The sequence below is a fragment of the Ruegeria sp. CDSA241 genome (genome assembly GCF_059611265.1).
Window position 1 is genome coordinate 109,818 of record NZ_JBXWPF010000007.1, and the last position, 55,328, is coordinate 165,145.

Here is a 55,328-nt window from a genome sequence, read left to right on the forward strand (position 1 = left end):
CGGTGCCTTTGGCCGGGCTATTGCTGATCGCACTGGGCCGGACGCGGGATTTGAAGTCAGCTCTGCGCGATCCCAAGATGCTGGGTATGGCCTGCCTGACAGCTGCTTTGATATCGGTGAACTGGGCGATCTATGTCTGGGCGATTGCCAGTGGGCATGCGCTGGACGCAGCGCTGGGCTATTACATAAATCCGCTGTTCAGTATCGCGCTGGGCGCGGTGCTGCTGCGCGAACCTTTGAACCGGACGCAGCTGATTGCTGTTGGGTTGGCCGCAGCCGGGGTGGTGGTTCTTGTTGTAGAGGCCGGAAGCCTGCCTTGGGCGGCGCTGGGGCTTATGTTCAGCTGGGGGTTTTACGCCTTCTTCAAACGCTCACTCCCCATCGGGCCAAATCAGGGGTTCTTGCTGGAAGTGCTGATCCTGCTGATCCCCGCATTGGTTTATGTGACTTGGCTGGGGATCAACGGGACGGGGCATTTCGGGCTGGTCGCAACCGACACCATGCTGCTGGCCGGGGCAGGGGTGGTGACCGCGGTGCCGTTGCTGATCTATGCCAATGGTGCCAAGCTGGTGCGCCTGTCGACGATGGGCATCCTGCAATATATCGCGCCGACCATGATTTTTGTGACTGCCATCGCGGTTTTTGGAGAGCAGATTGACCGCGGCCGCATGATTGCGTTTCCGCTGATCTGGGCCGCACTTGTGGTCTACTCGATCCCGATGATCCGGCAGATACGGGCTCAGGCCTGACGCAACAATTCGGCGGCCTTTTGCGCCCAGATCGCATAGGCTTTGGGGCTGGGATGATAGCCGTCCGGTGCGGCCAACGCCGGGTCATCGGGTAAATCAATGGACAGATGGCGGATTTGCGGGAAGCCGGTCGCAATCTGTTGCAGGCCTTGGTCCAGGCGGGCTGCCTGACGCCCCAGCACCCAGGCAAGCGGTTGCGGCAAGGCGGGAAACCGACCCATCTGGGGAACGGCCGTTACAATGACACGCCGGGCTCCAAGCTGGTCGGTGATCAGGTGCATCAGACGGGATTGGTGTTCGACAAACCGCTTTTTAGTGACGCCACGGGTGACGTCATTGACGCCAAGCGCCGTAATGGCGGCATCAAATTGATCTGTCAGACCGTCAAGGCGTTTCAGTGTATCCAGCGTTGTATGCCCTGTCATAGCCTCGAGCCGCCATTCGACACTGTGGCTTTTTGCTAGCTGTGCGACCAACTGCCCGGACAAAGCCTGCGCCTGGGTGCCAGCGCCAACACCTGCTGCCGAGCTGTCGCCTGCGATTAGCAACCGCAAACGCGGGCCGCGCCCTTCACGGCCTTCGCGCGGCCCGGTCGGTTCGGGCAGGAACCGCGCCTTTCGTCGAACTGAAATCCCCTGTGCCGCCAATAGTGGCAACAGCGGTAATCTCAGAAACTGATCAGCTCCGATCCGGGCAGGCTTGGTCAACCCAAAGCGTCCCTGAAATTGATAAAGCGAGGGTCTTTTGCCACGCGTGCCATCATCTCGGTGCGCAGGGCTGCAATGGTTTTAAGTGGGCGCATGACCACTTCGAACTTTTCGATCAAGCCTTCATCATTCAGCCGGATCAAGTCCACACCAACCGCATCCAGATCACCAACCTTGCACTGAAATTCCAGCGCCCAGTCTTTGCCTTCACCCATGATCCGACGATAGCTGAAGTCCGAGAATACCTGCCCCACATGCCCCAGCAGAGCCGCCACGGGTTCGCGCCCGGCCCAGGTGCTGTAGTAGGTCGGCGGCAGAAAACGCACGTCTTCTGCCAGAAACTCGTGAATCAGACTTTCATCGCCTTTTGTGATGACATCTTTCAGTTGTTCGATTGTCGGGTGCATGGTTTCTCCTCCGAGTTGTCGCATGATTTGCTGAACTATTCAGTTCAGGCAAGCGCGACGTTGCGGGAGGTTGTCGCTTGCGATAGGCAGACCCGCATGAGCGAGACCTACGATCCCCCGAAAACACCGCTGGATGTGCTGCACGAAGATGCGCATCTGATTGTGGTGAACAAGCCCTCGGGGCTTTTGTCCGTACCGGGTCGCGGAGAGCATCTGGCCGATTGTCTGCTGACCCGTGTGCAGGCGGCGTTTCCGCAGGCGCTGCTTGTGCATCGGTTGGACCGCGATACCTCGGGCGTGATGGTTTTTGCCCAGACGCCCCATGCGCAGCGCAATCTGAGCATGCAATTTGAACAGCGTCAGACTCGCAAGACCTATATCGCCCGCGTCTGGGGTCTGGTCGAGGAAAAGACCGGAACCGTTGATCTGCCGTTGATTGTCGACTGGCCCAATCGGCCGCTGCAAATGGTGTGCCATGAGACCGGCAAACCTGCGGTGACGGATTGGCGTGTGGTCAAATACGAAGGCAACACCACCCGCATACGCCTGTTCCCGAAAACCGGACGCTCGCACCAGCTGAGGGTTCACATGCTGGCGCTGGGCCATCCGATTTTGGGTGATCCGTTCTATGCAAAAGGTGAGGCACGGGCCTTTCCGCGCCTCATGCTGCATTCCGAGGAATTGCGCCTGAAAAGCCCCGATAGCGGGACGTCGATGAAGTTTCGCGCCAAGGCCGGGTTCTAGGCTCAGGCGGGATTGGTCCAAAGCAGCTTGAGATTGCCCAACGAAAACCGTCTGGTGCGTTTCTTTGGGGCGCAGGGCTGGCGGCTGGCCATGATCTCGCGTTCGATTTCAAAGGCGCGCAGGGTATGGTCCTGGGACCAGCGTCCCAGTTGCAGTGTCATCATTACGTGATTGTCGAGGCTGGGCATCAGTAATCTCCTGTGAATTGTTGAACCAGCATCCCGCATCACTCCTGACAGCGCGTTGTCAGGGGGGTGTGCTAAGGTGTCAGCAGAGAAACCGGAGTTTGCCATGCGCCGTTCGTCCCGCCTGTTTGAAATCATCCAGATTCTGCGTGCCGCCGACGCTCCGGTTACCGCTGAGATGCTGGCGCAAAAGCTCGAAGTCTCGGTGCGCACGGTGTATCGCGACATCGCGGCACTGCAGGCCCAACGCACACCGATCGAGGGCGAAGCCGGCGTCGGGTATCTGATGCGGCGGGGCTATGACTTGCCACCACTGAACTTCGACGCTGAAGAGGTCGAGGCGCTTTGGGTCGGTCTGTCAATGCTGGCACGGACCGGCGACAGTACCCTGCAGGAGGCCGCCAAACGCATTTGCCGGAAAATAGAAGGCCTGCGCGCAAGTCCCGACTGGTTGCAGGTCGCGCCTTGGGGGGCTCCGGTTGATGATCCGGCCAAGGGCTGTATCCCGGTCGTGAATTACCGCGAAGCCATCCGGGACGAGCGCAAGCTTCGCCTCACATATGTCAGCTCGCAAGACGTTCGCTCCGAACGGGTCGTCCGTCCGGTTGCCCTGATCTATCATATCGAGTGCACGATGCTGGTTGCGTGGTGCGAATTGCGCAACGGTTTTCGCCATTTTCGGACCGATCGCGTCTGGGCCTGCGAAATGGTTGACGATCATTTCTGCGGCCAAGGGCAGCCGCTGCGGGAGATCTGGCAGGAGCAGAACCAATGGGGTTCCCCTGCCGAGGCCCATTGAACGGCGGGTATTCGCCGATATCACCTGATTGTTGCTTGAGCCTGCGGGGGGGCAGGGCGATATACTGTGCCAAATAATGGGACCCGGCAAACGGGCCTCTGAGCAGAAGGTGATATCATGACGATTTCCAAGCTTGTTGTTTCTGCTGGGCTTTGCTCGGCCTTGTTCTTGGCGGGCTGCACCGACCCCGGAACGCTGAACTTGCCCTCGGACCCCAATCAAAATACCAAACAGGGTGCGCTTTTGGGTGGGTTGGTTGGTGCCGGTGTCGGGGCCATTGCGAACGACTCGGATCCGCTTTTGGGTGCGCTGGCTGGTGGCGCAATCGGTGCGGCAGGTGGCGGCCTTATCGGCAATCAACTGGACCGTCAGGCGGCTGAGTTGCGCCAGCAGCTGGCAAATGACGGCATCACAATCGTCAACGCGGGCGACCGCCTGATTGTTACCGTCCCCAACGACATCACCTTTGACACCGACAGCTCGACCGTACGGCCTGCATTGCGTTCTGATTTGGTCCGGGTGGGTCAGAATTTGGTGAGATATCCCAACTCGGCCGTTCAGGTCATTGGCCATACGGATAGTGATGGCGAAGCCTCTTATAATCAGGCCCTATCTGAGCGTCGGGCTAGGTCCGTGGCGGATGTTCTGCAAGCCAATGGTGTGAACGGGGCCCGTATCAGCACCATCGGTTTGGGTGAGAACCGACCTGCGGCCTCGAATCTCACACCCGAAGGGAAGGCGCGGAATCGTCGGGTTGATATCGAAATCATCCCCAACGGCAACACCTGATGTGACCGGGCACCGTCAAGGTGCCCGTTTTTGCACATTGACTGCGCGTCAAGTGGGCTTTGGCTGGCGGTGATCAGGAGCTACCTTCTGGAAAACGCCTGAACGGAGACCTTTATGTCCGAACCGATCCTTCTGAGCCTGTCAGGTTCGCTGCGCCAAAATGCCACCAACCGAAAACTGCTTCGCGAGGCGGCGCGGCTGTTTGAGCCGGGCACCCATATCGAGGCTGACCTGAACTTGCCGCTCTATGACGGCGATCTTGAAGAAGGCGAGGGCATCCCCAAGGGCGTTCAGGTTTTGGCCGGTCAGATCGCCCGTGCGGATGCGGTGATCATTTCGACGCCGGAATATAACAAAGCGCCGTCCGGCGTGTTGAAGAATGCGCTGGATTGGGTAAGTCGCACCAAGGATAAGCCCTGGGCGAACAAGCCGGTTGCGGTGATGTCTGCCGCTGCGGGTCGTGCCGGCGGGGAACGTGCACAGATGATACTGCGCAGCTATATGGTTCCGTTCCAGACGCGCATCTTGCAAGGGCCGGAAATTCATCTGGCCGACAGTTCGAACGAATTCGACGCGCAGGGCAAGCTGGTTAACGAACGCTATGAAAACGCCCTTCGGACCTTGATGAGGAACTTGCGGTCAGAGGCCGGTTTCTGAAACTGCCGGTTTGCTTGCCCGTATGGGGCAGGCCGCCTAATCTTGCGCTATGTCGATGGAAATTCAGACAGATGTGATGGACGCAGCCCGTGCTGGCGCGTTGCAGATGGCGCTTGGGAAACAGGCAACTGTGAGGGGCGGCACTGCGTTGCCGCCGTTCTTTCATCACCTGTACTTCTGGACTCCGCAGCCACCCGGCCAACTTGGGCGCGACGGACATCCCAAAGTCGGGGGCCTGATCCCCGATATGGGCTTACCCCGCAGAATGTGGGCAGGCGGACGCTTGGAGTTTTTCGCGCCTCTGATAGCAGGTCAGTTAGCCGAACGGCGATCGCTATGTGAAAGTTCGAGTTCGAAATCGGGACGCACCGGCCCCTTGGGCTTTGTCACGTTGCGCCACGAGGTTTGGCAGAGCGGTGCGCTGCGCCTGACCGAATGGCAGGATCTGGTTTACCGCCAAGACCCCTCGGCAGATACGGCCACCCCTCCGGCACCACTGGCCAGGCAGGATGAAACCGAACATCGCGAGCTGTCCTTCGACAGCACAATGCTGTTTCGCTACTCGGCCCTGACATTTAACGGACACCGCATTCACTATGACATCGACTATGCCCGTGATGTCGAAGGATATGCCGGGCTGGTCGTGCATGGCCCGCTTTTGGCGCAGCACCTGATGTTGTTTGCGGAAGATGTGATGGGCCCATTGGCGCAGTTTTCTTTCCGCGCAACCTCGGCATTGATGCATTTCGAAACTGCGAGCCTGTGCCGGAGGGGCAATACCCTGTGGGTGCGTGCGGCAGACGGGCGCCAATGTATGATTGCCGAAGCCTCAGCCTAAATGTTTCTGCATGGTAATCGAGGTCGCCCGGGTGAACCCGGGATGCGCCGTTTCCGCCGTTTTGACAAAGCCTATCCGGGCAAAGGAGGCATGGTTTTCGACCAATTCGACCCGTGCCTTCAGTTCCAGCGTCGCAAAACCTATTTCAACCGCCCGCGCGGATGCCAGATCGACCAGACGCTGTGCCAGCCCCTGACCACGTCGGGTTTCGTCCACAGCCAGTTTGCTCAGATACAGACAGTCCTGTTTGGGTGTCAAAAAGACGACCGCATCCGGGCGATTGCCTATGATCCAAACCTCGTGGTCGCGGGCCTGTTGCCTAAGCGTTTCCTCGGTCAGGCGATGCATTGACGAGGGCGGGTCTATACGCCCCTCCATGAATGCAAAGCTGTGGCGGATCAGGCGAAACACCTGTGGCAATATCGGATCGTCCGGTTGCAGGCGAACTGGGGTGTCGTCGAGGGAGGTCACAAAGAAGCCTCGGGTTGAAAATCTGCGGGGATTTCATCGCGTCCTTCAAGCACCAGTTCGGCCATGACTTCTGCCACTTTGGGCGCCATACCAAAGCCGATCTTGAACCCTCCATTCGCGATGAATTCTCCGGCGTGCAGCGGATGCGCACCCAACATCGGCGCACGGCTTTTGCTGCGGGGTCGAATCCCGGCCCAGCGTTCGATCACTTCGGCACCGTGTAGGACCGGAACCGCCCGCGTGGCCCGGTCCAGGACATCATCCAGCGCAGCATCGGTGCTGGTTGGGTCGTCATAGTCCCGTTCCGAGGTCGATCCGATGGCCAAAGTACCATCTGCATGCGGGACAATGTGAACGGCATCTGCAAACAGCTGGGAGACGTCCCCGGCATCGAACCGCAGCAAAGCCGCCTGTCCCTTGACGCCATTGCCGACCGTTTTGCCAAAGGCGTCGTTCAGTTCTAGCAGGCCAGAAAGCCCAGTGGCGTGAATGATCTGCCCTAGATTGGCCGCATCGGTTTTGACCTCAACCCCCATCACTGCCAGCGCCGAAACCAGTGCAGAACATGCCCGCCTTGGGTGCATCCGGGCGCTAAGCGTGTCGTGGATCACAAAGCCGGTAGGGCTGGGAGGACACCACGACCCGACCTCATCCATTGCAACAACGCGCCATTCGGCCCGCCCCTGCCAAAGCTCCGCGGCGGTGACCGTACGTGCATGGGCCAGATCCAGCGTGCGGCTATCTGCTATGGGCTGCAGCCTACCCAACCGGGCATATCCGGCTGAGACGCCTCCGGTCGCCTCAACCTGTTTCCAGAAGGGTTCGGCCATGATCAGGCTTTCGAATTGAAAAGCTTTCTTGGCATTCCAGTTCTCGGGCACATGCGGGGCCAAAGCCCCGACCAGACCGCCGCTGGACCCGGCACCGGGGCCAAAAGGATCTATGACCTGAACTTTTGCGCCGCGTCTAGCGCAGGCCCAGGCGATCGAAAGGCCAAAAATGCCCGCGCCTCGCACCGTCACATCGACCATTGCCATTCCCCTTTTCCTTGTTCAGTGTCGCGCCGCTTAGCTACAGGATTCCCCGATGGCAGACCAGCGCGCCGAACTGACCTGGAAAGACGGGCAGATACCTGTCTCAGACCGTTTCGACGACCCCTATTTCTCGTTGCAGAACGGGCTGGAGGAGACGCGGCATGTGTTTTTGGCGGGCAATGACCTGCCCGCGCGGTTTGCGCCGGGGTTTCATATTGCCGAGCTTGGTTTTGGCACCGGCCTGAACTTGCTGACTGTCTGGTCCGAATGGGAAAAGGCTGGCCAAACGACCCCGCTGACATTCACCAGTTTCGAAGCCTATCCAATGGCGCCAGACGACATGACGCGCGCTCTGGCCGCCTTTCCTGAGTTGTCCCCTTGGGCCGACCGGTTCCTGTCCCAATGGCAGGGCGGTACCTGCGATCTGGGCACCCTGCAGCTTGAGGTTATCGAGGGCGACGCGCGGTCCACCCTGTCCGCATGGTCGGGGCAGGCCGATGCCTGGTTTCTGGACGGGTTCTCTCCGGCCAAGAACCCCGAACTTTGGGGCGCAGAGCTGATGCAGCAGGTATCCGATCACACGGCGCCCAATGGCTCTGCGGCCACCTATACCGCCGCCGGGTTCGTCCGGCGCGGGCTCGAGGACGCAGGGTTCACCGTCACCCGCGCACCGGGCTATGGGCGCAAGCGCCACATGACTCGGGCGGTCAAGCCATGACCCAACAGAACGACACCCGCGCCGGTATCGCGCTGATGATCGCGGCTACCGTGGTGTTTGCGCTGCAGGACGGTATCTCGCGCCATCTGGCCGGGACTTATAACACCTATATGGTCGTGATGATCCGCTATTGGTTCTTCGCTGCGTTTGTCGTCGCTCAGGCGCTGCGCGCACCCGGCGGTATCGCGGCCACGGCCCGCACCAACCAGCTTGGGCTGCAGATCCTGCGCGGGGTGCTTCTGGCCGGAGAGATCTGCGTCGCGGTTTATGCCTTTACCATCCTGGGGCTGATCGAAAGCCAAGCCGTATTTATCTGTTACCCCCTGCTGGTGGCGGCGCTCAGCGGACCCGTTCTGGGCGAGAAGGTCGGTTGGCGCCGTTGGTCCGCCATCGGCGTGGGCTGCATCGGCGTGCTGATCATCCTGCAGCCCGGGGTGGGAGTGTTCAATCCGTGGGCGGTGATCCCGTTGATCTCGGCCCTGATGTTTGCCGTCTATGGCCTGCTGACCCGCTATGCGGCGCGGCGCGACACTACCGCCACCAGTTTTTTCTGGACCGGCATCGCCGGGGCGGTTGCCATGACGGCCGTGGGCGTGTGGTTTTGGGAGCCTATGCAGGGCGGTGACTGGCTTTGGATGGGCCTGCTCTGCCTGACCGGAGTTCTGGGACATTGGTTGTTGATTAAGTGCTACGAAATGGCCGAGGCCAGCGCCGTGCAGCCCTTTGCCTATTTTCACCTGATGTGGAGCGCCATTCTGGGAATCTCGGTCTTTGGTGAAAGCTTGCGACCCGCGGTTGTTGCAGGGGCCACATTGGTTATTGCCGCCGGACTGTTCACCTTATGGCGCGAACGACGCCAGAGTTGACCCGATCAGTTCTTCGGAAAATGGCACCGGCAACGCCTGCTGCCCCAACCGTGCGCGATACACAGGCAGGCTTTCGGCGACGCGCATGACATAGTTGCGGGTCTCGCTAAAGGGTATGAATTCGATCCAGTCGACGATATCGGCCTCACCCCGGCGCGGGTCGCCATTGCGTTTCATCCACGAGATCGGCCTGCCCGGTCCGGCATTATACCCCGCCGCCATCATCACCACATTGCCGTTGAATTCTGCTGCCAGCTCGGACAGGTAATTCGCCCCCAATTTGGCGTTATATCGCCAGTCCGAAGTCAGTTTTCCGGTTTGGTGGCTGCTTAGAATGCCCATGTTCCGGGCCACAACTTTCGCCGTCGCGGGCATTACCTGCATAAGCCCGCGCGCGCCCGCGCCGCTGATGACAACCGGGTCAAACTCGCTTTCGCGCCGGGCGATTGCTAGCGTCATTTCCTTTGCCATAGGTAGGCCTAGATCTGCCACCGGATGAACCGGGTAATACGCGGCGGGCAGAACAACGCCGGTGGTCGCGGCGCGCTTGGCGATCATCACCGCCAGATGTGGTTCGTTCAGTTCGATGACCAGATCGCCCAGTTGGCTTGCCTGAACGGGGTCGAGCCCCTCAACCAGATGGGTCAGGAACCGCTCGGATAGGTTTGCCTCACCTGCGCGCAACAGCAATAGCCCCGCTTCCAGAACGCTGGAATCGGCAAACTCCGCTTGTTTCCAGTGCGGTGCCCTTCGCGGGTTTGCCAGATCGCTGTCGAAGGGGCGCCCTATCCGTTCGGCGGCAAGAAGCCCGTAGAACGAGGTCTGGTGATCAGCACCCATGGCATAGGCCTCATAAGCCTTTTCCGCATCCCCCTGCGCGGCATAGGCCCGACCCAGCCAATACCCGCCGCGTCCCTTGGAAATCGGTGACTGCACCGCGCCCGAGAAGTTTTGGAAATGCCGTACAGCCGTTGCGGGATCATTCAACCGACGCAGGGCAAGGAACCCGGAAAGCCATTCGAGATCGGCATAGGCATAGCCCATGTCCGGCGTCATATGGTGACTAGAGGCAATCTTGTATGCGCGGCTCATATCACCGTTGCGCATCTCAAGCCGGGCCAACCGGCGACGGCCCTCGGCCCATTTGTCTGGCTCGCCCAGAGCATCCGGGCTGGATGACCGCGCCAGCATCAGATCAATCGCACTGTCATCCAGTTCCTTTTTGTCTCGCCAGACAAAGCGGTCAAAGGCAAGCCCCGCCGATCCGGCCACGGAATCGGGAACCGCCCCTACTTTGGCATCAACACCCGGCGCACGTTTTTGCAATGCAATCCGCGCCTCGGCCAGCTTGCGCTGATCGTCATTCACCAATGGCAGCATTTGTCCTGCGCTGATCAGATGACCGTCCCACAGCATCCGGTCTAGCCGCGCCGCGTGGTGGGGTTTCAGCAATGTTTCAAAGTTCTCGATATAGTCTTTCTGCAGGCCCGATCCCATCGGCATCGTACGCCAGGCGGTGACGATATCCGCCTGCGCATCACCCTGCCGTCCCTTAGCCTTCAGCGCTACGGCGAAATTCAGCGCCCCTTCCGCCGTTTGCGGGGCAGTGTCGGCGTAGAATTTCAACACCCGGTCCGGGTCCGCCCCGGTAAAGGCGGGTTCGCTTTCGCGCCGTAACCATGCCAGCCCCGGCCAATCCGGCCTGCGGTTCAGAAATACCAGCACATCGCCCGAGCTTCCGAACCCCTCGCGCAGCCAATGCCATACGATGATGTCACGTGACACAGATCCGCGCGGGCCTGCCTCTTGCAGCGCTGCGTTCCAATCGCCCTTTCGCATTTCATACATGCCAGCGCGCAGATCGCCCACCGAGTCGGCTTGGGCCGGCCCGAAGGATGCCAGAATCACCGCTGTCAAAAGCGCCAGAACGCGTGTCATGCCTTGCATTTCCCAACCAACCAAGGATAGAGCCATTTAGGATAAACCTTGCGCCGGCGGGATCAACACACATTGCTAGGAATGTGATTGCCCAAGGCGCAAAAATTGCTAACCGCACAGCAAGGAGCGTGTCATGTTCAAAGGCTCGATGCCAGCCCTCGTTACCCCGTTTTCGAATGGCGAGTTGGATCTGGGCACGCTCAAACGTTTGGTGGAATGGCAAATTCAGGAAGGCTCGACCGGTTTGGTGCCGGTGGGGACCACCGGTGAAAGCCCAACCCTAAGCCATGAAGAACACGAAACGGTGGTGGCAGAAGTTGTCAATGCCGCAGCCGGTCGTGTCCCGGTGATCGCTGGTGCGGGCTCGAACAACACTGTCGAGGCGATCCGATTCGTTCAATTTGCGCAGCAAGTCGGCGCGAATGCCGCTCTGGTGGTGACCCCGTATTACAACAAGCCGACCCAGAAGGGCCTAATTCAGCATTTCCGCACACTACATGATTGTGCCGATATTCCGATCATCATCTACAACATTCCAGGCCGTTCCGTCATCGACATGACGCCCCAGACGATGGGTGAGCTGGCCGAGTTGCCGAGGATCGTTGGGGTTAAAGACGCAACCGGAGATTTGGGGCGTGTCAGCCAACAGCGCGCCTCTTGCGGGCCTGAGTTTTGCCAACTGTCGGGCGAAGACGCCACGGCGCTGGGTTTCAATGCGCATGGTGGTGTGGGCTGTATCTCGGTCACGGCGAATGTTGCGCCCAAGCTATGTGCCGAATTCCAGCAGGCCACCCTGCAGGGGGATTATGCCAAAGCGCTGACTTATCAGGACCGCCTGATGCCTCTGCATGAGGCGATCTTTATCGAACCCGGTCTGGTCGGGGCCAAATACGCCCTCAGCAAGCTGGGCCTGTGCAGCGAAGAAGTTCGCTCGCCGCTGACCACGTTGGACGACAGCACCAAATCAGCCATTGACGCAGCCATGAACCACGCAGGTCTGCTGTAACCCTTCTTTACCGTTTGCCGTAATACAGACCCACGACATGCTCGGCCTGCGCAAAGAACAGCCAACGCGAAACTGCAACGCCGGCCACATGCGACAGCGCAGCCAGAAGAGCGAAGAAGTGGTTGAACGGCAGGATCAGCAGGATGACCGGCAATAGGAAGGCCAGCACAAACGAGATGACCCGCAATTTGTCCGCATGTTTCCTGCCAACCACGTGGACAAATTCGCGCAGAAGATAGTTTGTACCTGTATGTGGAGGCTCAAACGCACGCACTGCCCCGCGCTGCCCCAAACCCGTAGCGGTGCCAAGGTTTGTTCCTGAGTTCGCAAATGCCTTATCCCCTTGCCACCAGTAAAATGTCTGCGCAACGGCAGCGACCACCAACAGAGGGACGGCAAGGCTGACCTGACCGGCCAGAAGCGAGCCACCGGCAAGGCTGAAGCTCAGAAACATGATTGGTGTCAGTTTCATGTTCCAACGTGGGATTGTCTTGAGCTGGGTGTAGATCATTGAGGTGGTGAAAACTGTTGCCAGCGAAAACAACGCGCCAAGGACGCCCAGAACACCCCAACGCTGTCCAAAGAAGACGGCGCCCAGCGCGTAGAAGCCCAGAAGAATCAAGGCGATCACTGCGCACCAACCCTCACGGCTGAGCCAGCTTGACCGCCATTGGGTGAATGCTTTCCACGCACGTTCAGGATGGCCCAGGTGAAAGGTCGAGGCCATCAGCCCGCCCACCGACAGGCCAAAGGCCATGGCATAGAATACGAAGGCCACCCACCCGGTGACATCCGGCATCCCAAGGCCCAGAAAAAACAGCAGCCCAAAGCCCAGACCGGACAAGGTAGTGAAGATAATGACAGATGGGGCCGGATGCATCAGAGCTTCTCCAGTGTCTTGTCGAGCCAACCCAGAAAGCCCTTGGGCTCTTCGGCTACCGGGGCCAGAAGGGGCGCGAGAATGTCGACCTGGTCCTCGATCTGATCTTTAGGGCGAGGTGGCAGGTATTTGTTAACGGGCTTGGTGCCCATTTCAGGCATCAGATCCATGCCACCACGTTCGGCGACCAATTTGCTGACATCGCTATCTGCGTCGCCCAGATCACCGAAATGGCGGGCTCCGGCGGGGCAGGTCCGCACACAGGATGGCACGCGGTCCACTTCGGGTATGTTCTCGTTATAGATGCGATCCACGCAGAGGGTGCATTTCTTCATCACGCCCTCGGCCATATCCATCTCACGCGCGCCGTAAGGGCAGGACCAGGCGCAAAGCCCGCAGCCGATACAGTCGCTTTCATTGACCAATACGATACCGTCCTCGACCCGCTTATAGCTGGCCCCGGTGGGGCAGACGGTGACGCAGGGCGCGTCCTCGCAATGGAGGCAGGATTTGGGGAAGTGGATCAGCTGGGCGTGACCCTGTTCGGGTTGGACCTCGTAGGAATGTACCCGGTTTAGGAAGGTGCCGGACGGGTTGCCGCCATAAGCGTCCTGATCCGACAGGGGCGCCCCGTAGTTTTCGGTGTTCCAGCCTTTGCAGGATATCACACAGGCATGGCAGCCGACACAGGTGTCCAGGTCGATGACCAGACCCATTTTCTTGTCTGTGGATTGGGGGAGCTGGGTCATTTTCCTACCTTCCACGCCAGATCTTTTGGTCCGGTGCCGACCGGTGATTTGATCGGTTTGAATTCGGGCTGGCTTTCTGCATCCGAAGGTGGCGCCGCCTTTTCGATCCTGACCTTCAGGTCGAACCAAGCCGCCTGACCTGTAATCGGATCAGAATTGGCCCAGCGCATTCCATCGCCTTTTGACGGCAACAGTTCGTGGATCAGGTGGTTCAGCAAAAAGCCTTTGGTGGCCTCTGGTGCGTCTTCCTGCAGGGCCCAAGCACCTTTGCGTTTGCCGATGGCATTCCAAGTCCAGACAGTATTTTCATTCAGCGCGGCCATCTCCATGACCGGAACAGTAATTTCCCCGTGCGGAGACGTCACTTTGGCCCAGTCGCCGTCCTGCATCCCGTGTTCGCGCATCAGTTTGGTTGGCACATAAAGCGGGTTGCGCCCGTGTAGCTGGCGCAGCCAGGCGTTTTGGGTGCCCCATGAGTGATACATCGCCATCGGGCGCTGAGTCAGGGCATTGATTGTGAAACCTTCATTGCCCTGCTGATCGGTTTCGTACCAGATCGGCAGCGGGTCCATGGTGTCCTTGAGGCGCTGGCGCAGATTTTCCGGCGGTTGCCGGTCCCCGTGGCCTTCGGCGGCCAGTTGGAACTTGCGCATCGGTTCTGAATAGAGCTGGAACAGATAGGGTTGCGGGCTGTCGTAGATACCCATCCCCACTGCCCAATCCTGATAGGCAGCGTTCCAGGGTTTGTAGTAATCCGCCCCTTCGGGGATATGCGCGACGTAGAAGCCGCCATTTTCGATGTAGCGATTTAGCTGGTCGGGGTTGACCTCGCCACGACCTTCTTTGTCGCCATTTTCGCCTCGAAACCCGGCCAGCGGGCCAATACCGGGTTTTCGCTGATGGTTAACGATATAGTCAGCGTAGTCTTTCCACTTCGGCGTACCGTCTTCGTTGGTAAAGCCTGGCAAGCTCATGCGGTTGGCCAGTTCCACCAGCACCGACTGAAAGCCTCGCACGTCGCGGTCGGGCTCGATCACCGGCCAGCGGATTGCGTCGGCGGCGGCGTCTGCCTCGCAGATCGGGCGGTCGAGCAGCGAGATACAGTCGTGCCGTTCAAGATAGGTGGTGTCGGGCAGGATCAAGTCGGCATAGGCCACCATTTCCGAGGAATAGGCATCGGAATAGATGATGTTTGGGATGACGTATTTGCCGTCTTCGGTCTTGGCGGTCAGCATCTCCATCACACCTTTAGTGTTCATGGAGGAGTTCCACGACATATTCGCCATATACATGAACAGCGTGTCGATCTTGTAGGGATCACCGGCGGCGGCGTTTGAGATTACCATATGCATCAGCCCATGGGCTGACATCGGGTTTTCCCATGTGAATGCTTTGTCGATCCGTTGGGGAGTGCCGCAGTCGTCCAGCAACAGGTCTTCGGGCCCGCGGGGGAAGCCTAGATGGGGGCCTTCCAGGGGTCTGCCGGGGCGGCGGTCGCCATGCGGGGTAGGGTGCGCCTCGACTGGTTTGGGATAGGGCGGTTTGAAGCGGAAACCGCCCGGAACTTCGACCGTGCCGAGGATGATCTGCAGCACGTGCAGCGCGCGGCAGGTCTGGAACCCGTTGGCATGGGCCGAGATGCCACGCATGGCGTGGAAGCTGACCGGGCGACCGATCATCTTAGCATGGGATTCGCCGCGGAAATCGGTCCATTCCTGATCCAACTCGATCGCCTCGTCAAAGGCGACGCGGGCGATTTCCGCCGCGATGGCGCGAATGCGACTGGCCGGGATGCCACAGCGGTCAGCCACGGCCTCAGGGGCGTGCTCGTCGCTTAGGTATTTCTCGGCCATCAGGTGGAAAACCGGGCGATGGGTGACGCCGTCCTTTTCGTAAGTAGCCGACAAGTCCGGGCGCACGCCCGGCTTGTCGAACGCAGTGAGTTCGCCTGTGGCCCGGTCGATCACCAGCGGTTTGCCGTCACTATCGCGCAAGAACAGACCCCTCTCGGGGCCTTCGGATGCGTTCACCAGAACAGGCGCGTTGGTATAACGGCTGAGGTAATCCAGGTCGATCTTGCCCGCCTTCATCAACACATGGATCAGCGATAGGATGAATAACCCATCGGTGCCGGGGGTGATCCCGACCCAGTCATCGGCCACAGCGTTATAGCCTGATCGGATCGGGTTCACACCGATCACCCGTGCGCCGCGTGCCTTGATCTTGCCGATCCCCATCTTGATCGGGTTGCTGTCGTGGTCTTCGGCCACGCCGAACAGCATGAACAGTTTGGTGTGGTCCCAGTCGGGCTGGCCAAACTCCCAAAACGCACCGCCCATCGTATAGATGCCCCCTGCTGCCATGTTGACGGAACAGAACCCGCCATGGGCGGCATAGTTTGGGGTTCCAAAATTCTGTGCCCAGAAGCTGGTGAAGCTTTGGCTTTGGTCGCGTCCGGTAAAGAAGGCCAGCTTGTGCGGTGCGGTTTCGTGCAACTCGTTCATCCAGCCGACGGCGGTGCTGATTGCCTCGTCCCATTCGATCTCGCGGAACTCGCCCGATCCGCGCGGGCCGACACGGCGCAGCGGTTTACGTAAGCGCGACGGCGCGTTGACCTGCATAATGCCCGCGGACCCTTTGGCGCACAGAACGCCTTTGTTCACTGGGTGGTCTCGGTTGCCCTCGATATAGGCGACCTTGCCGTCTTTCATGTGAACGTTGATGCCACAGCGGCAGGCGCACATGTAACAGGTGGTCTGCCGGATCTCGTCCGAGACTTTGGGCGAGGTGTCAATCACTGGCTGGTTCATAGGCGCCCCTGTAGTTTGCAGACCGGTATTCCCCCGAGTATTGCCGGGAACCGGAATAAAATTTGTTTTTCACGGACTTGTCGAGACTTATATTCCGTTTTCGCCATGTTGTGCTTGAACAGCAGTCACGGCGATCATGTGAAGGATGTCCTCTGCCGTACAGCCGCGCGATAGATCATTTGCCGGCTTGGCCAGGCCTTGTAGGACTGGCCCGATTGCCTCAACCCCTCCGATGCGCTGTGCGATCTTATAGCCCAGATTGCCCGCATTCAGGCTGGGGAAGACAAAGACATTTGCTTCGCCCTTCAGTGGCGAATCCGTCGCCTTTTGCGCCGCAACCTCGGGGACAAAGGCGGCATCGAACTGCAGCTCTCCGTCGATCAGAAGGTTCGGATCTTTTTCACGTGCGATCCGGGTTGCCTCGACGACCTTGGATACTTTTGGGTGTTCGGCGCTTCCCGAGGTGGAAAAAGACAGCATCGCCACACGCGCCGTGTTTCCAGTCAAAGCTGAATAGGATGCGGCTGATGCGCGGGCAATTTCCGCCATTTCTTCGGCGTTTGGATCCACCACCAGGCCACAATCGGCAAAGATGCGCGCGCCTTTGACCTCGTGATGATCCTGACAGAACAGCATGAGAAAAAAGCTGGATACCATTGTTGTACCCGGCGCTGTTCCGATGATCTGCAACGCCGCGCGAACTGTGTCAGAGGTGGTTTCAACCGCTCCGCCCACGGTGCCGTCAGCGATACCCTGATGCACCAGCATGGCGGCAAAGGTCAGCCTGTTGGTGATCTGTTGCACTGCCTCTTCAAGGGTCATGCCCTTGTGCTTGCGGCGATTAAACAGCGCTTCAGCCAGTTCCGGGGTGATTGAGGAATGCGCCGGGTCAAGAATGTCTATCCGAGTGGGATCAAATCCTTCATGCGCATCCAGAAGGGCCGAAATTTTGGCCCCGTCGCCGATCAAGATGATCCGTGCAACGTCCTCTTTTACGGCCCTGACCGCACCTTCCACGACGCGGGGATCATCGCCCTCTGACAGGGCGATGATCTTGTCCGACGCGCTGGCCGTCCCGAGAATGGCGCGCAGCGGTTTCACGCGGATTATACCCCCGCCTGCGGTTCCATGTCGTCATTGCTGATGCCTGCCACCGCGACCGGTTTCTTCATTGCGTCCCGACGGAAGGGCTCGCCCAGTTCCTGGTTGATCATGGCTTCGATCAGCGTGGTGATCCCATTCTTCTGATCCTCAATGGCCTGATTCAGGGCTGCAGTCAGCTCGTCCTGTGTGCGGGCCACGACACCTTTCAGGCCACAGGCCTGAGCGATACCGGCATAGGACACTTTGGTGTCCAGTTCGGTTCCGACAAAGTTGTCGTCGAACCACAGGGTCGAGTTGCGCTTTTCAGCACCCCACTGATAGTTGCGGAAAACGATCTGGGTGACTGCGGGCCATTCATCGCGGCCGATTGCGGTCAGTTCGGTTACAGCAATACCAAAGGCGCCGTCACCCGAGAACCCAACGACAGGCACATCCGGGCAACCGATCTTGGCACCCATGACAGATGGCAATCCGTATCCACAGGGGCCGAACAGCCCGGGGGCAAGATATTTGCGGCCCGCTTCAAAGGATGGGTAGGCGTTGCCGATGGCACAGTTATTGCCGATGTCGGACGAGATGATCGCCTCTTTCGGCAGGGCTGCCTGAATGGCGCGCCACGCCATGCGCGGGCTCATCCAGTCGGGCTTGGCTGCTCGGGCGCGTTCGTTCCAGGTTGTGCCCGGATCGTCCTGCTCGTGGTCCATCGAAGTCAGTTCCTGCGCCCAGCGTGACTTGGTTTCCGCGATTTTCGCTTTGCGTGCATCGCGTCCTTCGTCACCTGCGGTGTCTGACAGCTGTGCCAGGATATTGGTTGCAACAGTGGCTGCGTCGCCAACAATACCGACAGATACCTTCTTGGTCAGGCCAATGCGGTCGGGGTTAATGTCAACCTGAATGATCTTTGCATTCGCCGGCCAGTATTCCATACCATAGCCAGGAAGAGTCGAGAACGGGTTCAGGCGAGTGCCGAGACACAGAACCACGTCTGCTTCTTTTATCAGCTCCATAGCGGCTTTCGAGCCATTGTAACCCAGCGGGCCAGCAAACAGCGGGTGCGAGCCCGGGAAGGCGTCATTGTGCTGGTAGCCAACACAAACCGGGGCGTCCAGACGCTCGGCCAGTGCTTTCGAGGCTTCGATGCCGCCCGCAGACAGAACCGTGCCCGCTCCGTTCAGGATGACAGGGTTCTTGGCATCCGACAGCAGCGCGGCGGCTTCGGTAACGGCTGATGCGCCGCCAGAAGGCAGTTCAAATTCAACTACGGCAGGCAGTTCGATATCGACAACCTGAGTGAAGAAATCACGTGGAACATTGATCTGTGCCGGTGCCGAGGCGCGCTTGGCCTTGGTGATAACGCGGCTCAGAACTTCGGCCATCCGCGAAGGGTCGCGTACTTCTTCCTGGTAGCAGACGCAGTCCGCGAACATGCGCATTTGTTCCATCTCTTGGAAACCGCCCTGACCCATGGTCTTGTTTGCGGCCTGAGGGGTCACAAGCAGCAACGGGGTGTGGTTCCAGTAGGCGGTTTTGACGGCAGTAACAAAGTTGGTGATCCCCGGTCCGTTCTGCGCGATCATCATCGACATTTTGCCGGTGGCGCGTGTGTACCCGTCAGCCATCATCCCGCCCGAGCCTTCGTGTGCGCAATCCCAGAACGTAATGCCAGCTTTTCCAAAAATATCCGAGATCGGCATCATCGCCGAACCGATGATCCCAAACGCATGCTCGATCCCGTGCATCTGCAGAACTTTTACAAAGGCCTCTTCGGTGGTCATTTTCATCTGATTTGTCTCCGCGGATTTGTGGATGAAGCCGGACGATCAGCCCAGCCTTTGGGTACGGTTGTGGCCCAAGGGACGGAATGGCGTTAGGTCCAAAACGAAATGCGGATTAGGTCCAGACGCGGGCTACTGCGTTTGGATGGCATCCGCGATCAGCTTCACGCCCGGAGCGATGCGGTCGGGCGCGATGGATGAGTATCCGAGCCGATAGAAGTTCTGTGGCCTATCCGGCCCTGCGAAAAACGGTGTACCAGGCTCGATGTGAACGCTTTGGTTTTGCAGGCTGCGTGCCAGCTGGGACATGTCGACATGTTCGGGGGCGGACATCCACATCGAAGATCCGCCCATCACACCGCGCCCCGCCACCGACAGCCCGTATTCGTCGATAGCCTTGTCCATTGCCTCCCGCCGCTTGGACAGCTCTTTGGACATGCGCCTGATCTGTGCATCGTAATGTCCCAGAGACAGAAAATACGCTGCCGTGCGCTGAATGTGGCCCGGCGGGTGGCGCAGCACCAAAGAGCGCAGCGCGCGCGCCTCGCGGATAAACGGCTCGGATCCAACCATGTAACCAAGGCGCAATCCAGGGAACAGCGATTTTGAGAAGCTGCCCACATAGATGACACGTCCATCCCGGTCCATGGACTTCAGCGCGGGTGAGGGCGCCCCCAGAAACGCCATTTCGAATTCATAGTCATCCTCGACCACCATTGCGTCCAGATCCCGGGCACGATCCAAAAGTTGGCGGCGACGGGTGATCGGCATGGTTGCGGTTGTCGGGCTCTGATGGCTGGGCGTGGTGAAGATGACATCCGTTTCATCGGGCAGCGCCTCGGGTGGCAGGCCATCCTTGTCCACGCCAATGGGCACGACCGCGCAGTCCCAATGGTTCAACAGGCTGCGCAGCGCATAGTAACAGGGGTCTTCGATGACGGCGGTGTGATTGTGAGTCAGCAGAATGCGCGACGCCAGCCAAAGTGCGTTCTGCGCCCCCAGTGTGATCAATATTTCTTCGGGGCGGGCCGAGATTCCACGGCGGGGCAGAGTGTGGCGGGCGATGAACTCGATCAGCAGCGGATCGTCCTGATCGACATAGTCGCGGGTCAGCGATTCGAAATCCTTGTGCCCCAATGCCCGCACTGCACATAGCCGCCAGTTGGCATGATCGAACAGGGTTCGGTCCGCCTGACCATAGATAAAAGGATAGGTATAGTCCCGCCAATTCCAGGGCTTGGGCAACACATCCGAATCTACAAACCGGCGGGCCAGCGCCTTGTCCCAATCCACGGTCTCAGTGCCCCGTTGGATGGGCGTGTATTTAGGCGGTACTGGCGCATTTTCCGACACATAATACCCAGATCGGCCCCGGGCGGTCAGGTAGTCATTGGCCAACAGCTCGGTATAAGCCAATGTCACGGTGATCCGGCTGACACCCAGATGCGTGGCCAGTTTACGCGACGAGGGCAGTTTTTCTCCGACATGGAAACGGCCTGACAGGATGCCTTCTGCAATCATCTGCTGAATCTGGGCCTGCAAGGTGCCTTGCCCATTCAGCTCTAGAAAGAACGTATCAACTGATATCCCCATAAGACCTTATAGAGTGGCCTTATTGATTGAGCAATCTGGACTCACGCTCTTTTCACGAATTCTGATCAGAATTTGTTGACGGTAGCTTTCAATATCTCTATATAACTAGAAATCTAGTTTATTGGAGTTGTGGATATGTGGGAAACCGCTGCAGCAGGATTTTCGGCGATGGGGTCAGAGGCGCGACTGAAAGTCCTCAAGACACTCGTTCGCGCCGGAGAGGCCGGGCTCACCGTAGGTGAAATCCAGGAGAGAACCGGCATTGCCCCGTCGACGCTGGCCCATCACCTCCGGTTTCTTGCGGCCGGTGATGTTGTCGAACAGGAAAAGATCGGGCGCACCACGATCAACCGTGCCCGGTATGACCATCTCAGAAACCTCGCGCAGTTCATTCTGTCGGAATGTTGTGCGGACGAAACTGGAAAGGCGGCAAACGATGGCTGACCTTACTCAGAGCCCTCGGGCCCCGTTCAAAGCTGTCTTCGACCTGATCAAAACCCCATGGGCGGTGATTGTCGCCATTCTGATCGCGGTGGCGATACTCGACCCAGGGAATCTAACGGAAGTGATAACATTTGCCGGCAAGGCACTGGCCCATACCGGCCAATATATTCTGTTTGCTGTGCTGCTGTTGTCATACCTCAAGGCCACCGGTGCCGAAGTCATGGTGGCCCGAGCCTTTGAAGGCCGCGAAACGCGGATGATCCTTTTGGCTGCCCTATTTGGCGGGTTGGCCCCATTCTGTTCCTGCGAGGTCATCCCGTTCATTGCTGGTTTACTGGCGCTTGGGGCGCCACTGTCTGCGGTTATGGCGTTCTGGCTCAGCTCTCCGCTGATCGACCCGCCGACGCTATTGATTACGGCTGGCGCATTGGGATGGCCCTTTGCTATCGGAAAAGCCGTAGCCGCAGTGGCACTTGGCCTGTTTGGCGGATTCGTCGTGCGCACCATGACGCGCAGCGGTGTGTTGACCCAACCTTTGCGGAACTACCAACCAACTGGATGCGGCAGTTGTGGACCTAAGCAAGAGGACAAACCGGTCTGGAAATTCTGGCATGACCCTGCGCGCCGGAATAGATTTCGTAGCGAGTTTTTTCGGAACGGCCTGTTCTTGTTGAAATGGCTGGCGCTTGCCTATGTTCTCGAGGCGTTGCTGATCAATTATGTACCCGCTGATCTGATCGCACGCGCGGTCGGAGGAGACGGCGTGTTGCCCATAATCATCGCGGCACTTGTTGGGATGCCGGCCTATCTGAACTCATACGTCGCGCCGCCGCTATTGGCAGGTCTGATGGAGCAGGGGATGAGCGCCGGGGCAGCAATGTCCTTTATGATCGCGGGTGCGGTCAGCTCGATCCCGGCCATGGCTGCGGTATGGTCGCTGGTCAGGCCGAAAGTGTTTGTGACCTATCTGGGCCTGGGGATAGTCGGCGCAGTGATCGCAGGGATCATCTTTCAGATGATCTGAAGGAAAAACCGCCCGGTGTGGACACCGGGCGGTTTTGCTTTGTCAGCTTGCTTCGCAATAGCGCGGAAGTTTGAAGCGATACCTTGGTTCACCGCTTTCCACATAGACCCGCTTTTCGACACAGGCGCTTTGGCCGACGGTCTGGGAAATCGGGGCCTCGGTCGAAGTGATCGACGTCGCGGACCCGTCGGGTAAACGTACCGAGGCAATCACCCCGTTCTTGAGGTCGCCGTTGATAGCGGTGGCGGACAGAACCGGGACGGTCATGAAGGCTTCGTGTTCATGCGTGCCGTCGTCGTTCAGCAACAGCAGGGCTGCGGCAACCGCGATAACGCCTACGACACCGAACACGAGCAGGCCCCAGGTTCTTAGGAAGGCATAGATTGTCACGGCGCGGTGTGGGCCAAAAATGGCAGACAGTATGTTCAGCATCAGAGTCTCGTCAAAAAAGCCCCGGCCAGTTTGACCGGGGCTGTCTGCGTATCAGAAACGCGGATCGCTTTCGTCTTCATCCTCGGCCTCGCCTTTGGGCAAGTTGAAGAAACTGTCGGCGTCGATGATCGGCTCTTCTTTCTCCTCGGGGGAGTCATCAGACAACGAGAAGGTCTCGAGACCCTCGATCGCCGTTGGAATTTTGGGCGCTGCGTCCATTTCCAGTGACTGTTCGGTCGAAACCAGCTTGCGGCGCTCATCATCGCTCATGACGCCACCTTCAGCGGCTTTCTTGGCGGCGGCTTTCTGCACGATTGCGTCCAGCTCGGACTGTTTACACAAGCCCAGAGCGACGGGGTCAATCGGTTGCATGTTCGAGATGTTCCAGTGCGTCCGCTCGCGGATCGATTGGATGGTCGGCTTGGTGGTGCCGACCAGCTTGGCAATCTGACCGTCGCTGAGTTCGGGGTGGAACTTGACCAGCCACAGGATCGAGTTCGGACGGTCCTGACGCTTGGACAGCGGGGTATAGCGCGGGCCACGACGTTTTTCCTCGCCACTGGCGGCGGGGTTGAACTTGAGCTTCAGCTTGTGCAGCGGGTTGCCCTGCGCCACGTCAATCTCTTCCTGCGTAAGCTGGTTGTTGGCGATCGGGTCGAACCCTTTGACGCCAGCGGCCACGTCGCCATCGGCGATGCCCTGCACTTCCAACTCGTGCATTCCTACGAAATCCGCGATCTGCTTGAAGCTGATCGTTGTGTTGTCTACTAGCCATACGGCTGTTGCCTTGGCCATAAGCGGTTTTGCCATCAGCCCGTCTCCTATGCATACATCTTTCCCGTCGCCGGAATTCGGCGGCCCCGTGATCTTGGGGCAGGTTTCCGTTGTCGGGGAACTTGGGCTGTATATAGTCGCGGCAGGGCAAGAAGGGAAGAGGCGAATGCGCTGGCTGGTTCTATGGGTTTTCAGTGCAATGACGGTGCTTGCCGAGGGTGAAAAACCGGGGGCGTTCGACTACTATGTCCTGGCACTTAGCTGGTCGCCGAACTGGTGCGCGCGCGAAGGCGACGGGCGTGGGTCCGATCAATGCGATGTGCGGCATGATCACGGCTGGATTCTACACGGGCTTTGGCCGCAATTCCATCAGGGCTGGCCATCTTATTGCCGCACGGCCGAGGCCCCGCCGACGCGAACCATGACCCGTGAAATGGAAGATATTCAGGGCAGTTCCGGCCTTGCCTGGCATCAGTGGAAGAAGCACGGCACCTGCTCGGGCCTTAGCGCTTCGGACTATTACACCTTGTCGCGGCAGGCCTATGGGTCGGTCGAGCGTCCAAAGGTGTTCCGCCAGTTGGACACATCTGTAAAACTGCCCGCATCTGTCGTGGAAGAAGCGTTTCTAAAGGTCAATCCGGGCCTGGAGCGCGACATGATCACCGTCACCTGCAAACAAGGCTATATCGAAGAGGTGCGCCTGTGCCTGTCGCGCGAACTTGATCCGGTGCCGTGTGGCCGGGATGTGATCAAGGACTGCGCGGCCAAAGACGCGCTTTTTGATCCGATTCGTTAGGGTTTGCGGTAAAGGCGAGATGGTGGGTAATCGCAACTTCTACGTTGTTGCCACCGCATCCTGTTCAATAGCCAGATCGTGCCGAGGCTAAGGCCTACCTTGCTATTCCAAAGTCCTCAGGGCCACTGCGATACCATAAAGCTAGTCGGAATTGCGTTTCGGTTTTACTTCGGAATGGAACGCGCGCATGTTTCCCTTTTGGCGTGCGGCTGCCCGCCAGAGTTTCTTTCGCGCATCGCCCGGCTCTAGATGCGCGTATTCACCGCCGGAAAACTTGGGCCAGTCCAGAGCCAGTCCAAGTTTAACCAATTCTGCGGCGACATCAGTACCATCTGGAAGCGTGCACTTGGCGACGATCCGATCGTAGGAAACCTCTTCTTTGATTTCGGCTGTGATCACCATGCCTTTGCACATCTTGATCAGCGCAAACTTGGATTTCTTGCCCCAGGGATGCTCAAGCTCGGGCGCATCGATTCCGGCAACCCTGATCTTGGTGCCGCTTATCACGATCGTGTCGCCGTCGATTACGTGGCACTTGCCTTTGAGAGTCCGTGTGGTTGGATAAGCCGAGGGCGGCTGCTTTGACGGAACCGGCCGTGCTCTGGTGATCGCAGGTCTTTTAGTTGGTTGGAAGGGCACCACCCTGGATCGTTTGCGCGATGATCCGAACAGGGCCCTCAATATATATCTCAACATATGAAAAACGCATTCTAAATCTGCTTAATCGATGCGTAGAATGTTAGGCTGGATACAGTATTTGTGTAAACTTGATATTTGAATTCGACCAAGTGTCGAAGCTCAACTACAACTCCTTCCGCGCCCTCAGCGCCGCCGTAATCGTCCCGTCATCCAGGTAGTCCAACTCGCCGCCAATCGGCACGCCCTGCGCCAGCGAGGTCAGGCGCACCTGCCCGTCCAGTTGATCGGCTATATAGTGCGCGGTGGTCTGGCCATCGACAGTGGCGTTCAGCGCCAGAATGACTTCGGTGATCCCCTCGGCTGTGACCCGATCCTTGAGGCGAGGAATGCGCAGCTCATCCGGGCCGACTCCATCTAATGCCGACAAGGTGCCGCCCAGCACGTGATAGCGGCCTTTGAAAACCGCGGCGCGTTCCATCGCCCAAAGGTCGGCGACGTCTTCGACGACGCACAGCTCTCCGGTCGCGCGGACTTCGCTATCGCAGATGTCGCAGATATCCGAAGTGCCTACATTGCCGCAATTCAGGCACTCACGGGCAGTGATGGCAACCTGTTGCATCGCGTCCGCAAGCGGTGTCAGCAGAAGGGCGCGTTTGCGGATCAAATGCAGCACTGCGCGACGGGCCGAACGTGGGCCGAGGCCTGGCAGTTTGGCCATCAGGTCGATCAGATTGTCGATATCGCTGTTCGAACTCACTGCGCTTGCTCCTGCATAAGGGCCGGGCAGTTGGGCCCGGCCGGTATTTCGTCAGGAGTGCCTATCAGAACGGCAGCTTGATGTCTGCGGGCAGGCCCATACCTTCGGTCAGCTTAGCCATCTCAGCCTGCGACCGTTCTGCGGCCTTGGCCTGAGCATCTTTGACGGCGGCCAGGATCAGGTCTTCGACCACTTCCTTGTCGTCGCCGTTAAAGATTGACGGGTCGATATCGAGACCTTTCAGCTCTCCCTTGGCCGTGGCTGTTGCCTTGACCAGCCCTGCACCGGATTCGCCGACAACCATGATGGTATTCAGCTCTTCCTGCATATCCGTCATCTTGGTCTGTAGATCCTGTGCGGATTTCATCATCTTGGCCATGTCACCCAAGCCGCCGAGTCCTTTGAGCATCGGTATTCTCCTAATATCCGGTTTGACGCCTAAATACGGGCGCGGTCGGCGCGGCACAAGGGCCGAGCTGGCTCCCGCCCGTCGTCAAGGCCTTTGGCCAGACTTTTCCTCCCGTTGGGCCCGGGAGGTTTCCAGTTGGGTCAGATGGGACGGTTTCAGTCTTCCTCGAACGGGTCCCATTCGTCTTCGACCTCGGGCAGCGCCTCGGTTTCCACTTTGGCGGCACGTTCTTCCGGTGTTTCAATCCGCTTGATGCGTGCCTTCGGAAATTGCATGAGCACCGCCTGAACCAACGGGTGTTTCTCAGCCTCTGCTTTCAACGCCAGCTCGGCGGCGTCTCGAATCTCGGCGATGGTCGCAACCTCACCATCGGCTACAATCGACACAGCCCAGCGGTTGCCAGTCCATCGTTGCAGCGACGAACCCAGTCTCGCTGCCAGATCTGTGGGTGCGTTCTGTGTCGGGGTGAATTCGATCCGCCCCGGTTGGTAAGAAACCAGCCGCACCCCGTTTTCGACCTCGACCAGAAGTTTCACATCCCGATTGGTGCGGATCAATTCAACCACGTGGTCAAAACTCGGATACCGTGCCAGCGCCGATTGGATATCATGGGCCAGAGCCGCCGAAGGCGCGCCGGCGGGGCTGCTAGTTGCGGACACGTAAGAAGATGATGCCGCTGGTACCGGAGCCTGAGAGGGCACGGCCATACCACCGCCCGGACCACCATTCGGAGGCGGTGGCGGGTTGTCCTGCAGGCGCTTGATCAGCTCTTCGGGGCTGGGCAAGTCGGCAACATGGGTCAGGCGGATAACGGCCATTTCAGCAGCCATCATGGCATTTGGCGCGGCCGATACCTCTTCCAGCGCTTTCAGCAACATCTGCCACATCCGGGTCAAAACGCGCATTGGCAGGGCCTCGGCCATTTGCTGACCACGGGCACGTTCATCAGGGGAAACCGTCGGGTCCTCGGCTGCGTCTGGCGTGATCTTCACAACCGAAACCCAGTGCGTGATTTCGGCCAGGTCACGCAGCACGGATAGCGGATCGGCCCCTTCGGCATATTGCCCGCCCAATTCAGTCAGCGCGCTTGCTGCATCCCCTCGCAGGATCATTTCCATCAAGTCCAATACCCGGCCCCGGTCGGCCAGACCCAGCATCGCGCGCACCTGATCGGCGCTGGTTTCACCGGCCCCATGGCTGATTGCCTGATCCAGCAGCGAAGTTGCGTCGCGCGCCGACCCTTCGGCCGCGCGGGTGATCAGCGCCAGGGCATCATCCGCGATCTGTGCCTTCTCAGCCGCTGCGATCTTATTGAGCAGGCCAATCATGTCCTCGGGTTCGATCCGGCGCAGGTCAAATCGTTGGCACCGCGACAGAACAGTCACCGGGACTTTGCGGATTTCGGTCGTGGCAAAGATGAACTTCACATGCGCAGGAGGTTCTTCCAACGTCTTGAGCAGCGCGTTGAACGCGCTGGTCGAAAGCATGTGAACTTCGTCGATGATGTAGATCTTATAGCGCGCACTGGCGGCACGATAGCGCACCGAGTCGATGATTTCGCGAATGTCATTTACGCCGGTGCGGCTGGCGGCGTCCATCTCCATCACATCGACATGGCGGCCTTCCATGATGGCGACGCAATGTTCGCACTGGCCGCAAGGTTCGGTCGTGGGCTTGCCTTGCCCATCAGGACCGATGCAGTTCATGCCCTTGGCGATGATCCGGGCCGTGGTCGTCTTACCGGTGCCGCGGATGCCAGTCATGATGAAGGCTTGCGCAATCCGGTCGGCCTCGAACGCGTTTTTCAGCGTGCGCACCATTGCGTTCTGACCGACGAGGTCAGCAAAAGTTTCCGGGCGGTATTTCCGCGCGAGAACCTGATAGGCGGGGCTGGGCGTGTCGGTCATGTCTGCTCTGTTGGATTCGTGTCAGGTTTGCAGCGTAGAGACCCCCGCCGTCCGCGTCCACCGCGCGCGAAAAGGAATTTCGTTTTGGCAAGTTGCATCAGAGCCGGTAAATCATGAGGGGCTTTAGCCCCATGTGGTGATGCAGGATAAGGAGCTGTGTTGGAGAGTTTTGCAATTCACCCTCTTGGATTGGGCAAAGGGCAGATCGCTCTGTGCCCACTGCCGGGTGTCACGGGCGATTATGCTGGGGATTTCGCAGTAATCCGGGATTGGGCGCCGGGCCTGGTCATCTCGATGACGACCTCGGATGAGTTCCAGCATTCCGGCGGGCTGTCATTCGAGGCGGACCTGCAGTGCGAACGGATTGCCTGGGTTCACCTTCCAATCCGCGATTTCGGCGTCCCCACGCCTGAGGTTGAGGCGCTTTGGCCGCAAGCCAGTGAGGCGGCCCAACATGTCCTTGCCAGCGGTGGCAAGGTGCTGGTGCATTGCCGCGGTGGGTGCGGTCGCTCGGGGATGGTTGTGATGCGGCTAATGGTGGAATGCGGCGAAGCGCCTGGCCAAGCGCTTCGGCGGTTGCGTGCGGTGCGGCCCTGCGCGGTGGAAACCGACGCGCAAAAGGACTGGGCCGGGTTGCCGGCCCGAACCCTTCCCTGATTCAGGCAGACACTTGATACGGAATACTGTCGCTGCGCGGCGGCAGGGTCGAAACGTCGAGCATCGCACAGGGTGGTTCTGACAGAAAACCAGCGGATTTCTGGATGAACTCCGGCCCGAACATCATGTCGCCATAGGCGTCCAGCATTTCTGTCGGCGTGTCCGTACTGGTGCCGCAATAGACCCTGATCTGTTCTGATTGGGCCCGAAAACGGGCCGTGCAGCCTTCGGTACAATGGGTCAGATCGCTAGTGCCTTCGACCTCGAATGTTTTGGATGCTGCAGGCGTTGCCGTCGCCATCGCCTCGGCCATGGCGCGTGCCATTCGGGCCAGGGCGGGGCAGGGTTTCCCGGTCCTCTGACAGACGGTTGCGGTGAATTCATGTGTCTTTGTCTTCCAGATCATAATGCGCCCTCCGCGCGCAGGACGAAGGGTGAGGATCAGGTGTGACAGCGCGCTGACGACCTGCCCGGACACCCCGCCCGAGTTTCGGTTTCGATACGATGGCAGGTCTCCTGACTTGCGGGTCGTCGCTTTGCCGACCTTCCCAGCCCTGGGGCCAGTGGTATTTCGGCATTGCTCACCGCTTACAGTTGCGGGGGCAGTCGCGGAGTTGGCCCTTTCCGGCATCGCCGGGGCAGACCGCACCGTGTTCCCTTTTCATCCCGCCCCAATTCCGGGGCAAGAACCATCACCACATCGCTAGCGGCTATGCAGACCCCGAGTCAAGCCACCTGTTGGGGTTCAAACCGGACGTTTGGTCATCTTGATGAAATCTTGACTCTGGTGGCCGAAATCGGGCCGATTGTTGAGTGAACCGAGTAGTTCAGAATTTGTCGGAAGCGCCATGCTTGATACCACGCCCTGCGTCCAGACTAAGGACTTTGATTTTGCCTCAGGCTCTGCCAGCCTGTCGGCGCGGCTGTATCTGCCTGAAACCCAGCCGAAGGTCGCCGTGGCGATTCACAGCGCAACTGCAGTGCCGCGCGAATATTACCAGCATTTTGCCCGTTGGCTGGCCGCCGAACAGGGTATGGCCTGTCTGACCTATGACTACAGCGATTTCGGGCATTCGCTGCGCGACAAACTCAAAACCTCCGAGGTGACCATGGCGGATTGGGCCTTGGTCGACATGCCCGCCGCACGGGCTGAGATGCGCAGGCGGTTCCCGGACGCTTTGCAGTGGAGCATCGGTCATTCCCTTGGCGGCTTGCTGGGGCCGGTGCAGCCAGACATTGATCAGATCGACCGGATGATCTGTGTATGTTCGGGGCTGGTTACTCTGTCCGACCATCCCTGGCCCTATCGCGGGCTGGCGTGGATGTTCTGGCATGTGCATGGGCGTCTGGCAGTGAATGCGCTGGGCTATCTGCCGGGCAAAGCGGTGGGGATCGGTGCCGATTTGCCTGGTCCGGTCTATTGGCAATGGCGTAGCTGGTGCACGGCGCCGCAGAATTATGTGCCGCAGATCGGTGACGCTCTGCCCGAAGCGAGATGGGCGCAATCGAATACGCCGGTGGACCTGTTCACCTTCGAGGACGACCAGATGGTGCCGCCAGACGCTGTCTGGCGGCTTGCCGATCTGTATGGACCAAAGGCGCGGCGACATCTGTTGTCTCCGAATGAATTCGGAGCGCCTGAGATCGGTCATATTGGCGCTTTTGCCCGCAGAAACCGGGCGGTTTGGCCCCGGTTGATTGCCTGAAAACGAGGCGCCTTTCTGTCACGCTCAGTGTCTGCTGCGGGACTTTTTGTCATTCATGACGGATCGCACCATTTTGCCAAAGGCTTTGTCACGTGCCCGTGACTGCGCGAGGGTTTCGGAATTCCTCTGATCTTCGCGCCGAAGCTTGTGCCAGCGCGCCAGCCGGTCGGGCTCAATCACGCCATTGGCAATCGCCTCCTGTACAGCACAACCGGGTTCGGCCTGGTGCTGGCAATCTGAGAACCGGCACCTTGCAGCCAATTCTAGAAGGTCTGAGAAAACCTCATCCACGCCGTCTTGGGCATCCATCAAACGCAGGGCGCGCATTCCTGGCGTATCAATCAGCCACCCCCCGTTTCGCATCGGGTGAAGCGCACGATGGGTCGTGGTGTGGCGACCCCGTGCGTCATCCTCGCGGATCCCCGCCGTTGTCCCGGCCTGACCAGTCATGGCGTTCGCCAATGTGGTTTTGCCGACACCGGATGAGCCGACCAAAGCAGCAGTTTGCCCGGAAGGGCACCAGGACAGGATCGGATCAATCTCTGACGCCTCCAGCGCGTTGACGGTTAGAACGGTCAGAAACCGAGCCAGCGAACTGGCCTGACTGGCATAGCTCTCTGGGTCAGGGCAGCTGTCGGCCTTGGTCAGGACAACAACCGGATAGCACCCGGCCTGATGCGCCAGCGCCAGATAACGCTCAAGCCGTGCCAGATTGAAATCGGCATTGCAGGAACTGACGATATACAGCACGTCCACATTCGCCGCGATCAGCTGAACCTGCGCACCGGTGCCTGCGGCCCGGCGTTGCAAGAGGCTTTTGCGCTCCAAAAGATGCCGAATGCGGTTTTGATCATCCGCAAGGATCCAATCGCCAACCGCAAATTCGCCGGTTGATCGGTCAGGGGTCAGATCAGATGTGTCGCCCAGCGCATTCAGGCCGATCAGGCGATCACGATGGACGGCGTTGATGCGATGCGGTGTGCAGGTAGGGTTCACAGCATGTTGGGCTGCAAAATGAGAGGACCATCCCAGGTCCGAAAGTGTTTTGGACATTGTTCTGCCTGTGTTCAGATACAGGAAACCATCAGGGTGGCAGGCGCGCACCCATCGGTAACATGTTCAGGCAAGAGCGGGGGTTAGTCCCGGAAACGCTCTGCCCGAAGGGTCATTGCTACAATCATAAAGTCCCTCCTGCGGCAGTCGTTGCGCGTAAGTGAGAGGTTGGACATCGACCCAAGCGGGGCTCGTTGTGGCTGCTTCCTTCCGGATCTGACCAGGTTGGCGAGGCGCTCGCCCGCGCCAACCTCTCGAGGGTGGATATAGGCAGTTGGCCGGAAAAACACAACCCGTCAGAAGGTCAGAAGAATCCGTAAAAAGCCATTTTCGTCGGTTCCAAGGACTTGTGGATCAAATTCCTGAATGTCCTGCAGATGTCGGTGGGCATTTGGACCGGTGCGTAAGATCGCCTGCGTACCAGTGTTACTGGTGATTCTGAAGGGTTTCTGGGCCTCTTCCAGCGGATCGCTGACCAAGGTGCCTGACAGATAATCCAGCAGGGCTTGCTGGACCGGCAGGATGGGCATGTCGATACGTTGCGCATTACCCGCAAATGGGAAATGCCCGCCCCCGCTGGCGCGATAATTGTTAAGCGCGACGGCAAATTGCTGATCCGGTGCAATGGGGGTGGCACCGACCAGAACCTCTGAAACGCGCCGGTTTTCGGCGTTGATCAAGGTGCCCATATCGTCGAAACGCGGAGGTTGTGTCAGATCAATTCTGCAGGACAGCCCGTATAGCACATCAAAGTTGTGACCCACCCGATTTTCGCAAATAAGTTCGGATGCAGATCCGGTCGAAATCTGGTTGAAAACAGCTGCGGACATCTCAAGCCAGTCCACGATTTGATCACCGGATACAATGACACCCTGCAATTCGTTTGGAAAAACATGCAGGTCAACCACGTTACGCAGGAATATCTCGCCAGGCTTAACATCCGTATAGAATCGCGGCCCGGCCCGACCGCCGAATTTCGAAGGTGAAACCGCCGATAAAATCGGAATGTCTGCCAGGTCGGTTTCGGACATACACAGACGTAACGCGGCAGCCTGGGCGGCGGCGACCAGCCTCAGCCCACGGTCCTCGGTGCAAAAGCTGAAATAGCTGTGCAGATGGTGCGGGGTGCGCCCGACCGGCTGGCCCGCTCGCCTGCGGGTTTCGGCATGACCCGAGGAAAACAGATGCAACAATTCCGGATCTTCAGGCGCCAGTGATACGATTTCGTCGGGATGCCCCGCAGATATCGGTCGCAGCGTCGCCTGGGCTTCGCCAGCGGTCCAGCCGCCGCGCTCTGCCGAGTGAAGCTTCAGGTCGATCACCCCCAGATGTGATCCGGCCGTTCCGGGTAAGACAACTGGTTTGCCATGCACCAGAGTGTTTTCAGAGCCGGCCTTGGCGGGATAGGTCAAATGGGAATGACCAGCAATTATTGCGTCGATACCTTCGATTTCGGCTAGCGGAATAATCGCGTTTTCCATATTCCGTTGTGACCTGTCCGGTCCGAAACCGGTATGGGCCAACGCGATGATCAGGTCGCAATTTTCGTCTTTGAGCTTTCTGACTTTGTTTGCCGCACAAGTCAGGATGTCCTGAGTGGTAAGGGTGTCGTGCAGCTTGTGCGCCTCCCATTGCGCTGTCTGAGGCGGGAGGACCGAAAAAACCCCAATTTTCAAGGCCATAGGTGTCGGCGAGCCAGGGATCTGTTTGTGCAAAATGACATGATCTTGCCAGATCTGAGGCCCATTCGTGCGCAAGGCATTGCTGCTGAGCACAGGGCAGGGGGCGTCAGAGATAACCTGCTGTAAGAATTGAAGCCCGAATCCGAAGTCGTGGTTTCCCAGGCCAATCGCGTCATATCCCAGGCTGCCGAAGGCCTGCATCAGGATGTGCGGCGCATTGGCGGGATCGGCAGCCCAATCCCCCAACGGTGTACCCTGCAGAGCGTCTCCGTTGTCGAAGAGCAAGACGATATCTCCGTCTGCCTCAGCCTCGTTCCGCGCCTGCCGGATCAGGCTGGCCGTTCGGGTCAATCCGATCGTAGGTTCGTCTTGATCCGCGTAATAATCAAAACTGCACAGGTTCATGTGCAGATCGGTGGTCGCCAAAATCCGGATACCTACAGACTGATCAGACAAATGCGAAATTGTTTTTAATACTCTACTTTTGGCAGTTTTATGAATAACAACTTCAACAAAAAGCATAGTAAGTGCAAATTTTTTTATGCACTTGCGGTAATTTGACGGGATCGCCTCGGTTTTCGGTCGTGGAATTGTCGTTGCAACACCGAAGCTGTCATGGCAGCCCTGTGCAGGCGAACCAGAGGAATTTAAATGAAGAACGCGGAACAGGTAACGTTTGGTGGATCAGGGCTGGATCGTGCCGCACATCTTCGCGGAGACGTCGACACGATGGCAGCAGCGCGAGCACATCCGAAAGCGAAATGCCTGTTGCTGTGGCGCGGAAAGCTGCTGGTTCAAGGAGAGGCCCTTGATCAACTCTGCTTGTTACCTGTCTTGCATGAGCTGATCGCAAATGGTCCCGGTGGGATCGTCCCAGCGCCAGTATTGCTTGGTCTCTCGGATGAAGTTCCGGTTTTTGCCTTTGATATATCCGATTGGATGCCCGAGGGCGCTGACCTGTCCGAACTTGGGGCATTCTTCGACCGATCAGAGCAACAGCACCCGGATTTGCCTGAAGGTCAGGTTTTTGTCGAATTGCGCCGCATCATGGCGCGCCTTTCCTCACGTGATGCCGAACTTTCGGCTTCCGCCAAGGCGGTCATCGCCTGGCATGAAACCCATAGGTTTTGCGCCCGTTGCGGCGCCGCCAGCGAGATGTCGCAAGCAGGATGGCAACGCAGTTGCCCGTCGTGTGGGGGGCAGCATTTCCCACGCACCGACCCGGTCGTCATCATGTTGATCACATATGGGAATTCGGTGCTGATGGGGCGATCCCCGGGATGGCCTGAAGGGATGTATTCGCTACTGGCCGGATTTGTCGAACCCGGAGAAACGCTGGAAGCGGCGGTGCGCAGAGAGGTGATGGAAGAGGCCGGTGTCCCCGTCGGGCAAGTAACCTATCTTTCCAGCCAGCCCTGGCCCTTTCCGGCGTCACTGATGTTTGGCTGTGCAGGCGAGGCATTGTCGCAAGAAATCACTATAGATCCGGTTGAAATCGAAGACGCTATATGGGTGGATAAGGCTGAAATGATGCAGGTCTTTGCTGGGGAACATCCCAGCCTTCTGCCCGCGCGCAAAGGCGCGATTGCGCATTTTCTGCTGCAAAACTGGCTTGCAGATACGCTCGACTGACAAAATACTGGGCGAATAGGCAAGAGAACGATAACCCACCATGCAATTCTCCGCACGTGAAGATATTCAGGCCCCTGTCAACGCGGTGTTCGAAATGTTTGCGGATTTCGAACGGTTCGAGCGGATGGCAATGCGCCGCGGGATCGAGGTCCGGCGTTTGTCAGGGCATATGGGCGTTGTGCCCGGTACATCCTGGGAGACCGAGTTCCGTATGCGCGGAAAGCCCCGGCGCGTGGAAATCAATATGGCCGAATGTGATCCACCGACCCATATGCGGTTCGAGGCGGCAAGCAAGGGAATGAATGGCTCAACCAGGGTCGAGTTTCTGGCCCTGTCGCAACGTAGAACCCGGCTGACCGTGGATATGTCGCTATCGGCCAAATCCCTGCCTGCACGGCTGTTGCTGCAATCGCTCAGATTGGGTCAGTCGCGGTTCCGGCGACAGTTTCAGGCCCGCCTCAGCGAATTCGCGCGGGAAATGGAAGAACGTCATCTGCACGGTTCTTGAGAATTCCGAGACAAGAGGCCCTGAATGTCTGATGTGATATTGCGCAGCGCTGTTGTGGATGACGCCAAAGGTATTTCCGAGGTCCTGCAAGAGATCGTGACCGCCGGTAAGCGCACCAAACCCAGCGATGAGAGTTTTGCCAAAGAGCATTACATCAGCCACTGCGGCAGCATCCAATGCACCGTGGCGGTGCAGGGTTCACAGGTATTGGGCTTTCAGGCGCTGATACTGGCCGTCGACGGAAACACTTATGGCGTAACAGCCGGTTGGGGCATCATCGGAACACATATACGCCCGTCAGCCGCGCGCATGGGGGTCGGGCGGGCCCTGTTTCAGAAAACGCTGCTGGCGGCCCGAGCCGCAGGTCTGCCTGCAATAGACGCGACCATTGGAGCGCAAAATGCCGAAGGCCTGGCCTATTACGCGGCCATGGGATTTGTCGGTTACCGGTCACATGAAGGTGCGGTGTGCAAGAAATACCAGTTAGCCTGAGCTAGCCGCGCGGCTGGACGGCTGGATACACGCCCAGAATCTCAACATTGGTGGTGAAATGTTCCAGCTCTTCCAGGGCCAGTTGTAAATTGCGGTCATCTGGGTGCCCGACAATATCCGCATAGAACTGCGTGGCCGTGAACGACCCGTCGACCATATAGCTTTCCAGCTTGGTCATGTTGACACCATTGGTGGCGAAGCCGCCCATCGCCTTATACAGCGCGGCCGGGATGTTGCGGACCTGAAACACAAAACTGGTGATCATCCCATGCGCCCCGCGCCGCGACAGATCCGCGTCGCGTGACATGATCAAAAAGCGCGTGGTGTTGTCGTCGCTGTCCTCGATATGGCGGGCCAGGACGTTCAGGTTATAGATCTCTCCGGCCAACTCGCTGGCCAGCGCAGCAGAATGCAGTTCGGCGGCCTCGGAAACCTCGCGCGCGGCGCGGGCATTGTCCGGGCTGACGCGTCCCTGAATGCCGTGCTGCTTCAGGAACCCAGCGCATTGTGGCAGCAGCACCAGATGCGAATGCGCTTCGGTGATGTCGCTCAGCTTGGCACCGGGGACGGCCAACAAATTGATGTGTACGCGAACAAAAGCTTCATCGATGATATGCAACCCGCTATGGGGCAGCAGGCGGTGAATATCGGCCACCCGCCCATAGGTCGTATTTTCGACCGGAAGCATCGCCAGGTCTGCTTTGCCGGACCGAACTGATTCGATCACATCCTCAAATGTGCGGCAGGGCAGGGCCTCCATATCGGGACGAGCGTTTCGGCATGCCTCGTGGCTATAGGCACCGGGTTCTCCCTGAAATGCGATACGTTTTGTCATTTGGTCGATTCCGTGCAACAAGTTCCAGAATTGGGCGTTTAGTCGCGGTGTCTATACCTTGCCTCTTGTAAGGGGAAGCCTTAGACACCCCGCAGACAGCTGAAATGGACTCGCGATCAATGTTCGACACGATGACAGTTACCAAGGCCGCAGCAGGCCTGTTTGGCACCTTCCTGGTGCTGCTTCTGGCCAAATGGGCCGCAGAAGAGCTTTACCACGCCGATGCCCATGGCGAGACGGCTTCGTACATCATCGAAACCGAAAGCGCAGGCGAAAGCGCCAACGGTGAAGAGGTAGTATTTGAAGAGCTGCTGGCCGCCGCCGACGTTGAAAAAGGCGCCAAAGTTTTCCGCAAGTGTACCGCGTGTCACAAGCTGGAAGACGGTGCAAACGGCACAGGCCCCTATCTGTATGGTGTCGTTGACCGCCCTGTCGCAACGGCCAGCGGTTTTACCGGCTATTCGGCACCGATGCAGGCCCATGGCGGCAACTGGACACCCGAAGCACTGGATGCCTTCCTGACCAAGCCAAGCAGCTATATCTCGGGCACATCCATGAGTTTTGCTGGCCTGAAAAAACCGCAGGACCGTGCCGATCTGATTGCCTATCTGCAGACAATCGGCAACTGATGCCACACCGGCACATCTGAAATTCAAAGCCGCTGCCCCGTGCAGCGGCTTTTTTTGTATGAAGAAACCTTCACAATGCGCTCACGCATTCTAAACTTGAATCAGTCAACGCTGGACCTTTAGCTTCGTTCAGGCGCAAGACTATAAGAAGTGACGCAACAGGGGATGAGCCAAATGGAATCCAACCGACAGATTGTTCAGGCACGTGCATTGGATTTCAGAGGTTGGTTGACCATACCGATAACCGGCTTTTTGCTGCTTGCGCTCATGACCTCTCAACTGTTTGCCGAAGAGACCATCATCAAAAGACACGGATTCTCGGAATTTGGCGATTTGAAATACCCTGAAGGGTTTGCCCATTTCGACTATGTAAATCCTGATGCGCCGCGCGGCGGAGAGTTATCTTATGCAGCGCAAGGGACATTTGACAGTTTCAACCCCTATACGCGGCAGGGACGCGCGGGTGCGCGTTCTGCGGATCAGTATGAATCCCTGATGGTCGCGTCCTATGATGAAACGGCCACTTACTACGGTCTGCTGGCAGAAAGCCTTGAATACCCGGAAAGCCAGGATTGGGTCATCTTCAACATGCGACCTGAGGCGCGGTTTTCCGATGGAAGCCCGGTGACTGCCGAAGATGTTGTGTTTTCGCATAATCTGCTGCTGGAACAGGGGTTAAAATCCTATGCCGACGCCGTCCGCGAGATGATTCCGCGTGCCGAAGCGCTGGATGATCATCGGGTTAAATTCTACTTCGCACCGGATATCCCGCGCCGTGGCCTAATAAGTCAGGTTGCCGGGACATCTGTGTTTTCCAAGGCCTGGTTTGAGGCAGACCCTGAAAACCGGCGGCTCGACAAATCCCGGCTTGAGCCCGGTATCGGATCCGGACCTTATGTTTTGGACAGCTATGACATCAACCGGCGCATCGTCTACAAGCGCAACCCGGACTATTGGGGCGACCACGTTAATGTGAATATTGGCCGCAACAACTATGACTCCATCCGGATCGAATATTTCGCGGACTCGATTGCTGCGATGGAGGGGTTCAAAGCGGGCACGTTCACACTGCGCCAGGAAAACAACTCGAAAAGCTGGGCAACGGCCTATGATTTTCCTGCCATAGCAAACGGAACAGTGGTTCGGGTAGAGCTGGAAGACGGGGATGTCCCCAACGCTTCGGGCTTTGTCATGAACCTGGACCGGCCGCAATTTCAGGATCCCAAGGTGCGCGAAGCCGTCCAGTTAGGGTTCAACTTCGAATGGACGAATGAAAGCTTGCAATATGGCCTGTTTCAGCAGCGCGACTCATTCTGGCAGGGAACTCACCTAGAGGCGACGGGGCTGCCCGAGGGGCGTGAACTGGAGGTTCTGCAAAGCCTGGGCGATGCGCTGGACCCTGCGGTACTGACCGACCAACCGGTCGTTGCCCATGAATCCCGCGCCGAGCGTCAGAATGATCGTCGCAATCTGCGCGCCGCGATGAAGCTGCTGGATGAGGCCGGTTGGCAGGTGGGCGAAGACGGTATCCGCCGCAATCAAAACGGTGAAGTACTAGCCATAGAATTTCTGTCAGACCAGCCGACTCTTGATCGTATAATCCAGCCATTTGTCGCTAACCTGAGGACGATGGGTATCGATGCGACCTACAATCGTGTGGACAATGCGCAATTCACCCTGCGCCGCCGTGACCGGGATTTCGACATGATTTTCGGCGGGTACCCAAGTTCGCTGCAACCTTCGACGGGACTGTACCAGCAATTCGGAACCGAGGCGGCATCGTATTCCGTATTCAACCCGTCCGGTGCGCACGGCCCGGATATTGAGCCACTGATCGACAACATCGTGGCAGCAACCAACAGCGAAGAGTTGTTTGCCAATGTCCGCGCCCTGGACCGTGTTCTGCGGGCTAAGCGGATCATGGTGCCCACTTGGTATTTGGGCAAATACTGGGTTGCCTATTGGGACATGTATGAATACCCGGAAAACCTGCCGCCTTATTCATTGGGTGTCGAAGACCTGTGGTGGATCAACGCCGAGCAGGAAGCCCAGTTGAAATCCTCCGGCGCCTTGAGGTAATCCGCCCAAATGGGAGCATATATTCTAAGACGCCTGCTGCTGGTCATTCCCACACTGCTGGGAATCATGATCGTCAACTTCACCCTTGTGCAGTTTGTGCCAGGCGGCCCGATTGAACAGATCATCGCCCAGATGGAGGGTGGTGGAGATGTATTTGAAGGTATCGCTGGCGGTGGCGGCGATATCGAACAGCAGACCGGCGGCACAAATGATCGTTATATCGGCGGGCGTGGCCTGCCGCCTGAATTCATCGAAGAACTGGAAAAAGAATTCGGGTTCGACAAACCGCCCTTGGAACGGTTTCTGAATATGATGGGTAATTACCTGACTTTGGATTTTGGCGAGAGCTATTTCCGGTCGATCAGTGTGACCGATCTGGTACTGGAAAAGATGCCGGTGTCTATTTCGCTGGGGCTTTGGTCGACGCTGATTGCCTATCTGGTGTCGATCCCTCTGGGTATTCGCAAGGCGATCAGGGACGGATCAAGCTTTGACACCTGGACCAGTGGCGCCATCATCGTGGCCTATGCCATCCCGGGATTTCTGTTCGCCATTTTGCTGCTGGTGCTATTTGCCGGTGGGTCCTATTGGCAGATCTTTCCGTTGCGGGGGCTTACCTCGGACAACTGGGACAGCCTGAGTGTATTTGGCAAGATTGCCGATTACTTCTGGCATATCGCGTTGCCGATCCTGGCGCTGACCATATCGGCCTTCGCAACGCTCACCTTGCTGACCAAAAACTCGTTTCTGGACGAGATCAAAAAGCAATATGTCATGACCGCACGCGCCAAGGGCCTGAGCGAAAGCCGGGTGCTGTATGGCCACGTATTCCGCAATGCGATGCTGATCGTAATCGCGGGTTTTCCGGCCGTCTTCATCGGTGTGTTTTTCGGAGGGTCAATCATCATCGAAACCATCTTTTCGCTGGATGGATTGGGCCGGTTGGGCTTCGAGGCCGCCGTGGCGCGGGATTACCCGGTTATTTTCGGGACCCTGTTCATCTTTGGCCTGATGGGTTTGGTGGTCGGCATCATCAGTGATCTGATGTATGTGTTGGTTGATCCGCGCATCGACTTTGAAAAGCGGGAGGGGTAAATGGCGCTTTCCCCCCTGAATCAGCGCCGGTGGCGCAACTTCCGCCGGAATGGCCGGGCGTTCTGGTCGCTGATCATCTTCTCGATCCTGTTCGGCCTGTCGCTATTTGCTGAATTTATCGCAAATGACAAACCGATCCTCGTGAAATACCGCGGTGAGCTTTATACGCCGATCTTCAATTTCTACCCAGAGACCGAGTTTGGCGGTGATTTCCAAACCGAAGCAATCTATCGCGACCCCGAAGTGCGTTGTCTGATAGACAGTGGCGGTTTGGATCAGTGCTTTGACGATCCTGACGGCATTATCGAACAGATCGAGGCCGGATCCTTTGCCGCCGACGGGTTCGAGCGCGGCTGGGCCATCTGGCCGCTGATCCCATACTCTTTCAAAACCAGCGTTGATCGGCCGGGCGCAGCCCCACTGCCGCCCAATGGTCAGAACCTGCTTGGCACCGATGACACCAAGCGCGATGTGCTTGCACGGGTGATCTATGGGTTCCGTCTGTCCATTCTGTTCACGCTGATGGTCACAGGTGTTGCCAGCCTGATCGGTATCTTCGCAGGCGCCATTCAGGGCTTTTTTGGCGGCTGGCTGGATTTGATCTTTCAACGGATCATCGAGATTTGGTCGGCCACCCCATCGCTTTATGTGATCATCATCATGTTCGCTATTCTAGGGCGCAGTTTCTGGTTGCTGGTGTTGCTCATGATCCTGTTCAGCTGGACTGGATTGGTTGGCGTTGTCCGAGCAGAGTTCCTACGGGCGCGAAACCTTGAATATGTCCGGGCGGCGCGGGCGTTGGGCGTCAGCAACAGGACGATCATGTTCCGCCACATGCTGCCCAATGCAATGGTCGCCACGCTGACCTTCATGCCCTTCATCGTCACCGGAACGATTGGCGGGCTGGCCTCGCTGGATTTTCTGGGCTTCGGCCTGCCGTCCTCGGCCCCGTCGCTTGGCGAGCTGACCTTGCAGGCAAAACAGAACTTGCAGGCCCCTTGGCTGGCCTTTACCGCCTTTTTCACCTTTGCCATCATGCTGTCGCTTCTGGTCTTCATTTTCGAAGGCGTCCGCGATGCGTTTGATCCCAGAAAGACCTTCTCATGAGCCTGCTGGATGTAAACAACCTCAAGGTTTCGTTCCGGCAGGACGGGCAGGTCAGTGCGGCGGTCAAGGGCGTGTCCTTCACGGTGGATCGTGGGGAAACCGTGGCTTTGGTAGGGGAATCCGGGTCCGGAAAATCTGTGACCGCCTTGTCGACCGTCTCGCTGTTGGGAGACAGCGCGATTGTCGAAGGTTCGGTGAAATATGACGGGCAAGAGATGATCGGGACGTCCGAGCAACATCTGATGGATGTGCGCGGCAACGACATCAGTTTCATCTTTCAAGAACCGATGACATCGTTGAACCCGTTGCACACGATCCAGAAGCAGATGGCAGAGTCGCTGGCGCTGCATCAGGGGGTGGTGGGCGACGCGGCCCGTGATCGAATTGTCGAGTTGCTGACAAAGGTTGGCATCCGGGACCCGAAGGATCGATTGGACAGCTATCCGCACCAACTTTCGGGCGGACAGCGGCAGCGCGTCATGATCGCCATGGCGCTGGCCAATAAGCCGGACATTCTGATCGCAGATGAACCGACCACGGCGCTGGACGTGACCATTCAGGCACAGATACTCGAGTTGCTGGCAGACCTGCAGAAAGCCGAAAACATGGGGATGCTGTTCATCACCCATGACCTTGGCATCGTGCGCCGGATCGCCGATCGAGTTTGCGTCATGAAGGACGGAGAGATTGTCGAAGCCGGTGCAACCGCGGACATCTTCGAGAACCCTCAGCATCCCTATACCCGGAAATTGCTGGCGGCCGAACCGTCGGGCCAACCCGATCCGGTCGCCGCGGATGCAGAAGAGGTCGCCCGCACCGATCACCTGAAAGTCTGGTTCCCGATCCAGCGCGGCTTTCTCAAGCGAACTGTCGGCCATGTTAAGGCGGTGAATGACGCCAGCCTCAGCGTACGCGCCGGCGAAACCGTGGGGATCGTGGGCGAAAGCGGGTCGGGCAAGACCACGTTGGCGCTGGCCATCATGCGGCTGATCGCGTCCGAGGGTGGTATCACCTTTCGCGACCAGGATGTGCGCCGTTGGTCCACACGCGAATTGCGCCGGTTGCGCAAGGATATGCAGATTGTGTTTCAGGACCCGTTTGGCAGCCTGAGCCCGCGCATGACCTGTATGCAAATCATCGCCGAGGGTCTGGCAATCCACAAGGTTGATCCACACCGCGCCCCGCGCGATCTGGTGGCGGATGTGATGACGGAAGTGGGGTTGGACCCGGCGTCGATGGACCGGTATCCGCACGAGTTCTCGGGCGGGCAGCGGCAGCGTATCGCCATCGCACGGGCGATGGTGCTCCGTCCCAAACTTCTGGTGCTGGATGAGCCGACAAGCGCGCTGGACATGACGGTTCAGGTGCAGATCGTAGACTTGCTGCGAGATCTGCAGCGGAAATACGGGTTGGCATATCTGTTCATCAGCCATGACCTAAAAGTGGTCCGGGCGATGTCACATAATGTCATCGTTATGCGGAACGGTGACGTGATTGAAATGGGCGCTGCCGAAGACCTGTTCGAAAACGCGCAGACAGATTACACCCGCGAATTGATTGCGGCAGCGGGCTGAAGCCCGCTCGCCGTGTTTTTCACGCGTTTGCGGTTTCCCGTGTTGCCGCTTTCGGTATCGGGCCGCGCAGTTCTTCATAGTGATCAAAGCTTAACTTTACCCAACCGGTGCCGCGCGTGGCGCTGGCCAAGGTGCGATGCAACTCATCCTCGGCCACGGCAGGGAGTTGGGCATTGAAAATCTCCCAGCCCGAAGCGTTGGGGTTGCCTTCGAATCCCAGCACTTGACCCTGTAAGGAACTGATCGTGGGGACAAGGTCGCCGACAAAATCGGATGGCAGGTGAATCTCTGCGTTCAGAATGGGTTGCAGGACCACCGGTTTGGCTTGAGGCAGCGCCTCGCGTACGGCGTTCTTGCCTGCGGTGCGGAAAGCATAATCGGAACTGTCCACATTGTGGTGTTTGCCGTCACTCAGCGTGATTTTGACATCAACAACAGGGAAGCCCTCGGGTCCCTGCTCCAGCGCGTCCTTGGCCCCGTGTTCAACTGAGGGAATATAGTTGCGCGGCACCGAACCGCCTTTCACGATCTCTTCGAACTGAAACCCTGATCCGCGCGGCATGGGCGTGACCGAGATCACGACATCTGCAAACTGACCCGCACCACCGGATTGCTTGCGGTGACGGTGGCGGTGTTCGATGGGCGCACGGATGGTTTCGCGATAGGCGGTCTCGATCGGGTCGGCCACGATTTCAATCCCGAAATCTTCGGCCAGTTTGGCGGTGATCCGGCGCATGTGCTGCGGGCCTTGAGAGCCCAGCACCGCATGGCCGGTCAGCTCATCCTGTTCCAGATGGAGACCGGGGTCGATCTCGACAAGACGGGTCAGAGCGTTCGACAGGCGCACGTCATCTCGCTCATGCGCGGGTGATACGATCTGACGTTGGGCGACTGGATGTGATGATGCCCATTCCGGCAACGGAGATTCGGATTTGCTGTCGTAAATATTGCCGGGGATCAGGTGATCGGATTTCACGGCCAGCCCGATCTGACCTGCCTCCAGCCCGGAAATCTGGGTCTTGGCGTCAAGTGTCGTCAGATTGCCGACTGTCTCACCTCCCAAAGCTTCATGCGCACGCACGCCATCTCCCAGGCCACGAAGGACGATGATCTTGCCGATATGTTTCTTCACGTCCGCGAATCCCGCAATGGCGCGGGCAGTCTCGGTGGCCTCATCGCGGTTGGCGGCAATGTTGAACTCAGGGGCTTCGTGCCGCAGGGCTTTCATCAGGCGGGTCAGACCATTGCCATGGCTGGCCGCGCCCAGACAGGCGGGGATCAACTGGTGGTTCTGCAAAACCTGCGCGGCCAGATCGTAGATCTCGGCACTTGCGGGCTGTTTGTCTTCGATCAGCTGCTCCAACAGGTGATCGTCAAAGTCCGACAGCGTCTCTAGCAGCTCGGTGCGGGCTTCTTGTTCGCGGTCCTCGACCGAGTGCGGCAGTTCGATCAGGGCCGAGGGCTGGCCTTCCTGATATTTCCAAGCCCGCTCCGAGATCAGATCGACCGCGCCGACTATTGTCTCGCCGTCGCGAATAGGGACCTGACGTAGGGCGATGTGGTGGGTGCAGTAGGTCTGTAGCGCGGCGATGATATCCCGGATACGGCCATTTGGGGCATCCATCCGATTGATGAACAGGAAACAGGGAATGCCCGCCTCTTCAACCAGCCGCAGATAGGGCGCGCACAAGACAGCCGCGTCTGGGTCCGGCGGGACAACCACAACCGCCGCATCCGAAATCGCCATGGCTGGTCCGACATAACCCAGATTGTCGCTGCCCCCGTCCACATCGATCGCGCACCAGGGCTCGTCCAAGTAAGAAAAACCGTGCAAGTGCACGGTTCCGGAGACATCGAATGTGGTGGGTCGGTTGTCGAGGCGGCTTATGGCCTCGACCAGGGTTGTCTTGCCAGATTGGCTGGGGCCGAGGACGGTGAATACGCGCATGAGTGATGTCCCTCTTTTCAGGTTGCAGTAATACCTGCACGAAAAGGGCCGACCCACACGGCTGCGTGGGCGAGGACTGACTGCGAATTCACCTGCCTCAGGGTTCGGATCGTTCCGCCCAAGTGTGAAGACAACCAGAGGCTCGCGTCAAGCCCCTGTACTGGTATCTAAGCGGCGGGCCGCACAACCGGGCCCACCTGTAAGCGATCAGATCGCCGAGCTGTGGCCTGCCTTGCTCAGGTCATAGGCGTCAAAGCTGCGGGCAATCATTCGGGTCAGCGGCCGGGCCTCGGGTGGAATGAACAGGCCATCTTTGGTGACGTGTAGCAGATTGTTGAAGTCGGCATTGGCCCTCTGGTACATCGCGTTCAGCTCTTGGGCGGATATGTTGTGGTCACGCAGAATCTCAGCCGAATTGATCTGAAAATCACACATCAGCGCTTCGATCAGACGTGCGCGCAAAATGTCCTGCCCTTTGAACAAATGCCCGCGCGAGGTCGAAAAGCGCCCCTCGCGGATGGCTTTCGTATAGGCCGATGTTGCCGGTGCGTTCTGGGCGTAGCCCTGAGGAAACCGCGAGATCGAGCTTGCGCCCACACCGATCAGCACCTCGGCCTGATCATCCGTATAACCCTGAAAGTTCCGTTTCAGTCGCCCGGCCCTGAGCGCATGTGTCAGACCATCATCCTGCGTGGCAAAGTGGTCAATTCCGATCTCGGCGTAATCATCCCAGAGGAACAGTCGACGCGCCGTCTCGAACAGCTCCAGACGTTGCTCGGGCGTGGGCAATGCGTCCGAAGGAATCAACTGTTGCCGCTTGGCCATCCACGGCACGTGGGCGTATCCGTACAGCGCAACGCGGTCGGGGTTCAGTGACAGCAGTTTCTGTACGCTTTCTGTCATCCTTGATTTGGTCTGATGCGGCAGACCGTACAGGATATCAGCGTTCAGGCTGGTAATGCCGCGGGCACGGATCATGTCCACAGCTGCGCGCGTGGTGTCATAGCTTTGGACGCGACCGATAGTTTTCTGAATCTCATCGTCGAAATCCTGCACGCCGATCGAGGCACGGTTCATGCCCGCTTCGGCCAACGCGTCCAGTCGGGCTTGGTCAATCTCGTTCGGGTCGATTTCGACCGAGAATTCAGCACCCGGACCCAGCGGTACAACATCCAGAATGCGTGTGGCCAGATCCCGCATCAGATCGGGATTCAACAGCGTTGGTGTGCCACCGCCCCAGTGCAGACGCGAGAGGGTGACGCCTTGAGGCAGGCGCGCGGCCAGCAGATCAAGCTCGGCCTTGAGGACGTCGACATAGGCGATGACCGGGTTGTCAGTTTGCGTCCCCTGTGTTCGGCAGGCACAAAACCAACACAGCCTGCGGCAGAAGGGCACGTGTATGTACAACGAGACGGAGCTGCCGGGTTTAATGCCGGTAATCCAGTCTTCGTAAAGGTTTACCCCCACATCATTGCTGAAGTGAGGGGCTGTTGGATAGCTTGTGTAGCGCGGTACTTTCGCGTCAAATAGTCCAAGCTTTGCAAGTTGTGGTTTAACTATCATGGCGATACCGTTAGAGGACGGCACGCCTAGCAACCTTGATAGAGATCAAGTGGGAACGCGCATGACACAGATTTTCAAAATCGATCATACAAACTGTGAAGATTGTCCAATCCGCCACAGAGCAGTCTGCGCGCATTGCGATGTTCATGAGCTGGAGCTTCTTGAAGGTATTAAATATTATCGCAGCTTCGAGGCTGGGCAGACAATCATCTGGTCCGGTGATCAGATGAATTTCGTGGGCTCGGTCGTGTCGGGGATCGCTTCTTTGACTCAGACCATGGAAGATGGGCGCACGCAGATGGTTGGCCTTTTGCTGCCCAGCGATTTCGTCGGTCGTCCAGGTCGAGATTCAGCGCCTTACGACGTCGTGGCAACGACTGACATTGTCATGTGCTGTTTCCGTAAGAAGCCGTTCGAAGAACTGATGGGTGCTACTCCGCATATCGCGCATCGTTTGCTTCAGATGACATTGGATGAGCTGGACGCTGCCCGTGAATGGATGCTGGTGCTGGGGCGCAAGACTGCGCGCGAAAAAATCGCAAGCCTGTTGTCCATCATCGCGCGCCGGGATGCGTCGATTGGGCAGAACGGAAGTTCCAGCCCAATCGTTTTTGATCTTCCGCTGACGCGCGAGGCGATGGCAGACTACCTTGGCCTTACACTGGAAACCGTCAGCCGTCAGATATCCGCCTTGAAGAAAGACGAGATCATCTTGCTAGAAGGCAAGCGCCGTGTATCTGTTCCGGACATGGGCCGGTTGATGGAAGAGGCAGGCGACGATTCCGATGGCGGATATCTGGTGTGATTCACATACGGCGTGACCCGTTGTCTTAACCGTGGTTTAGTGGGACCAGTGAAACTGCGTCAGGAGTAAGTCATGGGATTCAGCAGCCTTTTGGCCATGCTGCTTATTGGTGCCATCGCGGGATGGTTGTCCGGAAAGATCATGGAAGGCCGGGGATTCGGCTTGATTGGTAACATCATCGTTGGCGTTGTCGGGGCATTTCTGGCCGGGCTAATTTTCCCAGCCCTTGGTTTTGCCGTTGGCGGCGGTCTGGTCTCGTCAATTATTTTCGCCACCATTGGGGCAATCATTCTGCTTTTCCTGATCGGCCTTGTGAAACGCGGATAAAAGCCGCCCGCTGGGCGGCTCTGCCGTTTCAATGTGCCATGAACACCGGAACAGTCGATTGTTCCAGCATATTGCGTGTCGCGCCGCCCAGGATGGCTTCTCGGAATCGGGAATGCCCATAGGCGCCCATGACGATCATATCTGTTTCGGTATCCGTCGCATGGCGGTTCAGGATGTCCGATACACGCGACATTGTTTTGCTGAGCACGTCGATTTCGCACTTAACTCCGTGGCGCGACAGCATCTGGGACAACAACCCACCGGGGTCCGAGCGATCCGGCCCATGCGTTGGTGGGTCGATCACCACGATCCGCACCTGATCGGCGCCGATCAGGAAGGGTAGGGCGCAGCGAATTGCGCGCATGGCTTCGACGCTTTCGTTCCAGCCGACCAAGACAGTACCGGGCTTGTCAAAAGGCGTCGTTTTTTCAGGAATGACCAGAACCGGAGCGTGACCTTCGAACATGGCTGCCTCGACGATAGGCTCTGCTTCGACGCTGCGGTCTTTTCCGTAAGGTTGCGGCAGAATAACAAGGTCCGAGAACCGCGCCCGATGGGCGACGTGGCGACCAATATCGGCAATCTGGGCCACGCCGCTTTCTGCAGACCAGCGTACGCCGGAACTGTTCAGATAGGTCTCTGCATAGTGCAGGGTGTCCTCGGCCTCTGCTTTGGCGCGGGACAGGGTCTCCTGCAGAATCAGCGCGTTGGCGCCAGCATAGTAATAACCAGTCTGACTGCGATCGACCCCCAGGCACAGGGCTTCGGCATGCGCATCCTGGGCTGTGGCCAGAGCTGCCATCTGTGCCAGCGCCGGGGCCGATTGTTCCGTTTCCGTTAGAACGGTGAGAAGGGACTTATACGCCATCTTAACCTCTTGCCTCCAGGGCCGTTCCGTCCGCGACATTCCGGCCAAATCATTTCTGTAGCCTTGTCATAATATTCGCTATTCTGTCTTGATACAGATCAAAGCAGTTTGGGCTGTCCTCGGACAAAACAACAACCAGTCAAATGGGTTCCGCGACAAAAAAGAATCGCGCGGAGCATGGCAAAGGGACGCAATATGTCAAATTACATCAAGCTGATCGTGCTTGGTCTGATCGTGCTGTTTGCAGCGATCGGGACCAATTATGCACGCGATTTGGCGTATCAGGTGCATGCAATTCTGGTGATGTTGATCGCCGCGGGATTGTTCATCTGGACGCTTAGAAACACGGATGAGCCAGATATCCTGATAGATCGTTCAGGCGAGTACATGGACGATGTGGTCCGTTACGGCGTAATCGCGACGGCCTTTTGGGGCGTGGTTGGTTTTCTTGCCGGGACATTCATCGCCTTTCAGCTGGCCTATCCGGTGCTGAACTTTGAATGGGCACAAGGATATCTGAATTTTGGCCGATTGCGTCCGCTGCATACATCGGCGGTTATCTTTGCCTTTGGCGGCAACGCACTAATCGCTACGTCCTTCTACGTCGTCCAGCGGACCAGCGCCGCGCGCCTGTGGGGCGGCAATCTGGCATGGTTCGTTTTCTGGGGCTATCAGCTGTTCATTGTGCTGGCTGCGACCGGGTATGTGCTGGGCGGAACCCAGTCCAAGGAATACGCCGAGCCGGAGTGGTATGTCGATCTGTGGCTGACCATCGTCTGGGTGGCCTATCTTGCCGTGTTCCTGGGAACAATCGTCAGGCGGAAAGAGCCTCATATCTATGTGGCGAACTGGTTCTACCTGGCCTTTATCGTTACCGTCGCCATGCTGCATCTGGTCAACAACATGACTATCCCTGTCAGCATCTGGGGTTCGAAATCTGTCATCGTCTGGTCAGGCGTTCAGGACGCAATGATCCAGTGGTGGTACGGCCACAATGCTGTGGGCTTTTTCCTGACTGCCGGTTTCCTGGGCATGATGTACTATTTCATCCCGAAACAGGCCGAACGTCCGGTGTTCAGTTACAAGCTGTCGATCATCCACTTCTGGGCGCTGATCTTCCTGTATATCTGGGCTGGTCCGCACCATTTGCACTATACAGCGCTGCCCGACTGGGCCTCGACACTGGGCATGGTGTTCTCGATCGTGCTGTGGATGCCGTCCTGGGGTGGCATGATCAACGGCCTGATGACCCTATCGGGTGCGTGGGACAAGCTGCGTACGGACCCGGTGATCCGGATGATGGTGATTTCGGTCGGCTTCTATGGCATGTCCACTTTTGAGGGCCCGATGATGTCGATCCGAGCGGTTAACTCTTTGAGCCACTATACCGACTGGACCATTGGTCACGTGCATTCGGGTGCGCTGGGCTGGAACGGCATGATCACCTTTGGTGCGCTGTACTTCCTGGTGCCCGTCTTGTGGAAGCGTGAGCGTCTGTATTCGTTGCAGATGGTCAGCTGGCACTTCTGGCTCGCCACTATCGGCATCGTGCTCTACGCCGCGTCGATGTGGGTGACAGGTATCATGGAAGGCCTGATGTGGCGCGAAGTGGATGCCAATGGTTTCCTTGTGAACTCGTTCGCCGACACCGTGGCTGCCAAGTTCCCGATGTATGTGGTGCGAGCTCTGGGTGGGGTCATGTTCCTCGCTGGGGCGCTGATCATGTGCTACAACCTGTGGATGACTGTGCGGAAAGCGCCGGCCAAAGAGGCCAGCCTGACCGTCGCGGTCCCGGCTGAATAAGGAGGGCCGGAGCAATGGCAATTCTCGACAAACATAAGATCCTCGAGACCAACGCGACCCTCCTGCTGATCTTCAGCTTCCTGGTCGTGACCATCGGTGGCATCGTGCAGATCACCCCGCTGTTCTATCTTGAGAACACCATCGAAAAGGTGGAGGGCATGCGCCCTTACACCCCCTTGGAAATGGCGGGCCGTGACATCTATATCCGCGAAGGCTGCTATGTCTGCCACAGTCAGATGATCCGCCCGATGCGGGATGAGGTCGAGCGCTATGGCCACTACTCGCTGGCGGCTGAATCAATGTATGATCATCCGTTCCAGTGGGGGTCCAAACGCACCGGCCCTGATCTGGCCCGTGTCGGTGGTCGTTATTCTGACCAGTGGCATGTGGATCACCTGCGCAACCCGCAGTCGGTGGTGCCTGAATCTGTAATGCCGAAATACGGCTTCCTCGAGCATCGCAAGATTGACGGTAAGTATATCGGTGATGTCATGAAGGCGAATGCGCTGGTAGGCACGCCCTATACCGAAGAGATGCTGGAGAACGCCGTGGCGGATTTCCGGGCGCAGGCCGATCCCGACAGTGACTATGACGGCCTGCTGGAACGCTATGGTGACAAGGTCAGCGTGCGGAACTTCGATGGTCAGCCCGAGCTGACTGAAGCGGATGCGATGGTCGCTTATCTGCAGATGCTGGGAACGCTGGTCGATTTCTCGACCTTCACCCCAGACGCGAACCGGTAAAGGAGGGTGTGATGGAAGAATATACACTCTTACGGCAATTCGCGGATAGCTGGATGTTGCTGCTGCTCTTTGTTTTCTTTGTTGGGATCATAATCTGGGTTTTTCGCCCGGGTTCCAGCAAGGAATACAAGGACACCGCGAATATCCCGTTTCGGCATGATGATGCACCAGCGCCCCTGCGGGGCGACGACAATCCCGCCACATCCAAGGAGGCGCGGCAATGAGCAAGACACCTGAAAAACAGCCGGGTGATCCGAGTACAACCGGCCACAGCTGGGATGGTATCGAAGAATTCGAAAACCCGATGCCGCGCTGGTGGTTGTGGACATTCTACGCCACCATCTTCTGGGCGGTGATCTATACGATCATGTATCCCGCATGGCCCTTGGTTCAATCCGCCACTGCTGGCGTTTTGGGCTGGTCCTCTCGCGCTCTGGTACAAGAAGAGATGATTGCGTTTGAAGAGGCGAATGCCCCTTGGAACGCCAAGCTTGTGGAAACATCGCTTGAAGATATCTCGGCAGATCCCGAACTGCAGCAATACGCGGCGAATGCCGGGGGCGCGGTGTTCCGTACCTGGTGTGCGCAATGCCACGGCTCAGGCGCGCAGGGTGCACCAGGATTCCCGAACCTGCTGGATGACGCCTGGCTGTGGGGCGGTTCGCTTGAGGATATCGAGACCACAATCGCCTATGGCATTCGCAACGAGGAAAGCGACGATGCGCGCTATTCCGAAATGCCTGCATTTGGCGAAATCCTGGAACATGACGAGATCACCCAAGTGGTTCAATACGTGATGTCCCTGACCAATGCGCAGACTGATGACGTAGCTGCGCAGGCAGGCAAGGTCGTCTTCGAAGATAACTGTTCGTCCTGTCATGGCGAGGATGGCACTGGTGACGTCTTTCAGGGCGCACCCAACCTGACCGATGCGATCTGGCTCTATGGTGGCGACGCAGAGGCATTGACTGAGACCGTGACCAATAGCCGTTTCGGTGTAATGCCTGCTTGGGAAAACCGCCTTACGGACGCGCAGATCCGCGCTGTGACGGCCTATGTCCACCAGTTGGGTGGCGGTCAGTAAGGCCAAAAGAATACCTTCGGACGGTTCGCCGCCCGAAGGTTAAGGCACCGGCTGTTCTCTCTGTTCGCGCGTTTCCTGAACAGCCGGTGCTACTATTATCAGACTACAGGCCCCCATTGGTGCAGTCCAGATGCGCCTTTTCGCGCGGGCCAGACTTTTCAATCCACCAGTGATGGTCCGGCAGCCAGCTGCTGCGCACAAGGTCGCGGCTATCTGTGCCAGTGCCTTTGCCGTCAGCCTCTGTTTTGGTGGCTACCATGAAACTTCGTGCCAGTATCGCAAGCATCTGATCCCTCCTGGATTGTGTTGCCGCTGTTATCAGGATTGATCTTTAGCCTGATAAATGCGACTCAATTACCATTCCAATATGTAAGTAGGACTTACAGATGAACTGGATGGATATGCCGCCGCTTGCGGCTTTGCGCGCCTTTTCTTCCTTTGCTGAGACTGGAAATGTTGTTCAGGCAGGGGCGTCGCTGAATGTCAGTCACGCAGCGATCAGCCAACAACTGCGTGCGCTTGAAAAACACCTGGATCTGGCCCTTCTGGACCGATCCGGTAAATCCATGACCCTGACGGCCGAGGGCAAGGTTCTGGCGCGTGCCCTGCATTTGGGATTTGGGGCCATAGGTGCGGCGGTCACTGACCTGAAGCGTGCAACCGAGGATCGTCCGGTCCACGTATCGCTGACGGCCTCTTTCGCAGCTTCATGGCTTATGCCGCGCTTGCCCGCATTTCAGGCCGAGCATCCAGGCATTCACCTTGCGCTGGATCCCTCGCCCCGGTTGGTCGATCTGCGCCCGGGCGGCGTGGATCTGGCGATCAGATATGGGGCAGGGGACTGGCCCGATGTGACGGCCGAACTGCTGTTGCAAAGTCCGATCGTGATTGTCGCCGCGCCATCCCTGTTGACTGGGCGGGCACCTGTGACACCTAAAGCACTCAGCCGTCTGCCCTGGCTTGAGGAGTTCGGCACAACGGAGGCAACGCAATGGCTGGCCCGTCACGGCGTGGGCCATAGCCCCGGCGCTGGCCGCATCGCCTTGCCGGGAAACCTGCTGCTTGAGGGAGTGCGCGCCGGGCAGGGTGTGACGGCCACCGTGCGGCATTTTGTCGAAGCGGATATCATTGCGGGTCGATTGGTCGAACTGTTCCGCGAACCCGACGGGCGCGGATACCATATTGTCACCGGAAATATGCCGCTTCGTCCTGGGGTGAAGATATTTATCAGGTGGCTCAGGCGGCAAGCTGGTAAGATGTGACAAAAGGTGTCTTTACGATGCGCTTTTGACCCATGTCAAAGTGGCTGCCCGTATGATCTGGAAGAAGACGCCGTAGAACAGCTACATCTGGAGCCAGCCCGTGAGCGATTCCGACCCCGCCCCCAGCCTATACGCAGCGCGCGAACCGATCTTTCCCCGCCGCGTGTCCGGCCCGTTTCGCAACCTGAAATGGTTCATCATGGCGGTCACGCTGGGGATCTATTACGTCACACCCTGGATCAGATGGGATCGCGGTCCCAGCCTCCCGGACCAGGCGGTGCTGCTGGATCTGGCCAACCGGCGCTTTTACTTTTTCTGGATCGAGATCTGGCCGCACGAGTTCTATTTCGTGGCCGGGTTGCTGATCATGGCCGGTCTGGGCCTGTTTCTGTTTACATCGGCGCTGGGGCGCGTGTGGTGCGGCTATGCCTGCCCGCAGACCGTCTGGACTGATTTGTATATCTTGGTCGAGCGCTGGATCGAAGGTGATCGAAACGCCCGTCTGCGCCTGCATCGTCAGAAAAAGATGGATTTCCACAAAGCAAGGCTGCGTGTCACCAAATGGGTCGCTTGGCTGTTTATTGGTCTGGCAACGGGTGGTGCCTGGGTGTTCTATTTCGCGGATGCGCCAACGCTGGTCCGTGACCTAGTGACCGGAGATGCACATCCGGTCGCCTATACAACCATATTGATCCTGACGGGGACGACCTTTTTGTTTGGTGGGTTCGCACGCGAGCAGATCTGTATTTACGCCTGTCCCTGGCCGCGCATTCAGGCCGCGATGATGGACGAGGATACTCTGGTGGTTGGGTATCGCGAATGGCGCGGTGAACCGCGCGGCAAAGGCAAGCGGACCGCGGATTCCGATCTTGGGGACTGCATTGATTGCATGGCCTGTGTGAATGTCTGCCCTGTCGGTATCGACATCCGCGACGGTCAGCAGCTTGAATGTATCACCTGTGCGCTGTGCATCGACGCTTGCGATGACATGATGGCCAAAATTGGCAAGCCGCGTGGCTTGATCGACTACATGGCGTTGAGCGACGAATCGAGTGAACGCGCCGGTCATCCGCCCAAGAATGTCTGGAAACACATCCTGCGGCCTCGGACCATCATGTATACGGGTATGTGGTCTGCGGTTGGCTTCGCGCTTTTGTTCGCCCTGTTCATCCGTTCTGACATTGATCTGACCGTAGCGCCGGTGCGAAACCCGACATTTGTAACCCTTTCTGACGGAACTATCCGTAACACTTATGATGTACGACTGCGGAACAAACATGGCGAGGACCGCCCATTCCAACTGACCCTGTCCGGTGATCCGGCCCTGAAGATACAGATCGAGGGGGTTGAAGGTGAGACTGTCAATGTGACGGCGGATACGGCACAGTTGACCCGTGTTTACATCGTCGCATCGGGCGACACCGGGCCAGCAACTTTGGATACGACGCCGGTCCGCATCTGGGTCGAAGACCTGCAGAGCGGTGAGCGCGCCTATAAGGACACCACGTTTAACGGACGAGGGAACTGAACATGGCTGAACGTAAATTCACCGGCAAACATGCGCTTGCTGTGTTCGTTGCATCCTTTGGCGTGATCATCACGGTGAACCTGGTTCTGGCCTATAGCGCGGTGAAGACCTTTCCGGGGCTCGAGGTCAAGAATTCCTATGTCGCCAGCCAGGAATTCAACGAACGCCTGAAGGAACATCAGGCGCTGGGCTGGTTTATCCGCGCCGAGATTTCGGGCGGATTGCTGATCCTGCATATAACCGATCAGACGGGCGCACCGGTCAAGGTGGCTGACCTGCAGGCCGTTGTGGGCCGCGCGACCCATGTCAAAGATGATTTTGCTCCTGATTTCATATTCGACGGGAAT

The 55,328-nt window shown here is 58.1% G+C and carries 57 protein-coding genes, 1 other RNA gene and 1 riboswitch (2 of these 59 cut by a window edge); of the genes, 31 read left to right on the top strand and 27 right to left on the bottom strand.

Annotated features, from left to right (window positions below):
* Positions 1–749 carry the 3' portion of an EamA family transporter RarD gene (gene rarD / locus AC2FJV_RS08415; RefSeq protein WP_496713375.1) on the top strand. Its footprint begins 154 nt before the window's first position, so only the last 749 of its 903 coding nucleotides appear in the window; its start codon lies beyond the left edge, outside the window; the stop codon is at positions 747–749.
* On the opposite strand, the gene AC2FJV_RS08420 is transcribed toward rarD, so the two are convergent.
* Together AC2FJV_RS08420 and AC2FJV_RS08425 are read right to left on the bottom strand one after the other, a co-directional pair.
* Entirely contained in the window at positions 740–1,456 is a 717-nt protein-coding gene (locus tag AC2FJV_RS08420) for an SGNH/GDSL hydrolase family protein (protein WP_496713377.1), read from the bottom strand. The genes rarD and AC2FJV_RS08420 overlap by 10 nt on opposite strands.
* On the bottom strand, positions 1,453–1,863 hold the full coding sequence (locus AC2FJV_RS08425; RefSeq protein WP_496689915.1) for a nuclear transport factor 2 family protein: 411 nt from the start codon (positions 1,861–1,863) through the stop codon (positions 1,453–1,455). The genes AC2FJV_RS08420 and AC2FJV_RS08425 overlap by 4 nt, the downstream gene beginning before the upstream one ends.
* Here AC2FJV_RS08425 and AC2FJV_RS08430 point away from each other — a divergent pair.
* Positions 1,858–2,607 (top strand): RluA family pseudouridine synthase, encoded by a 750-nt coding sequence (locus AC2FJV_RS08430; protein ID WP_496710128.1) that lies wholly within the window; start codon positions 1,858–1,860, stop codon positions 2,605–2,607. The genes AC2FJV_RS08425 and AC2FJV_RS08430 overlap by 6 nt on opposite strands.
* A gap of 2 nt (positions 2,608–2,609) precedes the next feature.
* On the opposite strand, the gene AC2FJV_RS08435 is transcribed toward AC2FJV_RS08430, so the two are convergent.
* Positions 2,610–2,795, bottom strand: a complete 186-nt coding sequence (locus AC2FJV_RS08435; RefSeq protein ID WP_142637040.1) for a hypothetical protein — start codon at positions 2,793–2,795, stop codon at positions 2,610–2,612.
* 103 nt (positions 2,796–2,898) lie between these two features.
* Between AC2FJV_RS08435 and AC2FJV_RS08440 the strand changes: the two genes are divergently transcribed.
* The 4 genes from AC2FJV_RS08440 (at position 2,899) to AC2FJV_RS08455 (ending at position 5,875) form a co-directional block, all read left to right on the top strand.
* Positions 2,899–3,591 (top strand): helix-turn-helix transcriptional regulator, encoded by a 693-nt coding sequence (locus AC2FJV_RS08440; protein WP_271949714.1) that lies wholly within the window; start codon positions 2,899–2,901, stop codon positions 3,589–3,591.
* 117 nt (positions 3,592–3,708) lie between these two features.
* A complete protein-coding gene (locus AC2FJV_RS08445) occupies positions 3,709–4,380 on the top strand; it encodes a YiaD family glycine zipper/OmpA-like lipoprotein (RefSeq protein WP_142637036.1) in 672 nt (223 codons plus the stop codon).
* 114 nt (positions 4,381–4,494) lie between these two features.
* Positions 4,495–5,037, top strand: coding sequence for an NADPH-dependent FMN reductase (locus AC2FJV_RS08450; protein ID WP_142637034.1), 543 nt, complete (start codon positions 4,495–4,497; stop codon positions 5,035–5,037).
* A 49-nt stretch (positions 5,038–5,086) separates the two neighbouring features.
* Positions 5,087–5,875 (top strand): HTD2 family dehydratase, encoded by a 789-nt coding sequence (locus tag AC2FJV_RS08455; protein WP_281995405.1) that lies wholly within the window; start codon positions 5,087–5,089, stop codon positions 5,873–5,875.
* Here the strand turns inward: AC2FJV_RS08455 and AC2FJV_RS08460 are convergent.
* Both AC2FJV_RS08460 and AC2FJV_RS08465 read right to left on the bottom strand, forming a co-directional pair.
* Positions 5,867–6,346 carry a GNAT family N-acetyltransferase gene (locus AC2FJV_RS08460; protein WP_496713379.1) on the bottom strand — a complete coding sequence of 160 codons (480 nt, stop codon included), beginning with the start codon at positions 6,344–6,346 and terminating at the stop codon, positions 5,867–5,869. The two genes, AC2FJV_RS08455 and AC2FJV_RS08460, sit on opposite strands and share 9 nt — an antisense overlap.
* On the bottom strand, positions 6,343–7,383 hold the full coding sequence (locus AC2FJV_RS08465; protein WP_496677822.1) for an NAD(P)/FAD-dependent oxidoreductase: 1,041 nt from the start codon (positions 7,381–7,383) through the stop codon (positions 6,343–6,345). The genes AC2FJV_RS08460 and AC2FJV_RS08465 overlap by 4 nt, the downstream gene beginning before the upstream one ends.
* A gap of 49 nt (positions 7,384–7,432) precedes the next feature.
* On the opposite strand from AC2FJV_RS08465, the gene mnmC2 reads away from it, so the two are divergent.
* Together mnmC2 and AC2FJV_RS08475 are read left to right on the top strand one after the other, a co-directional pair.
* Entirely contained in the window at positions 7,433–8,098 is a 666-nt protein-coding gene (gene mnmC2, locus AC2FJV_RS08470; RefSeq protein WP_496713381.1) for a tRNA (5-methylaminomethyl-2-thiouridine)(34)-methyltransferase MnmC2, read from the top strand.
* Entirely contained in the window at positions 8,095–8,964 is an 870-nt protein-coding gene (locus AC2FJV_RS08475; protein WP_496689911.1) for a DMT family transporter, read from the top strand. The genes mnmC2 and AC2FJV_RS08475 overlap by 4 nt, the downstream gene beginning before the upstream one ends.
* Here the strand turns inward: AC2FJV_RS08475 and AC2FJV_RS08480 are convergent.
* Positions 8,938–10,902 (bottom strand): lytic transglycosylase domain-containing protein, encoded by a 1,965-nt coding sequence (locus tag AC2FJV_RS08480; protein WP_281973085.1) that lies wholly within the window; start codon positions 10,900–10,902, stop codon positions 8,938–8,940. The genes AC2FJV_RS08475 and AC2FJV_RS08480 overlap by 27 nt on opposite strands.
* A gap of 133 nt (positions 10,903–11,035) precedes the next feature.
* Here AC2FJV_RS08480 and dapA point away from each other — a divergent pair, with 133 nt between their 5' ends.
* On the top strand, positions 11,036–11,908 hold the full coding sequence (gene dapA, locus AC2FJV_RS08485) for a 4-hydroxy-tetrahydrodipicolinate synthase (protein WP_496713383.1): 873 nt from the start codon (positions 11,036–11,038) through the stop codon (positions 11,906–11,908).
* A 7-nt stretch (positions 11,909–11,915) separates the two neighbouring features.
* Here the strand turns inward: dapA and AC2FJV_RS08490 are convergent, their stop codons facing one another.
* From AC2FJV_RS08490 to pdxR, 6 genes are all read right to left on the bottom strand, one after another.
* Positions 11,916–12,788: a dimethyl sulfoxide reductase anchor subunit family protein gene (locus AC2FJV_RS08490; RefSeq protein WP_142637012.1), complete on the bottom strand. Its 873-nt coding sequence runs from the start codon at positions 12,786–12,788 to the stop codon at positions 11,916–11,918.
* The gene (locus tag AC2FJV_RS08495) at positions 12,788–13,537 is read right to left on the bottom strand and encodes a 4Fe-4S dicluster domain-containing protein (RefSeq protein ID WP_142637011.1); all 750 of its coding nucleotides are present in this window, start codon (positions 13,535–13,537) and stop codon (positions 12,788–12,790) included. The genes AC2FJV_RS08490 and AC2FJV_RS08495 overlap by 1 nt, the downstream gene beginning before the upstream one ends.
* Positions 13,534–16,347, bottom strand: a complete 2,814-nt coding sequence (locus AC2FJV_RS08500) for a molybdopterin oxidoreductase family protein (RefSeq protein ID WP_496713385.1) — start codon at positions 16,345–16,347, stop codon at positions 13,534–13,536. Before AC2FJV_RS08500 ends, AC2FJV_RS08495 begins: the two co-directional genes overlap by 4 nt.
* A gap of 87 nt (positions 16,348–16,434) precedes the next feature.
* The gene (gene pta / locus AC2FJV_RS08505) at positions 16,435–17,448 is read right to left on the bottom strand and encodes a phosphate acetyltransferase (protein WP_281995400.1); all 1,014 of its coding nucleotides are present in this window, start codon (positions 17,446–17,448) and stop codon (positions 16,435–16,437) included.
* A 5-nt stretch (positions 17,449–17,453) separates the two neighbouring features.
* A complete protein-coding gene (gene xsc, locus AC2FJV_RS08510; protein WP_496689909.1) occupies positions 17,454–19,232 on the bottom strand; it encodes a sulfoacetaldehyde acetyltransferase in 1,779 nt (592 codons plus the stop codon).
* Positions 19,233–19,358: 126 nt separating this feature from the next.
* Positions 19,359–20,819 (bottom strand): MocR-like pyridoxine biosynthesis transcription factor PdxR, encoded by a 1,461-nt coding sequence (gene pdxR / locus AC2FJV_RS08515; protein WP_496694149.1) that lies wholly within the window; start codon positions 20,817–20,819, stop codon positions 19,359–19,361.
* Between the two features lie 135 nt (positions 20,820–20,954).
* Between pdxR and AC2FJV_RS08520 the strand changes: the two genes are divergently transcribed.
* Together AC2FJV_RS08520 and AC2FJV_RS08525 are read left to right on the top strand one after the other, a co-directional pair.
* Positions 20,955–21,263, top strand: coding sequence for an ArsR/SmtB family transcription factor (locus AC2FJV_RS08520; RefSeq protein ID WP_142637001.1), 309 nt, complete (start codon positions 20,955–20,957; stop codon positions 21,261–21,263).
* Positions 21,256–22,287: a permease gene (locus tag AC2FJV_RS08525; protein ID WP_271949736.1), complete on the top strand. Its 1,032-nt coding sequence runs from the start codon at positions 21,256–21,258 to the stop codon at positions 22,285–22,287. The genes AC2FJV_RS08520 and AC2FJV_RS08525 overlap by 8 nt, the downstream gene beginning before the upstream one ends.
* Positions 22,288–22,329: 42 nt before the next feature.
* Here the strand turns inward: AC2FJV_RS08525 and AC2FJV_RS08530 are convergent, their stop codons facing one another.
* Both AC2FJV_RS08530 and AC2FJV_RS08535 read right to left on the bottom strand, forming a co-directional pair.
* Complete coding sequence (locus AC2FJV_RS08530) at positions 22,330–22,719, bottom strand: hypothetical protein (protein ID WP_142636997.1); 390 nt, start codon at positions 22,717–22,719, stop codon at positions 22,330–22,332.
* 51 nt (positions 22,720–22,770) lie between these two features.
* Positions 22,771–23,529, bottom strand: a complete 759-nt coding sequence (locus AC2FJV_RS08535; RefSeq protein WP_142636995.1) for a DUF1013 domain-containing protein — start codon at positions 23,527–23,529, stop codon at positions 22,771–22,773.
* 130 nt (positions 23,530–23,659) lie between these two features.
* Here AC2FJV_RS08535 and AC2FJV_RS08540 point away from each other — a divergent pair, with 130 nt between their 5' ends.
* A complete protein-coding gene (locus AC2FJV_RS08540; RefSeq protein WP_496713420.1) occupies positions 23,660–24,289 on the top strand; it encodes a ribonuclease T2 family protein in 630 nt (209 codons plus the stop codon).
* A gap of 141 nt (positions 24,290–24,430) precedes the next feature.
* On the opposite strand, the gene AC2FJV_RS08545 is transcribed toward AC2FJV_RS08540, so the two are convergent.
* The 4 genes from AC2FJV_RS08545 to AC2FJV_RS08560 form a co-directional block, all read right to left on the bottom strand.
* Entirely contained in the window at positions 24,431–24,796 is a 366-nt protein-coding gene (locus tag AC2FJV_RS08545) for a thermonuclease family protein (RefSeq protein WP_281995398.1), read from the bottom strand.
* Between the two features lie 295 nt (positions 24,797–25,091).
* Positions 25,092–25,685, bottom strand: a complete 594-nt coding sequence (gene recR, locus AC2FJV_RS08550; RefSeq protein ID WP_142636989.1) for a recombination mediator RecR — start codon at positions 25,683–25,685, stop codon at positions 25,092–25,094.
* A 64-nt stretch (positions 25,686–25,749) separates the two neighbouring features.
* Positions 25,750–26,094 carry a YbaB/EbfC family nucleoid-associated protein gene (locus AC2FJV_RS08555; RefSeq protein ID WP_142636987.1) on the bottom strand — a complete coding sequence of 115 codons (345 nt, stop codon included), beginning with the start codon at positions 26,092–26,094 and terminating at the stop codon, positions 25,750–25,752.
* Positions 26,095–26,249: 155 nt separating this feature from the next.
* A complete protein-coding gene (locus tag AC2FJV_RS08560; protein ID WP_496689908.1) occupies positions 26,250–28,001 on the bottom strand; it encodes a DNA polymerase III subunit gamma/tau in 1,752 nt (583 codons plus the stop codon).
* Between the two features lie 156 nt (positions 28,002–28,157).
* Here AC2FJV_RS08560 and AC2FJV_RS08565 point away from each other — a divergent pair, with 156 nt between their 5' ends.
* Complete coding sequence (locus AC2FJV_RS08565; RefSeq protein ID WP_496713387.1) at positions 28,158–28,658, top strand: protein-tyrosine phosphatase family protein; 501 nt, start codon at positions 28,158–28,160, stop codon at positions 28,656–28,658.
* A 1-nt stretch (position 28,659) separates the two neighbouring features.
* Here the strand turns inward: AC2FJV_RS08565 and AC2FJV_RS08570 are convergent, their stop codons facing one another.
* Positions 28,660–29,064 (bottom strand): hypothetical protein, encoded by a 405-nt coding sequence (locus AC2FJV_RS08570; protein WP_271949778.1) that lies wholly within the window; start codon positions 29,062–29,064, stop codon positions 28,660–28,662.
* 83 nt (positions 29,065–29,147) lie between these two features.
* Positions 29,148–29,367: riboswitch (cobalamin riboswitch) on the bottom strand.
* A 139-nt stretch (positions 29,368–29,506) separates the two neighbouring features.
* On the opposite strand from AC2FJV_RS08570, the gene AC2FJV_RS08575 reads away from it, so the two are divergent.
* Positions 29,507–30,364, top strand: a complete 858-nt coding sequence (locus AC2FJV_RS08575) for an alpha/beta hydrolase family protein (protein ID WP_496713389.1) — start codon at positions 29,507–29,509, stop codon at positions 30,362–30,364.
* Between the two features lie 24 nt (positions 30,365–30,388).
* On the opposite strand, the gene rsgA is transcribed toward AC2FJV_RS08575, so the two are convergent.
* The 3 genes from rsgA to AC2FJV_RS08590 form a co-directional block, all read right to left on the bottom strand.
* Positions 30,389–31,417 (bottom strand): ribosome small subunit-dependent GTPase A, encoded by a 1,029-nt coding sequence (gene rsgA, locus AC2FJV_RS08580; protein ID WP_281995395.1) that lies wholly within the window; start codon positions 31,415–31,417, stop codon positions 30,389–30,391.
* A gap of 158 nt (positions 31,418–31,575) precedes the next feature.
* Positions 31,576–31,674, bottom strand: an RNA gene (ffs, locus tag AC2FJV_RS08585) — signal recognition particle sRNA small type.
* Between the two features lie 39 nt (positions 31,675–31,713).
* A complete protein-coding gene (locus AC2FJV_RS08590; protein WP_496713391.1) occupies positions 31,714–33,555 on the bottom strand; it encodes a 5'-nucleotidase C-terminal domain-containing protein in 1,842 nt (613 codons plus the stop codon).
* Positions 33,556–33,750: 195 nt separating this feature from the next.
* Here AC2FJV_RS08590 and nudC point away from each other — a divergent pair, with 195 nt between their 5' ends.
* Genes nudC through AC2FJV_RS08605 form a run of 3 tightly spaced genes read left to right on the top strand, consistent with a single transcriptional unit; the run spans position 33,751 to position 35,731 of the window.
* The gene (nudC, locus tag AC2FJV_RS08595; RefSeq protein ID WP_496713393.1) at positions 33,751–34,731 is read left to right on the top strand and encodes an NAD(+) diphosphatase; all 981 of its coding nucleotides are present in this window, start codon (positions 33,751–33,753) and stop codon (positions 34,729–34,731) included.
* Between the two features lie 40 nt (positions 34,732–34,771).
* Entirely contained in the window at positions 34,772–35,239 is a 468-nt protein-coding gene (locus AC2FJV_RS08600; RefSeq protein WP_142636970.1) for an SRPBCC family protein, read from the top strand.
* A gap of 24 nt (positions 35,240–35,263) precedes the next feature.
* Complete coding sequence (locus AC2FJV_RS08605; protein ID WP_496677811.1) at positions 35,264–35,731, top strand: GNAT family N-acetyltransferase; 468 nt, start codon at positions 35,264–35,266, stop codon at positions 35,729–35,731.
* A 1-nt stretch (position 35,732) separates the two neighbouring features.
* On the opposite strand, the gene AC2FJV_RS08610 is transcribed toward AC2FJV_RS08605, so the two are convergent.
* Positions 35,733–36,566: a prephenate dehydratase gene (locus AC2FJV_RS08610; protein ID WP_496713394.1), complete on the bottom strand. Its 834-nt coding sequence runs from the start codon at positions 36,564–36,566 to the stop codon at positions 35,733–35,735.
* Between the two features lie 119 nt (positions 36,567–36,685).
* Between AC2FJV_RS08610 and AC2FJV_RS08615 the strand changes: the two genes are divergently transcribed.
* The 5 genes from AC2FJV_RS08615 (at position 36,686) to AC2FJV_RS08635 (ending at position 43,050) form a co-directional block, all read left to right on the top strand.
* A complete protein-coding gene (locus AC2FJV_RS08615) occupies positions 36,686–37,195 on the top strand; it encodes a c-type cytochrome (RefSeq protein ID WP_142637256.1) in 510 nt (169 codons plus the stop codon).
* A gap of 174 nt (positions 37,196–37,369) precedes the next feature.
* The gene (locus tag AC2FJV_RS08620) at positions 37,370–39,274 is read left to right on the top strand and encodes an extracellular solute-binding protein (protein ID WP_496713396.1); all 1,905 of its coding nucleotides are present in this window, start codon (positions 37,370–37,372) and stop codon (positions 39,272–39,274) included.
* 9 nt (positions 39,275–39,283) lie between these two features.
* Entirely contained in the window at positions 39,284–40,369 is a 1,086-nt protein-coding gene (locus AC2FJV_RS08625; RefSeq protein ID WP_142636962.1) for a microcin C ABC transporter permease YejB, read from the top strand.
* Entirely contained in the window at positions 40,370–41,476 is a 1,107-nt protein-coding gene (locus tag AC2FJV_RS08630; protein WP_142636960.1) for an ABC transporter permease, read from the top strand.
* Positions 41,473–43,050: an ABC transporter ATP-binding protein gene (locus tag AC2FJV_RS08635; protein WP_496709407.1), complete on the top strand. Its 1,578-nt coding sequence runs from the start codon at positions 41,473–41,475 to the stop codon at positions 43,048–43,050. Before AC2FJV_RS08630 ends, AC2FJV_RS08635 begins: the two co-directional genes overlap by 4 nt.
* Positions 43,051–43,069: 19 nt before the next feature.
* On the opposite strand, the gene AC2FJV_RS08640 is transcribed toward AC2FJV_RS08635, so the two are convergent.
* Both AC2FJV_RS08640 and hemN read right to left on the bottom strand, forming a co-directional pair.
* Positions 43,070–44,998 (bottom strand): elongation factor G, encoded by a 1,929-nt coding sequence (locus AC2FJV_RS08640; RefSeq protein WP_496697674.1) that lies wholly within the window; start codon positions 44,996–44,998, stop codon positions 43,070–43,072.
* Positions 44,999–45,205: 207 nt separating this feature from the next.
* Entirely contained in the window at positions 45,206–46,561 is a 1,356-nt protein-coding gene (hemN, locus tag AC2FJV_RS08645; protein WP_496713398.1) for an oxygen-independent coproporphyrinogen III oxidase, read from the bottom strand.
* A 61-nt stretch (positions 46,562–46,622) separates the two neighbouring features.
* Here hemN and fnrL point away from each other — a divergent pair, with 61 nt between their 5' ends.
* Both fnrL and AC2FJV_RS08655 read left to right on the top strand, forming a co-directional pair.
* Positions 46,623–47,366 (top strand): transcriptional regulator FnrL, encoded by a 744-nt coding sequence (gene fnrL / locus AC2FJV_RS08650; protein WP_281973102.1) that lies wholly within the window; start codon positions 46,623–46,625, stop codon positions 47,364–47,366.
* Between the two features lie 72 nt (positions 47,367–47,438).
* Positions 47,439–47,693 (top strand): GlsB/YeaQ/YmgE family stress response membrane protein, encoded by a 255-nt coding sequence (locus AC2FJV_RS08655; protein ID WP_142636950.1) that lies wholly within the window; start codon positions 47,439–47,441, stop codon positions 47,691–47,693.
* Positions 47,694–47,721: 28 nt separating this feature from the next.
* On the opposite strand, the gene AC2FJV_RS08660 is transcribed toward AC2FJV_RS08655, so the two are convergent.
* Positions 47,722–48,561 carry a universal stress protein gene (locus AC2FJV_RS08660; RefSeq protein ID WP_496713400.1) on the bottom strand — a complete coding sequence of 280 codons (840 nt, stop codon included), beginning with the start codon at positions 48,559–48,561 and terminating at the stop codon, positions 47,722–47,724.
* Between the two features lie 195 nt (positions 48,562–48,756).
* Here AC2FJV_RS08660 and ccoN point away from each other — a divergent pair, with 195 nt between their 5' ends.
* Genes ccoN through ccoP form a run of 4 tightly spaced genes read left to right on the top strand, consistent with a single transcriptional unit; the run spans position 48,757 to position 52,191 of the window.
* A complete protein-coding gene (gene ccoN / locus AC2FJV_RS08665) occupies positions 48,757–50,364 on the top strand; it encodes a cytochrome-c oxidase, cbb3-type subunit I (RefSeq protein ID WP_142636945.1) in 1,608 nt (535 codons plus the stop codon).
* 14 nt (positions 50,365–50,378) lie between these two features.
* Entirely contained in the window at positions 50,379–51,107 is a 729-nt protein-coding gene (ccoO, locus tag AC2FJV_RS08670; RefSeq protein WP_142636943.1) for a cytochrome-c oxidase, cbb3-type subunit II, read from the top strand.
* Between the two features lie 11 nt (positions 51,108–51,118).
* Positions 51,119–51,331 (top strand): cbb3-type cytochrome oxidase subunit 3, encoded by a 213-nt coding sequence (locus AC2FJV_RS08675; RefSeq protein ID WP_142636941.1) that lies wholly within the window; start codon positions 51,119–51,121, stop codon positions 51,329–51,331.
* A complete protein-coding gene (ccoP, locus tag AC2FJV_RS08680; RefSeq protein WP_142636939.1) occupies positions 51,328–52,191 on the top strand; it encodes a cytochrome-c oxidase, cbb3-type subunit III in 864 nt (287 codons plus the stop codon). The genes AC2FJV_RS08675 and ccoP overlap by 4 nt, the downstream gene beginning before the upstream one ends.
* A gap of 103 nt (positions 52,192–52,294) precedes the next feature.
* Here the strand turns inward: ccoP and AC2FJV_RS08685 are convergent, their stop codons facing one another.
* On the bottom strand, positions 52,295–52,477 hold the full coding sequence (locus AC2FJV_RS08685) for a hypothetical protein (protein ID WP_496713402.1): 183 nt from the start codon (positions 52,475–52,477) through the stop codon (positions 52,295–52,297).
* Between the two features lie 100 nt (positions 52,478–52,577).
* On the opposite strand from AC2FJV_RS08685, the gene AC2FJV_RS08690 reads away from it, so the two are divergent.
* From AC2FJV_RS08690 to AC2FJV_RS08700, 3 genes are all read left to right on the top strand, one after another.
* Positions 52,578–53,453 (top strand): LysR family transcriptional regulator, encoded by an 876-nt coding sequence (locus AC2FJV_RS08690; RefSeq protein WP_496713404.1) that lies wholly within the window; start codon positions 52,578–52,580, stop codon positions 53,451–53,453.
* Between the two features lie 100 nt (positions 53,454–53,553).
* Positions 53,554–54,981 (top strand): cytochrome c oxidase accessory protein CcoG, encoded by a 1,428-nt coding sequence (gene ccoG, locus AC2FJV_RS08695; RefSeq protein WP_271949814.1) that lies wholly within the window; start codon positions 53,554–53,556, stop codon positions 54,979–54,981.
* A 2-nt stretch (positions 54,982–54,983) separates the two neighbouring features.
* A protein-coding gene (locus tag AC2FJV_RS08700; RefSeq protein ID WP_496713406.1) for a FixH family protein crosses the window boundary here: on the top strand, positions 54,984–55,328 show its 5' portion. It continues 114 nt past the right edge of the window; 345 of the gene's 459 nt are visible here — the first part of the coding sequence; it begins with the start codon at positions 54,984–54,986; the stop codon falls past the right edge of the window.

Coding starts and splice junctions, on each gene's coding strand:
- AC2FJV_RS08425 (WP_496689915.1), bottom strand. CDS start 1,863: ATGCACCCGACAATCGAACAACTGAAAGATGTCATCACAAAAGGCGAT.
- AC2FJV_RS08435 (WP_142637040.1), bottom strand. CDS start 2,795: ATGCCCAGCCTCGACAATCACGTAATGATGACACTGCAACTGGGACGC.
- AC2FJV_RS08440 (WP_271949714.1), top strand. CDS start 2,899: ATGCGCCGTTCGTCCCGCCTGTTTGAAATCATCCAGATTCTGCGTGCC.
- AC2FJV_RS08445 (WP_142637036.1), top strand. CDS start 3,709: ATGACGATTTCCAAGCTTGTTGTTTCTGCTGGGCTTTGCTCGGCCTTG.
- AC2FJV_RS08450 (WP_142637034.1), top strand. CDS start 4,495: ATGTCCGAACCGATCCTTCTGAGCCTGTCAGGTTCGCTGCGCCAAAAT.
- AC2FJV_RS08455 (WP_281995405.1), top strand. CDS start 5,087: ATGTCGATGGAAATTCAGACAGATGTGATGGACGCAGCCCGTGCTGGC.
- AC2FJV_RS08465 (WP_496677822.1), bottom strand. CDS start 7,383: ATGGCAATGGTCGATGTGACGGTGCGAGGCGCGGGCATTTTTGGCCTT.
- mnmC2 (WP_496713381.1), top strand. CDS start 7,433: ATGGCAGACCAGCGCGCCGAACTGACCTGGAAAGACGGGCAGATACCT.
- AC2FJV_RS08475 (WP_496689911.1), top strand. CDS start 8,095: ATGACCCAACAGAACGACACCCGCGCCGGTATCGCGCTGATGATCGCG.
- AC2FJV_RS08480 (WP_281973085.1), bottom strand. CDS start 10,902: ATGACACGCGTTCTGGCGCTTTTGACAGCGGTGATTCTGGCATCCTTC.
- dapA (WP_496713383.1), top strand. CDS start 11,036: ATGTTCAAAGGCTCGATGCCAGCCCTCGTTACCCCGTTTTCGAATGGC.
- AC2FJV_RS08490 (WP_142637012.1), bottom strand. CDS start 12,788: ATGCATCCGGCCCCATCTGTCATTATCTTCACTACCTTGTCCGGTCTG.
- AC2FJV_RS08495 (WP_142637011.1), bottom strand. CDS start 13,537: ATGACCCAGCTCCCCCAATCCACAGACAAGAAAATGGGTCTGGTCATC.
- AC2FJV_RS08500 (WP_496713385.1), bottom strand. CDS start 16,347: ATGAACCAGCCAGTGATTGACACCTCGCCCAAAGTCTCGGACGAGATC.
- xsc (WP_496689909.1), bottom strand. CDS start 19,232: ATGAAAATGACCACCGAAGAGGCCTTTGTAAAAGTTCTGCAGATGCAC.
- pdxR (WP_496694149.1), bottom strand. CDS start 20,819: ATGGGGATATCAGTTGATACGTTCTTTCTAGAGCTGAATGGGCAAGGC.
- AC2FJV_RS08520 (WP_142637001.1), top strand. CDS start 20,955: ATGTGGGAAACCGCTGCAGCAGGATTTTCGGCGATGGGGTCAGAGGCG.
- AC2FJV_RS08525 (WP_271949736.1), top strand. CDS start 21,256: ATGGCTGACCTTACTCAGAGCCCTCGGGCCCCGTTCAAAGCTGTCTTC.
- AC2FJV_RS08530 (WP_142636997.1), bottom strand. CDS start 22,719: ATGCTGAACATACTGTCTGCCATTTTTGGCCCACACCGCGCCGTGACA.
- AC2FJV_RS08535 (WP_142636995.1), bottom strand. CDS start 23,529: ATGGCAAAACCGCTTATGGCCAAGGCAACAGCCGTATGGCTAGTAGAC.
- AC2FJV_RS08540 (WP_496713420.1), top strand. CDS start 23,660: ATGCGCTGGCTGGTTCTATGGGTTTTCAGTGCAATGACGGTGCTTGCC.
- AC2FJV_RS08555 (WP_142636987.1), bottom strand. CDS start 26,094: ATGCTCAAAGGACTCGGCGGCTTGGGTGACATGGCCAAGATGATGAAA.
- AC2FJV_RS08560 (WP_496689908.1), bottom strand. CDS start 28,001: ATGACCGACACGCCCAGCCCCGCCTATCAGGTTCTCGCGCGGAAATAC.
- AC2FJV_RS08570 (WP_271949778.1), bottom strand. CDS start 29,064: ATGATCTGGAAGACAAAGACACATGAATTCACCGCAACCGTCTGTCAG.
- AC2FJV_RS08575 (WP_496713389.1), top strand. CDS start 29,507: ATGCTTGATACCACGCCCTGCGTCCAGACTAAGGACTTTGATTTTGCC.
- rsgA (WP_281995395.1), bottom strand. CDS start 31,417: ATGTCCAAAACACTTTCGGACCTGGGATGGTCCTCTCATTTTGCAGCC.
- nudC (WP_496713393.1), top strand. CDS start 33,751: ATGAAGAACGCGGAACAGGTAACGTTTGGTGGATCAGGGCTGGATCGT.
- AC2FJV_RS08600 (WP_142636970.1), top strand. CDS start 34,772: ATGCAATTCTCCGCACGTGAAGATATTCAGGCCCCTGTCAACGCGGTG.
- AC2FJV_RS08605 (WP_496677811.1), top strand. CDS start 35,264: ATGTCTGATGTGATATTGCGCAGCGCTGTTGTGGATGACGCCAAAGGT.
- AC2FJV_RS08610 (WP_496713394.1), bottom strand. CDS start 36,566: ATGACAAAACGTATCGCATTTCAGGGAGAACCCGGTGCCTATAGCCAC.
- AC2FJV_RS08615 (WP_142637256.1), top strand. CDS start 36,686: ATGTTCGACACGATGACAGTTACCAAGGCCGCAGCAGGCCTGTTTGGC.
- AC2FJV_RS08620 (WP_496713396.1), top strand. CDS start 37,370: ATGGAATCCAACCGACAGATTGTTCAGGCACGTGCATTGGATTTCAGA.
- AC2FJV_RS08625 (WP_142636962.1), top strand. CDS start 39,284: ATGGGAGCATATATTCTAAGACGCCTGCTGCTGGTCATTCCCACACTG.
- AC2FJV_RS08630 (WP_142636960.1), top strand. CDS start 40,370: ATGGCGCTTTCCCCCCTGAATCAGCGCCGGTGGCGCAACTTCCGCCGG.
- AC2FJV_RS08635 (WP_496709407.1), top strand. CDS start 41,473: ATGAGCCTGCTGGATGTAAACAACCTCAAGGTTTCGTTCCGGCAGGAC.
- AC2FJV_RS08640 (WP_496697674.1), bottom strand. CDS start 44,998: ATGCGCGTATTCACCGTCCTCGGCCCCAGCCAATCTGGCAAGACAACC.
- hemN (WP_496713398.1), bottom strand. CDS start 46,561: ATGATAGTTAAACCACAACTTGCAAAGCTTGGACTATTTGACGCGAAA.
- fnrL (WP_281973102.1), top strand. CDS start 46,623: ATGACACAGATTTTCAAAATCGATCATACAAACTGTGAAGATTGTCCA.
- AC2FJV_RS08655 (WP_142636950.1), top strand. CDS start 47,439: ATGGGATTCAGCAGCCTTTTGGCCATGCTGCTTATTGGTGCCATCGCG.
- AC2FJV_RS08660 (WP_496713400.1), bottom strand. CDS start 48,561: ATGGCGTATAAGTCCCTTCTCACCGTTCTAACGGAAACGGAACAATCG.
- ccoN (WP_142636945.1), top strand. CDS start 48,757: ATGTCAAATTACATCAAGCTGATCGTGCTTGGTCTGATCGTGCTGTTT.
- ccoO (WP_142636943.1), top strand. CDS start 50,379: ATGGCAATTCTCGACAAACATAAGATCCTCGAGACCAACGCGACCCTC.
- AC2FJV_RS08675 (WP_142636941.1), top strand. CDS start 51,119: ATGGAAGAATATACACTCTTACGGCAATTCGCGGATAGCTGGATGTTG.
- ccoP (WP_142636939.1), top strand. CDS start 51,328: ATGAGCAAGACACCTGAAAAACAGCCGGGTGATCCGAGTACAACCGGC.
- AC2FJV_RS08685 (WP_496713402.1), bottom strand. CDS start 52,477: ATGCTTGCGATACTGGCACGAAGTTTCATGGTAGCCACCAAAACAGAG.
- AC2FJV_RS08690 (WP_496713404.1), top strand. CDS start 52,578: ATGAACTGGATGGATATGCCGCCGCTTGCGGCTTTGCGCGCCTTTTCT.